Origin of the sequence: Sorangium sp. So ce394 (genome assembly GCF_051474665.1) — a bacterium.
GTDB lineage: Bacteria > Myxococcota_A > Polyangia > Polyangiales > Polyangiaceae > Sorangium > Sorangium cellulosum_D.
In genome coordinates this window covers 3,960,710-4,015,000 of record NZ_CP150339.1, presented here as the reverse complement: position 1 = coordinate 4,015,000, position 54,291 = coordinate 3,960,710, and the positions used below count along the sequence as shown (strand labels likewise).

46 protein-coding genes and 1 tRNA gene (1 of these 47 running past the window's edge) are annotated in these 54,291 nt (G+C 74.0%); 26 read left to right on the top strand and 21 right to left on the bottom strand.

The window, feature by feature from the left end:
• Nucleotides 1-97: 97 nt before the first annotated feature.
• The 7 genes from WMF33_RS14995 to WMF33_RS14965 all read right to left on the bottom strand — a co-directional run bounded on the left by WMF33_RS14995 (nucleotide 98) and on the right by WMF33_RS14965 (nucleotide 6,469).
• Nucleotides 98-751: a roadblock/LC7 domain-containing protein gene (locus WMF33_RS14995; RefSeq protein WP_020735051.1), complete on the bottom strand. Its 654-nt coding sequence runs from the start codon at nucleotides 749-751 to the stop codon at nucleotides 98-100.
• The gene (locus WMF33_RS14990) at nucleotides 748-1,611 is read right to left on the bottom strand and encodes a peptidylprolyl isomerase (protein ID WP_437337764.1); all 864 of its coding nucleotides are present in this window, start codon (nucleotides 1,609-1,611) and stop codon (nucleotides 748-750) included. Before WMF33_RS14990 ends, WMF33_RS14995 begins: the two co-directional genes overlap by 4 nt.
• A 116-nt stretch (nucleotides 1,612-1,727) precedes the next feature.
• Nucleotides 1,728-1,910, bottom strand: coding sequence for a hypothetical protein (locus WMF33_RS14985; RefSeq protein ID WP_020735049.1), 183 nt, complete (start codon nucleotides 1,908-1,910; stop codon nucleotides 1,728-1,730).
• Between the two features lie 94 nt (nucleotides 1,911-2,004).
• Nucleotides 2,005-2,841 carry a hypothetical protein gene (locus tag WMF33_RS14980; RefSeq protein WP_437337763.1) on the bottom strand — a complete coding sequence of 279 codons (837 nt, stop codon included), beginning with the start codon at nucleotides 2,839-2,841 and terminating at the stop codon, nucleotides 2,005-2,007.
• A gap of 10 nt (nucleotides 2,842-2,851) precedes the next feature.
• Nucleotides 2,852-3,703 (bottom strand): tRNA 2-thiocytidine(32) synthetase TtcA, encoded by an 852-nt coding sequence (gene ttcA, locus WMF33_RS14975; RefSeq protein ID WP_061625284.1) that lies wholly within the window; start codon nucleotides 3,701-3,703, stop codon nucleotides 2,852-2,854.
• A 3-nt stretch (nucleotides 3,704-3,706) separates the two neighbouring features.
• The gene (locus WMF33_RS14970; protein ID WP_437337762.1) at nucleotides 3,707-5,191 is read right to left on the bottom strand and encodes a leucyl aminopeptidase; all 1,485 of its coding nucleotides are present in this window, start codon (nucleotides 5,189-5,191) and stop codon (nucleotides 3,707-3,709) included.
• Nucleotides 5,192-5,542: 351 nt separating this feature from the next.
• Nucleotides 5,543-6,469 carry a class I fructose-bisphosphate aldolase gene (locus WMF33_RS14965; RefSeq protein ID WP_437337761.1) on the bottom strand — a complete coding sequence of 309 codons (927 nt, stop codon included), beginning with the start codon at nucleotides 6,467-6,469 and terminating at the stop codon, nucleotides 5,543-5,545.
• A gap of 309 nt (nucleotides 6,470-6,778) precedes the next feature.
• Here WMF33_RS14965 and fbp point away from each other — a divergent pair, with 309 nt between their 5' ends.
• The gene (gene fbp / locus WMF33_RS14960) at nucleotides 6,779-7,831 is read left to right on the top strand and encodes a class 1 fructose-bisphosphatase (RefSeq protein ID WP_437320021.1); all 1,053 of its coding nucleotides are present in this window, start codon (nucleotides 6,779-6,781) and stop codon (nucleotides 7,829-7,831) included.
• Between the two features lie 66 nt (nucleotides 7,832-7,897).
• On the opposite strand, the gene WMF33_RS14955 is transcribed toward fbp, so the two are convergent.
• The 3 genes from WMF33_RS14955 to nadC form a co-directional block, all read right to left on the bottom strand.
• On the bottom strand, nucleotides 7,898-8,551 hold the full coding sequence (locus WMF33_RS14955; protein WP_437337760.1) for a radical SAM protein: 654 nt from the start codon (nucleotides 8,549-8,551) through the stop codon (nucleotides 7,898-7,900).
• Nucleotides 8,552-8,669: 118 nt separating this feature from the next.
• Nucleotides 8,670-9,491 carry a biotin--[acetyl-CoA-carboxylase] ligase gene (locus tag WMF33_RS14950; protein ID WP_437337759.1) on the bottom strand — a complete coding sequence of 274 codons (822 nt, stop codon included), beginning with the start codon at nucleotides 9,489-9,491 and terminating at the stop codon, nucleotides 8,670-8,672.
• Nucleotides 9,488-10,339, bottom strand: coding sequence for a carboxylating nicotinate-nucleotide diphosphorylase (gene nadC, locus WMF33_RS14945; protein ID WP_437339485.1), 852 nt, complete (start codon nucleotides 10,337-10,339; stop codon nucleotides 9,488-9,490). The genes WMF33_RS14950 and nadC overlap by 4 nt, the downstream gene beginning before the upstream one ends.
• Nucleotides 10,340-10,649: 310 nt before the next feature.
• On the opposite strand from nadC, the gene WMF33_RS14940 reads away from it, so the two are divergent.
• The 3 genes from WMF33_RS14940 (at nucleotide 10,650) to WMF33_RS14930 (ending at nucleotide 13,978) form a co-directional block, all read left to right on the top strand.
• Nucleotides 10,650-12,713 carry a protein kinase domain-containing protein gene (locus tag WMF33_RS14940; RefSeq protein ID WP_437337758.1) on the top strand — a complete coding sequence of 688 codons (2,064 nt, stop codon included), beginning with the start codon at nucleotides 10,650-10,652 and terminating at the stop codon, nucleotides 12,711-12,713.
• A gap of 33 nt (nucleotides 12,714-12,746) precedes the next feature.
• On the top strand, nucleotides 12,747-13,676 hold the full coding sequence (locus WMF33_RS14935; RefSeq protein WP_437337757.1) for a hypothetical protein: 930 nt from the start codon (nucleotides 12,747-12,749) through the stop codon (nucleotides 13,674-13,676).
• A 98-nt stretch (nucleotides 13,677-13,774) separates the two neighbouring features.
• Nucleotides 13,775-13,978 carry a hypothetical protein gene (locus WMF33_RS14930; protein ID WP_020735039.1) on the top strand — a complete coding sequence of 68 codons (204 nt, stop codon included), beginning with the start codon at nucleotides 13,775-13,777 and terminating at the stop codon, nucleotides 13,976-13,978.
• A gap of 46 nt (nucleotides 13,979-14,024) precedes the next feature.
• On the opposite strand, the gene uvrA is transcribed toward WMF33_RS14930, so the two are convergent.
• The 3 genes from uvrA to WMF33_RS14915 all read right to left on the bottom strand — a co-directional run bounded on the left by uvrA (nucleotide 14,025) and on the right by WMF33_RS14915 (nucleotide 21,426).
• Nucleotides 14,025-19,385, bottom strand: coding sequence for an excinuclease ABC subunit UvrA (gene uvrA, locus WMF33_RS14925; RefSeq protein ID WP_437337756.1), 5,361 nt, complete (start codon nucleotides 19,383-19,385; stop codon nucleotides 14,025-14,027).
• Nucleotides 19,386-19,685: 300 nt separating this feature from the next.
• Entirely contained in the window at nucleotides 19,686-21,056 is a 1,371-nt protein-coding gene (locus tag WMF33_RS14920) for a collagen-like protein (protein WP_437337755.1), read from the bottom strand.
• Nucleotides 21,057-21,069: 13 nt separating this feature from the next.
• Nucleotides 21,070-21,426 (bottom strand): hypothetical protein, encoded by a 357-nt coding sequence (locus tag WMF33_RS14915; protein WP_437337754.1) that lies wholly within the window; start codon nucleotides 21,424-21,426, stop codon nucleotides 21,070-21,072.
• Nucleotides 21,427-21,730: 304 nt separating this feature from the next.
• Between WMF33_RS14915 and smpB the strand changes: the two genes are divergently transcribed.
• From smpB to WMF33_RS14900, 3 genes are all read left to right on the top strand, one after another.
• Nucleotides 21,731-22,288: an SsrA-binding protein SmpB gene (gene smpB, locus WMF33_RS14910; protein WP_437337753.1), complete on the top strand. Its 558-nt coding sequence runs from the start codon at nucleotides 21,731-21,733 to the stop codon at nucleotides 22,286-22,288.
• Nucleotides 22,285-22,587 (top strand): hypothetical protein, encoded by a 303-nt coding sequence (locus WMF33_RS14905; protein ID WP_061621826.1) that lies wholly within the window; start codon nucleotides 22,285-22,287, stop codon nucleotides 22,585-22,587. The genes smpB and WMF33_RS14905 overlap by 4 nt, the downstream gene beginning before the upstream one ends.
• 208 nt (nucleotides 22,588-22,795) lie before the next feature.
• On the top strand, nucleotides 22,796-24,250 hold the full coding sequence (locus tag WMF33_RS14900) for a DUF362 domain-containing protein (protein ID WP_437337752.1): 1,455 nt from the start codon (nucleotides 22,796-22,798) through the stop codon (nucleotides 24,248-24,250).
• Here WMF33_RS14900 and WMF33_RS14895 read toward each other — a convergent pair.
• The 7 genes from WMF33_RS14895 to WMF33_RS14865 form a co-directional block, all read right to left on the bottom strand.
• On the bottom strand, nucleotides 24,228-24,770 hold the full coding sequence (locus WMF33_RS14895) for a hypothetical protein (RefSeq protein ID WP_437337751.1): 543 nt from the start codon (nucleotides 24,768-24,770) through the stop codon (nucleotides 24,228-24,230). The genes WMF33_RS14900 and WMF33_RS14895 overlap by 23 nt on opposite strands.
• Before the next feature lie 45 nt (nucleotides 24,771-24,815).
• Nucleotides 24,816-25,229 (bottom strand): hypothetical protein, encoded by a 414-nt coding sequence (locus WMF33_RS14890; protein WP_437337750.1) that lies wholly within the window; start codon nucleotides 25,227-25,229, stop codon nucleotides 24,816-24,818.
• Between the two features lie 151 nt (nucleotides 25,230-25,380).
• Nucleotides 25,381-26,124 (bottom strand): hypothetical protein, encoded by a 744-nt coding sequence (locus tag WMF33_RS14885; protein ID WP_437337749.1) that lies wholly within the window; start codon nucleotides 26,122-26,124, stop codon nucleotides 25,381-25,383.
• A gap of 10 nt (nucleotides 26,125-26,134) precedes the next feature.
• Nucleotides 26,135-27,304 carry an ABC transporter ATP-binding protein gene (locus tag WMF33_RS14880; protein ID WP_437337748.1) on the bottom strand — a complete coding sequence of 390 codons (1,170 nt, stop codon included), beginning with the start codon at nucleotides 27,302-27,304 and terminating at the stop codon, nucleotides 26,135-26,137.
• Nucleotides 27,301-27,999, bottom strand: coding sequence for a hypothetical protein (locus tag WMF33_RS14875; protein WP_437337747.1), 699 nt, complete (start codon nucleotides 27,997-27,999; stop codon nucleotides 27,301-27,303). The genes WMF33_RS14880 and WMF33_RS14875 overlap by 4 nt, the downstream gene beginning before the upstream one ends.
• Before the next feature lie 255 nt (nucleotides 28,000-28,254).
• On the bottom strand, nucleotides 28,255-29,544 hold the full coding sequence (locus tag WMF33_RS14870) for a formylglycine-generating enzyme family protein (protein ID WP_437337746.1): 1,290 nt from the start codon (nucleotides 29,542-29,544) through the stop codon (nucleotides 28,255-28,257).
• Between the two features lie 4 nt (nucleotides 29,545-29,548).
• Nucleotides 29,549-30,988: a sigma-54-dependent transcriptional regulator gene (locus WMF33_RS14865; protein WP_437339484.1), complete on the bottom strand. Its 1,440-nt coding sequence runs from the start codon at nucleotides 30,986-30,988 to the stop codon at nucleotides 29,549-29,551.
• Nucleotides 30,989-31,261: 273 nt separating this feature from the next.
• On the opposite strand from WMF33_RS14865, the gene WMF33_RS14860 reads away from it, so the two are divergent.
• The 12 genes from WMF33_RS14860 to cyaY all read left to right on the top strand — a co-directional run bounded on the left by WMF33_RS14860 (nucleotide 31,262) and on the right by cyaY (nucleotide 42,382).
• Complete coding sequence (locus WMF33_RS14860; protein ID WP_437337745.1) at nucleotides 31,262-32,128, top strand: tetratricopeptide repeat protein; 867 nt, start codon at nucleotides 31,262-31,264, stop codon at nucleotides 32,126-32,128.
• 256 nt (nucleotides 32,129-32,384) lie between these two features.
• Entirely contained in the window at nucleotides 32,385-33,494 is a 1,110-nt protein-coding gene (locus WMF33_RS14855) for a hypothetical protein (protein WP_437337744.1), read from the top strand.
• Between the two features lie 131 nt (nucleotides 33,495-33,625).
• The gene (locus WMF33_RS14850; RefSeq protein ID WP_437337743.1) at nucleotides 33,626-34,768 is read left to right on the top strand and encodes a hypothetical protein; all 1,143 of its coding nucleotides are present in this window, start codon (nucleotides 33,626-33,628) and stop codon (nucleotides 34,766-34,768) included.
• A gap of 11 nt (nucleotides 34,769-34,779) precedes the next feature.
• Nucleotides 34,780-35,358 (top strand): hypothetical protein, encoded by a 579-nt coding sequence (locus tag WMF33_RS14845; protein WP_437337742.1) that lies wholly within the window; start codon nucleotides 34,780-34,782, stop codon nucleotides 35,356-35,358.
• Between the two features lie 135 nt (nucleotides 35,359-35,493).
• Nucleotides 35,494-36,195, top strand: coding sequence for a winged helix-turn-helix domain-containing protein (locus tag WMF33_RS14840; protein ID WP_437337741.1), 702 nt, complete (start codon nucleotides 35,494-35,496; stop codon nucleotides 36,193-36,195).
• A gap of 3 nt (nucleotides 36,196-36,198) precedes the next feature.
• Nucleotides 36,199-37,569 carry a histidine kinase dimerization/phospho-acceptor domain-containing protein gene (locus tag WMF33_RS14835; RefSeq protein ID WP_061625065.1) on the top strand — a complete coding sequence of 457 codons (1,371 nt, stop codon included), beginning with the start codon at nucleotides 36,199-36,201 and terminating at the stop codon, nucleotides 37,567-37,569.
• Nucleotides 37,570-37,863: 294 nt separating this feature from the next.
• Nucleotides 37,864-38,604 (top strand): polyprenyl diphosphate synthase, encoded by a 741-nt coding sequence (uppS, locus tag WMF33_RS14830; RefSeq protein WP_437337740.1) that lies wholly within the window; start codon nucleotides 37,864-37,866, stop codon nucleotides 38,602-38,604.
• Nucleotides 38,605-38,703: 99 nt separating this feature from the next.
• Nucleotides 38,704-38,777 (top strand) — tRNA-Arg (locus WMF33_RS14825).
• A gap of 64 nt (nucleotides 38,778-38,841) precedes the next feature.
• Nucleotides 38,842-39,123, top strand: coding sequence for a hypothetical protein (locus WMF33_RS14820; RefSeq protein ID WP_061625067.1), 282 nt, complete (start codon nucleotides 38,842-38,844; stop codon nucleotides 39,121-39,123).
• 103 nt (nucleotides 39,124-39,226) lie between these two features.
• On the top strand, nucleotides 39,227-40,504 hold the full coding sequence (phnA, locus tag WMF33_RS14815) for a phosphonoacetate hydrolase (RefSeq protein ID WP_437337739.1): 1,278 nt from the start codon (nucleotides 39,227-39,229) through the stop codon (nucleotides 40,502-40,504).
• Between the two features lie 33 nt (nucleotides 40,505-40,537).
• Entirely contained in the window at nucleotides 40,538-41,986 is a 1,449-nt protein-coding gene (gene phnY / locus WMF33_RS14810; protein WP_437337738.1) for a phosphonoacetaldehyde dehydrogenase, read from the top strand.
• 57 nt (nucleotides 41,987-42,043) lie between these two features.
• Nucleotides 42,044-42,382: an iron donor protein CyaY gene (gene cyaY, locus WMF33_RS14805; protein ID WP_437337737.1), complete on the top strand. Its 339-nt coding sequence runs from the start codon at nucleotides 42,044-42,046 to the stop codon at nucleotides 42,380-42,382.
• A 10-nt stretch (nucleotides 42,383-42,392) separates the two neighbouring features.
• On the opposite strand, the gene WMF33_RS14800 is transcribed toward cyaY, so the two are convergent.
• Nucleotides 42,393-44,048: a PEGA domain-containing protein gene (locus WMF33_RS14800; RefSeq protein ID WP_437337736.1), complete on the bottom strand. Its 1,656-nt coding sequence runs from the start codon at nucleotides 44,046-44,048 to the stop codon at nucleotides 42,393-42,395.
• A 434-nt stretch (nucleotides 44,049-44,482) separates the two neighbouring features.
• On the opposite strand from WMF33_RS14800, the gene WMF33_RS14795 reads away from it, so the two are divergent.
• The 7 genes from WMF33_RS14795 to WMF33_RS14765 all read left to right on the top strand — a co-directional run.
• Nucleotides 44,483-46,690, top strand: a complete 2,208-nt coding sequence (locus WMF33_RS14795) for a pseudouridine synthase (protein ID WP_437337735.1) — start codon at nucleotides 44,483-44,485, stop codon at nucleotides 46,688-46,690.
• Nucleotides 46,691-46,921: 231 nt separating this feature from the next.
• The gene (locus WMF33_RS14790) at nucleotides 46,922-48,409 is read left to right on the top strand and encodes an HD domain-containing phosphohydrolase (RefSeq protein ID WP_437337734.1); all 1,488 of its coding nucleotides are present in this window, start codon (nucleotides 46,922-46,924) and stop codon (nucleotides 48,407-48,409) included.
• 3 nt (nucleotides 48,410-48,412) lie between these two features.
• On the top strand, nucleotides 48,413-49,261 hold the full coding sequence (gene lipB, locus WMF33_RS14785; protein ID WP_437337733.1) for a lipoyl(octanoyl) transferase LipB: 849 nt from the start codon (nucleotides 48,413-48,415) through the stop codon (nucleotides 49,259-49,261).
• A 101-nt stretch (nucleotides 49,262-49,362) separates the two neighbouring features.
• Nucleotides 49,363-51,636 carry a hypothetical protein gene (locus WMF33_RS14780; protein WP_437337732.1) on the top strand — a complete coding sequence of 758 codons (2,274 nt, stop codon included), beginning with the start codon at nucleotides 49,363-49,365 and terminating at the stop codon, nucleotides 51,634-51,636.
• Between the two features lie 178 nt (nucleotides 51,637-51,814).
• Nucleotides 51,815-52,513, top strand: coding sequence for a hypothetical protein (locus WMF33_RS14775; RefSeq protein ID WP_437337731.1), 699 nt, complete (start codon nucleotides 51,815-51,817; stop codon nucleotides 52,511-52,513).
• Nucleotides 52,514-52,640: 127 nt separating this feature from the next.
• Complete coding sequence (locus WMF33_RS14770; protein WP_437337730.1) at nucleotides 52,641-53,195, top strand: hypothetical protein; 555 nt, start codon at nucleotides 52,641-52,643, stop codon at nucleotides 53,193-53,195.
• 113 nt (nucleotides 53,196-53,308) lie between these two features.
• Nucleotides 53,309-54,291 carry the 5' portion of a PQQ-dependent sugar dehydrogenase gene (locus tag WMF33_RS14765; protein ID WP_437337729.1) on the top strand. It continues 61 nt past the right edge of the window, so 983 of the gene's 1,044 nt are visible here — the first part of the coding sequence; the start codon lies at nucleotides 53,309-53,311; its stop codon lies beyond the right edge, outside the window.

Here is a 54,291-nt window from a genome sequence, read left to right as displayed (position 1 = left end):
CGACCCGCTCGCTCGGATCGAGCCCGCCGCACTTTTAAGGGATTTCACCACCGGGGCGCGCAGCTCGCTCGTTCACTCGCCTAGCCGCTCCCGTCCCTCACGTTTCCGGATGCTCGTCCGCGAACCAGCGCCCCATGCGCTCGCGGACGAGCAGCATCTCTGCGCCGCTCGGCAGCCGGATCCTGAACCCCTTCTCGCGCGGCCCGAGGCCCACCATCGAGCCCATCACCTCGATCGGCTGCCAGCCGCCGGCGCCGCGGAGGCGGGCAGGGCGGCCCCGATCCGAAGCCTCGGTCTCGACGTCGACGCAGTACCAGCGCGTGGTCCGGGACGTGGCCCAGCCTGCCTCGGCGCAGAGCCGCGCTTCGGCCTCCTGCAGCGCGCGATGGGACGCCGCGAACGCTGCCCGCGGGTGCAGCACGAGGACCAAAGCGTAACCCGGTTGCAGCTGGCGAACGATGTAGCTCCGGCGGTGGGCGCGCACCGTGATCTGGCGCGGCGCGCCGAGGGGCGAGCCGGCGGCCTCGGCCAGCACGATCTGCCAGTGGGCCGCCGTGACCTTCACGTCGAAGGGATCGAGCCGGCCCGCATAGTCGATGGTCTCTCCCTCGAAATCCACGAGCGCGGCGGCATGCGCGCCCGGAATCGCGCACAGGAGATCCTCGAGGATCGAGGTGAACGAGGAGGGCGCCTGATCGCGTGGCAGCCCGCACTGGCTCCGCTTACGAGCTCCGTTGCGCGAGGTCGTCATGGCTCGATCCGAACGAGCTCGAGCAGCGCGTCGACGCCGCCGACGATCTTCGGCTCGCGCCGCAGCACCTCGAGGAGCTTGGCCTGGGCGGCGCGCGCGCGCTCGGTCACCACCTCGTCGCGCACCAGACCGCGTCGCTCCTCGACAGGTACCACCTGCGCCGGGATGCGCTCGAGGAGCATGATGACGTGCACGCCGAACGACGACGCGACCGGCGCGCTGAGGTCTCCGCGCGCGTTCAGCGCCGCCGCCGCACGCGAGAACTCGACGTCGAAATGCTGCGGCGCTGGGCTGAGCACGCGGCCCGCGGCCGTCACCGGCGGGAGCGCCTCCGCGACGACCTCGAGGCCATCCGCGGGCACGCCCTTCGCGGCGCGGATGAACGCGTCGGCGGCCGGATCGCTGGGAGGTTGCCGCGGCCCGGCGGCCGGCGGCGGCTCGGAGCTCCGGGCGACCTCGCGCGAGGACAGCGCCGCCGCCCGGATCGCGTCGGCGAGCGCCCGCGCCTTGTCACGGGTGGCCTCGCCGGCGTCCGCCGAGAGCCTCACGACGGCGTGCACGGTGCGGTATCCCTCGGGTCGATCGAGGTCGAGCCAGTGCCGTTCGGTCGCCGCGCGCAGCTCGTCGTCCGTCACGGGGCCGGCGTTCTCCGCCTCGTCTTTCAGTCGGTGGAGCAGGCGACGGGCGAGCACCGCGCTGATGTCGCGCTGCACGTCGGCGTCGCGCTCGAGGCCGCGGTCTCGCGCAGCGGCGGCGAGGAGCGCGTCGCGGATCGCCGCGTCCCGTGCGTGCGCCGGCGAGATGTGCTGCGCTGCCGCGATGCGAGCCACCGCCTCGACGGAGATGTCGAGCGCGCCCACGCGCGCCGCCACGTCGGCCGGAAGCGGCGCCGCCCCCCGCGCGGACGTCGACGAGGCAGCCCAGGCCGCGCACGCGCACAGGCACGCGACGGACGCGATCCCTCGGCGCCCAGGGCTCACGCGCTGCCCCCACGGGGGCGAAGGATCTCCGTGGACGCCTTGAGCGAGAGCCCGCCGATCACCAGGAGGTAGATGGCCTTGAAATCCTGGCGATCGCCGAGCGCGTGGACCCCGAAGGCGAAGGAGAACGCGGCGGCGACGAGGAGCAGAATCGCGAAGACATCGACTGCACGGGACACGCGCGTGAGTGTAACGCGATTTGACGTGGAACCGGCGGAGATGCGGGGACGCTGCAGGGCAGCCACCCTCGGCGAGCGGCGGCCGGGCCGCTGCTCAGCGCAGCATCATCACGACCGCCCCCAGGACGGCGAAGACGATCAAGACCAGCAGCTGCCGGACGGCGCGGTGGGTGAGCCGCCGCGCGCCGGCCGTGTATCGGCGGCCGCGGGCGACCGCGACGCCGGAGGCCGCGGTGATCAGGGCGACGGCGCAGGCCACGGCGACGGCCTGGGCCAGGAGGGCGCGGTCTGGGTCCCCGACCCGCCACGCGAGCACGAGGATGGCGAGGCTCACCAGCGCGCCGAACGCGACGATCACGGCGGCGAGCGGCGGCAGGTGGGCCCGAGGCTGCAGGAGGGGGACGTCCGGGTCCGGCTCCGGCTGGCGCCGCACCTCCCAGCGGTCGCGCCAGGAAAGCGCGAAGAGGCCCCAGGCGATCCCGCCGATGGCCGCCCGGACCGGGTCGAGGCGGGACGGCTGAAGGGAGGGTGAGGCGAGCAGCCACGTCAGCGTGACCAGCGCCAGGAAGGCAGAGATGCCGAGGTGCCGCGCCGCCCGGCGGTGGGAGGCGGCGAGCAGCGGCGCGGCGATGCCGCACAGGAAGGCGAGCGTGGCGGCGACGCTGGCGGACACGGGTGCCCCGCGGCCGAACCCGGCAGGAGCGACCGTGATCATCCAGGCGACGACCGCCGCCAGCAGCGCCTGCGGGGCGCGCCCCTCCCCGAGGCCCGGGCGCGCCGCTCCGGGCTGCGGCGCCTCGGGGCCATCCGCGGCGGACGGTCCGTCGCCCCTGCGCGCCGCCGTTCCGCCGCGCTCGTCGGGCGCAGACGCGCTCGCCTCCGCCTCGCGCGGAGCGCCGATCGAGATCGCGCCGGGAGCCTCCGTGCTCATGCGCGAGCCGCTAGGCCAGGTTTCTGAGCAAGTGGCCCACGGGCAGCACCTCCGGCGCCGGCGCGTCGGCGCCTGCCTGGCTGCTCGCGCTCCCCTCTTCCCGGGCGACCTCGAGCCCGAGGCGCTTCCAGAGGCCCGTGTCGAAGAGATGGCTCGGGCGCACGTTGCCGAGGGCGGCGAGCATGTTCTGCCGGGCCCCGGGGTGGCGCTCGTCGAGCTCCGCGAGCAGCCGGCTCACCGCCTTGCGCTGGAGGTTCTCCTGCGACCCGCACAGATCGCAGGGGATGATGGGGAAGCGCTCCTCCGCGGCGAACGCGGCGAGCTCGGCCTCGGCGCAGTAAATCAGCGGGCGGATCACGACGTTGTCGCCGTCGTCGGAGATGAGCTTCGGCGGCATGGACTTCAGCTGGCCGGCGAAGATCAGGTTCAAGAGCAGCGTCGTCACGGCGTCGTCGCGGTGGTGGCCGAGGGCGATCTTCGAGCACCCGAGCTCGCGCGCGACGCGGTAGAGGATGCCTCGCCGCAGGCGGGAGCAGAGCGAGCAGTACGTCTTGTTCTCGGGGATCTTCTCGGTGACGATCGAGTAGGTGTCCTCGGAGATCATCCGGAACTCGTGGCCACCCGCGGCCATGTAGTCGGACAGGAGGTGCCCGGGATAGCCAGGGTGTCCCTGGTCGATGTTGACCGCGATCACGCTGAACCGGACCGGCGCGCGGCGCGCGAGGTCGATGAGGAGCGCGTGCAGCGCGTAGCTGTCCTTGCCCCCCGAGACGGCGCAGAGGATCCGATCGCCGTCGGCGATCATGTCGAAGTCGGTGATGGCGCGGCCCATGGCGCGCGCGAGCTTACGGCGGAGTTGCACGGTTCAGCCGGTGAAGCCTTCAACGAGGCGGAGGAAGGTAAGCACGCCGTGACCCGTCCCGCCCTTGGAGAAGATGCCGTAGGGCTTGCTCGCCATGGACGGGCCGGCGATGTCCACGTGGGCCCACGGGACGTCCCCCACGAACTCGCGCAGGAACAGGGCCGCGGTGATCGCCCCGCCCCAGCGGTCGGCCGTGTGCTTGATGTCGGCCCAGTCGCTCTTCAGGCCGTCGCGGAGCTCGTCGACCAGCGGGAGCTGCCACATCGACTCGCCCGCCGCCTTCGCGGCGCCCCGCAGGCGATCCGCCAGATCCTCGCGGTTCGAGAAGAAGCCCGACACCGTGGGCCCGAGGGCCACGACGCAGGCGCCCGTGAGGGTCGCGTTGTCGACGATGAGGTCCGGCTTGAGCCCGCGCGCATAGGCGAGGCAGTCGGCGAGGACGAGGCGCCCCTCGGCGTCGGTGTTGATGATCTCCACCGTCTTGCCGTCGAGGGAGCCGAAGATGTCGCCCGGCCGGTAGGCCGCGCCGTCGGGCATGTTCTCGGCCGCGCCGATGATGCCGTGGACCTCGACGCTCGGCTTGGCGGCCGCGACGGCGGCCATCAGCGCGATCACGTTCGCGGCGCCGCCCATGTCGCCCTTCATCTCTTCCATGCCCGGAGCGGGCTTGATGCAGAGGCCGCCGCTGTCGAACGTCAGCCCCTTGCCCACGAAGACCAGCTTCCCCTTCGGCTTGCCGGGAGGCGCGTAGCTCATGTGGACCAGCCGAGGCTCGCGCGCGCTCCCCTGCCCCACCGCCATGATGAGCTTCATCCCCCGCTTGTTCAGCGCGGCCTTGTCGAACACCGTCACCTTGAGGCCGTGCTGCTTGCCGACCTCCGCGGCGACGCGCGCGAGCGCCTCCGGATGCATCTCGTTCGGCGGCTCGTTGACGAGGTCGCGCGCGACGCAGATCGCCTCGCCGACCTGCTGTCCGAGCGCGACGGCGTCGCGCGCCGCCTTGCCCGCCTTGCCCTCGACGACCACGGTGCCGCGCGCGAGCCCGAACTTGGGCACGCGATCGCCCGTGAAGTAGCGGGTGAACCGGTAGGACCCGAGCACGAGGCCCTCGGCGGCAGACCGCTCCGCGCGCTCGACGCCGGGCGGCACCACGACCGCGACGCTCTCGGCGCGCACGCCGTTGGCGAAGCGCGCCCCCTTCGCCGCGACCAGCCGGACATCGACGTCGGTGAGCTTGCCGGACCCGAGCCCGAGCAGCAGCACGCGGCCAGGCTTCAGCGCGCCGCGCGTCGTGAAATCGACGCTCTGATCCTTCTTCCCCGTGAAGTCGTCACGCTTGACCTGGTGGGCCACGGACTCGCCAAGCGCCTCCACGAGCCTCGCGAGCACGCCCTCACCCGTCGAAGCGCCTTCAGGCACGCCGATGACGAGGACGTCGACGGCGAGGCTCAGCGGGTCTGACGAGGCGAGGTTCACTTTGATCGGCATGCGGTCTCCTGAGCCCGGACGGGGGGGTGTATCCAGCGCGGCATCTAATCACGAAGGGCTAACCCCGTCGACGTGGACGATGCCGCAGGCGGTCGGCCCGAGGCGCGGGGGAGCACGCCTCCCCTGGCGCCGGAAGCGCGCTCCCGGGCGCGGCGGAGGCGCGCTCCCGGGCGCGGCGGAGGCGCGCTCCCGGGCGCGGCGGAGGCGCGGCGCCGCTCGGCGGCCGGCAACGACTGGCGCCGCGGCGCCTCTGTGGCGGGCCCCGCGGCGCCTCTGCCGGGATGCCTCGTGCGGCAACGCTTACGGGGACGGCGGTCCGGGCGTCCCGCCCCGAGCGCCGGATCGAGGGCGTCAGCGCCCCGATCTGTAGATGTGGATGACGTCGGCGAGGAGCTTCAGCGCCTCGGCGCGCGGGCGCTGGAACGCGTTGCGCCCCATGATCGAGCCGAAGGAGCCGCCCGCGGCCATCTCCCGCACCTCCTCCAGCACGGCGTCCGTCGCCTTGGACTCGCCGCCTGAGAAGATCACCACGCGCTTGCCGTTGAAGGTCGCCTGCACGACGTGGCGGACCCGCTCGGCGAGCGTCTGGATGGGGATGCCAAATTTTTCGTACATCTTTCTCGCCTCCTCCTGCTCGACATGAGCCGTCGGCGGCTTGACCTTGATGATGTGCGCGCCGAGCTGAGCCGCGATGGTCGCCGCGTAGGCGCAGACGTCGACGGCCGTCTCGCCCTGCTTCGACAGCCCGGCGCCGCGCGGGTAGCTCCAGACGATGACGACCAGGCCCTTGCGCCGGGCCTCGAAGGCGAGCTCGCGGAGGTCCTCGTACATCCGGTTTCTCGCGCCGGACCCGGGGTAGATGGTGTAGCCGACGCCGACGCAGCCGAGGCGGAGCGCGTCGTCGACCGATCCGGTCACCGCCGACAGGGGTTGCTCCACTTTCGCCAGCGTGTCGCTGTTGTTGAGCTTCAAGATCAGCGGCACCTGCCCCGCGAACCTGGCAGCGCCCGCCTGCAGCGACCCGAGCGGCGCCGCATACGCGTTGCACCCGGCGTCGATCGCGAGCTGAAAGTGGTAGTCGGGATCGTAGGCCTCGGGGTTCGGAGCGAACGATCGCACCGGGCCATGCTCGAACCCTTGGTCCACGGGCAGGATCACCATCTTGCCGGTGCCCGCGAGCGCGCCGTGGTTGAGCAGCCGGACGAGGCTCGTCAGCGTGCCGGGGTTCTCCGAGGCGTACCAAGAGAGGATCTGCTCTACGCGGGAGGTGAGCGCCATGAATCACTCCGTGGAGGGGGTTGCCGCCAGAACGCGCAGCCCACCTGGGCGTGAGCACGAGCCGTCCTGCCCCGCGGCCCGGGTCGACGCCAGCGAGCGAGGAAGCCCTGGCATTGTCCGAGGACCCGAGACGAACGTATCGAGCCGAACACCCCGGTCGAGCAGCGCTTGGAGGATGTTGTACGGAGCCGTCGGATACGCAATTCTCGTCGCCGCGCCGGTCGGCTCTGCGGGAGCAATCAGCAGCAGAGGCCGCGAGCGCGAGCACGTGGCGGGGCGGCGACGTCCTTGCCACCACGCGGAGGGATCATGTCGCTCTCATCGGACCAACGGAATCTGAGCTGGAAGCCGCCCGAGGCGCAGTCGCGCATCGGGATCACGCTCGAGACGTACATCCTCGAGGGAATGCTCGGGTTCCCCGCGGCGACGGGGGCGTTCACCTCGCTGCTGAACCAGTTCGGCCTGGCGGCGAAGCTCGTGACGTCGAAGGTCCGGCGCGCCGGCCTCGCCAACGTCCTCGGGTACACCGGCCAGACGAACGTGCAGGGCGAGATCGTGCAGAAGCTCGACGAGGTCGCCAACGAGACGCTGCTCAGCGTGCTCGGACGGCGCGGGCACTGCGCCGCCGTGGTGAGCGAGGAGCTCGGCGAAATGAGGCTCCTCTCCACGGATCCGCGCGCCAAGTACATCGTCGTCGTGGACCCGCTCGACGGATCGTCGAACATCGACGTGAACATCTCGATCGGCACGATCTTCGGCGTGCTCCGCAAGAGCGACGCCAAGATGGGCGCCGACCCCTCGGATTTTCTGCGCCCCGGCCGCGATCTGGTCGCGGCCGGCTACGTGCTCTACGGGTCGTCGACGCTGCTCGTCATCACCACCGGCCTCGGCGGCGTGCACGGGTTCACCTACGATCCGACCGTCGGCGAGTTCTTCCTTTCCCACGAGAACATCCGGATTCCGGAGCGCGGCTCGACCTACTCGATCAACGAGGGCCACAGCGCGCGGTGGCCCGAGGACGTGCGCCGCTGGAACACGTGGATCAAGGAGGAGAACAAGCACGAGGGGAGGCCCTACGGCGCCCGGTACGTGGGATCGCTGGTGGCGGACGCGCACCGGACGCTGCTCAAGGGCGGCATCTTCGCCTACCCCGCCGATCGAAGCGGCCAGGGCAAGCTGCGGCTGCTCTACGAAGCGAACCCGTTCGCCTTCATCTTCGAGGCCGCCGGCGGCAAGGCGAGCACGGGCTCCGATCGCATCCTCGATCTGGTGCCGAAGTCGCTCCACGAGCGCGTGCCGCTCGTCCTCGGCTCGCCCCGCGACGTCGACGACTTCGAGCAGTTCCAGCGCGGCGAGCGCTGACGCCGCGAGAGGACGCCGCCGCCCCTTCCCATTACGAGCCGAGCGTGGAGGGGGCGACCCCGCGGGTCAGACCCCCTGCGCGTCGGCGCCCCAGATCACCTTGTGGAGCTGCACCTGCACGCGGACGCGAAGGCCGTCGTCGAGCACCCACTGGACGAGATCTCTCGGCGCGAGCTTGCCCCAGACGCACGAGGCGAGCAGCGTCACGCCGCGCGCGTCGAGGCGGCGCTCGCGGATGGTGCCCCGCATCCATTCGTAGTCCGCCCGATCGGCGAGCACGAACTTGATCTCGTCGCGCGGCGTGAGATGGTCGAGGTTCGACCAGCGGTTCCGGTGGGATTCCCCGGAGCCGGGCGCCTTCAGATCCATGATCTTGTGCACGCGTGGGTCGACGCGCGACACGTCGGCCTCGCCGCTGGTCTCGACGAGGACCGTGCGGCCCGCGTCGCAGAGCTCCTTGAGGAGCGGGAGCGACCCGGGCTGGAGGAGGGGCTCCCCGCCCGTGAGCTCGACGAGCGGCGTGCCGAGGGCGAGCGCGCGCTCGAGGACGTCGCTGCGGCGGAGGCGCTTGCCGCCGTAGAAGGCCTGCGAGGTGTCGCACCAGGCGCAGCGCAGGTTGCACCCGGTGAGCCGGACGAAGGTGCACGGCAGCCCGGCGAACGTCGATTCGCCCTGCACGCTGGCGTAGATTTCGTGGACGACGAGGGTGTCTTCTTTCAAGGAAGCGACGCCTCCGAGGAGCCCGGGCCGGCCTCGGCGGCTCCGCGCCGCCGGCGACCCGCGATGAGGCCGCAAGCTTTGGCCGCGCCGACCGCGCAGCGCAAGCGGCGCGAGGCGCTCAGCCGGTGATGACGCTGACCTCGCCCGCCGCCACCGCGCGGAGGACGCCGTCCCCTCCGCGGATCAGCAGGTGCCCCTCCGGGTCGATCCCCGCCGCGACGCCGGCCACACCGGCTACCTCGACGCGGCGGCCGCGCAGCCAGTCCATCCGGGCGAGATCCTCCGCGAAGGGCGCGAGCCTTCCCGCCTCGAACCTCGACGCAGCGTCGCCGATCGCCTGGAGCAGCTCCGCCGCGAGGACCTCGCGAGGGACGTCATCGATCCCGAGCATCGCGAGCGACGTGGCCCGGCCCGAGAGCTCCGGCGGGAAGCTCGACGCGTGGACGTTCAGCCCGACGCCGACGATCACGCTGCTCACCGATTCGCCGCGCAGCTGGGCCTCGACCAGGATCCCCGCCAGCTTGCGGCCCCCGGCGAGCACGTCGTTCGGCCACTTGAGCCGCACCTCGGCGGCGGCGCCGTCGCCGCGGCGCGAACCGGGCGCGAGCCGTGCGAGCTGTCGATCGACGACCGACGCCACGGCGAGGCCCATCACGAGCGCGATGGGGGCCACGCTGCTCGCCGGGAGGCCGGGGCGCAGCACGACCGACAGGTACAAGTTCTCCCCGGGCGGAGAGTGCCAGGCGCGCCCGCCGCGCCCGCGCCCCTGGGTCTGCGCGTCGGCGAGGAACGCCGCCCCGTGCGGCGCCCCGGCGGCCGCCGCGTTCCGGGCGTCGTCGTTTGTCGACGCCGTCTCCCACGCAACGGCGAGCGGCCTCCCGATCGGCGCGCCGAGGCGCGCGAGCTCTCGCTCGATGGCCCCGGCGTCGAGCCGCCTCACAGCGAGAGATCCAGCGCGATGTCGGCCGAGCGGGCCGAGTGCGTCAGCGCGCCGACGCTGATGATGTCGATGCCCGCCGCGGCGAGCTCGGGGATGCGCTCCAGCGTGATCCCGCCGGAGACCTCGAGGAGAGGCCGGCCGTGCTGCGCCGACCGGACGCGCGCGGACGCCGTCTTGACGTCGGTCAGCGTGAAGTTGTCGAGCATGATGATGTCCGCGCCGGCAGAGAGCGCCTCGTCGAGCTCGCGGAGCGAGGCGACCTCGACCTCGATCTTCGTCGTGTGCGGGGCGCGCGCCCGGGCGCGGCCGATGGCGGTCGCGATGCCGCCCGCCGCGACGATGTGGTTGTCCTTGATGAGCACCGCGCTCCCGAGGCTGTCGCGGTGGTTGTGCGCGCCTCCGACGCGCACCGCGTAGCGCTCCAGCGCGCGCAGGCCGGGCGTCGTCTTGCGGGTGTCGCTGATGCGCACGCCGGACCCCTGCGGGATCGCCGCGGCGTAGCGGCGCGCCTCGGAGGCGACGCCGCTCATCCGCTGCGCGAAGTTGAGCGCGGTGCGCTCCGCGCTGAGGAGGGTGCGCGCGAGGCCGCGCACCGTCCAGAGCACGGCGCCGGTGTCGACCGCGGTGCCGTCCGCGATCAGCACCTCGCCCTCGACCTGCGGATCCAGGCGCTGAAAGACGCGGAGAAACACGTCCCCACCGCAAACGACGAGCGGCTTGCGCGCCACCGCCTTCGCGGTCGCGCGCGCGGAAGCGTCGACACAGGCCTCGGTGGTGAGATCGCCTCCCGCGAGATCTTCTTCCAGAGCGCGATCGATCAGGGCATCCAGCAACGGCGCAGCCAGCACAGGCATCTCCTCGAGCGCCGCAACCCCCGGCGGCGCCCCCAGGTATACTCGTTCCCGCACGCGCGCATCAGCGACGTCGCACCCCCCCGAGGTGGGCGACGCAACGCGTCATCAAGAGTCGTGCCAGGGCGTGCGAGCTCGGCGGCGCGGCTGCCCGGGACGGGAGCCCTGCGGCGCGGATGGGGCCCGCGGCGCCGAAAAGCGGTACGGTTCGCGACCTTCGCGACGCTGTGTCGCACAAATGGGGCTGACGTTCGTCTACCAGCCTGTGAGACTCTCCGAGCAACTCCAGCGCCCTCAACGGAGATCGATGCGTCCGCAGGCAGGCCAGGTCATCCACAACAAGTACCGACTCGTGCGCCTCATCGGCGACGGCGGCATGGGGAGCGTCTACGAAGCCCGCCACGAGGTGCTGGGGACGACGGTCGCCCTCAAGTTTCTCCACCCCGAGCTGTCCCGCCGCTCCGGCCTGGTGCAGCGCTTCCTGCAAGAGGCGCGCGTCTCCGCGCAGATCCAGAGCGCGCACGTGGTCCGCGTGGTCGACGTCGACCAGACCGCCGGCGGCCTGGCGTTCATCGTGATGGAGTACCTGGAGGGGAAGACGCTCCAGACGCTGTACGAGGAGCTCTACCGGGCCGGCATCCGGCTCGCCTACGCCGACGCCCTCGAGTACGCGATGCAGATGCTCGAGGGCGTCGAGGCCGCCCATCGCGCGGGCGTGGTCCACCGGGACCTCAAGCCGGACAACGTCATCATCACGAGGACGGCCAAGGGAGAGCCGCTCATCAAGCTGCTCGACTTCGGCATCGCCAAGCTGAAGGTCACGGGGGAGCTCGATCGCGGGCTCACGCGCCCGGGCGTGATCATGGGCACCCCCGAGTACATGGCGCCCGAGCAGGCCTACTCGGCGGACTCCGTCGACGCGCGCGCGGACATCTTCTCGCTGGGCGTCATCATCTTCGAGATGCTGGCCGGCCGCCGGCCGGTCGGCGGCGACGAGCCCCAGCAGATCGCGGGCGCCTACCTGTCGGGCCAGATCTCGCGGCTCTCGGACCTGGCGCCGGAGCTCGCGCCGGGCCTCTGCGCCGCCGTCCACCGCGCGATGGCGGCCTCGCCGGCCGATCGGTTCGCGACCACCGCCGAGCTCCGCGGCGCCCTCGAGCCGTTCGCCCGCGCCGCCCGCGCCCCCTCGGCGCTCACCCCCTCGCCGTCCGAGGTCAGCGTGGCGCGGTCGTCCGGGCCCGCCCTGCCCGCAGCCCTCGCCGCGCCCGCGATGCTCGCGGCCTCCGCGGCTGCGCCCGCGGCCAACCCGATGGGCGACGGTCGCACGAGCTCCGTCCCCAAGACGATCCCGCCCGAGAACGGCGGCGCACCGCACGCTGCGAGCGCCCCCCCGGGCGCGCTCGGGCCCTCGACGCCCCTGGGCGGCTTCGCCTCGGACGCCCGGGGTCCGTCGGCGTCGACGCCGGGAGCGCCAGGGTTCACGCCCAGGCCAGAGCCGTCCTCGGGCCCGTACTTCGCTCAGGGCGGCTACCCCCCGGTCGGCCAGCCTGCGACCGTGAGCGCCGCGCCCTACATGCCCCCGCAAGGGGTGCCCGGGGTGCCAGCGACGAGCTACGAGCCCGGGCCGTTCGATGTGTCGCCTCGCCCAGGCGGGACCGCGGTCGGCAACGCGCCCTTCATGGACCGGAGCTCGGCCGGCGCGTTCAACGGAGCTCCGGCGCCCGGCTACGGCGGCGCCTACGGGGGCGGCGCGCAAGGGTACATCCCCGGGACGGCGCCGATGGATCCGCTGCCCAGGACCTCGCACGCCGCCTCGGCGCACGGGGCGAAGCAGCCCGCGCGGCGCGGGACCTCGCTGTTCACCATCCTGCTGCTCGCCACGGGGATCACCGGGGCCGTCGTGGGGGGCGTGTACATCGCCAGCGAGCTCGGTCGGAGGGAGCAGGCCGACGTGGCGCCGGCCATGCCGACGTTCCAGCCGACCGCGACGGCGCCCTCGGAGCCGAGCACCCCCGCGACGACGGCGCCCCCCGCCGTGACGCCGCCCCCGGTCGAGCCGCCGCCGGTGGTCGCCAAGCCCCAGCCCCGGCCGACGTCGACCTCCACCTCGAAGCCGCCGGCGACGCCGAGCGCGACGGGGACGCAGCCGGCGCCGACGACGCGCCCCAGCGGGACGGCGATCCTCCCCAACCTGCCGCCGATCGTCATCCCGTCGACGTTCCCGTTCCCGTTCCCCGCGCCGCCCGGCGCGCAGCCGCCGGCCAACAACCCCCAGCCCACCCCGAACACGACGACCCCGGCGCCGACGACGCCGCCCACCACGCCGTCCAGCAAGCCACCACGGCGCGTGATCATCGTACCGAACAACTGACTCGCCCGGCGCAGGCGGTAGGATGCGATCTCGATGAGCAATCAGAATAGCGGTCCGCCGCCCGGATGGCCTGCGCCCCCGAGCGGCATGTACGGCCCTGGCAAGACCGTGCCCGGCGAGCCTCCGCTCGCAGGGCTCAACTCGCCTCAGGGCGCCTTCCCCGTGCCGCCCGGCACCGCGCCGCACGATCCAGGAGCCGCGGGCGGAGCCGTGCCGCGGACCATCGTCGAGGGCGGGGGCAACAGCGCGCCCCCGCCCGGCGCGCCAGCCCCTTACGGATCCCCGGCAGGCGCGTACGGCGCGCCGCCGGCAGGCGCGCCCGGCCCGTACGGGCCCGGCGCAACCGCGAATTACGGCGGCCCTCCAGGACCAGGGGGCGCCTACGGACAGCCGCTCCCGCCTCCCGCGAGCCCGTACGGCGGCTCGCCGTTCGGGGCTCCGAGCGGGGCCGCCGGCGCGCCGGGGTTTCACGGCGGCGGCGCTCCGGCGCTGCCGGGCAGCGGCGGCCCGTACGCGGCGCCGATCCCCGCCCGGCCTCGCCCGAAGAGCTCCGGCCCGACGCTCGCGCTGATCGGGATCGGCGCCTTCGTGGTCATCGGGGGCCTCACGACCGCCTTCTTCATGATGCGCAGCGGAAGCTCGTCCGAGGGCGCGACGGCGCTGCCGTCGGTCGACACGCCGCCGGCGCCGGCGTCCGTCGCCAGCGATCCGGCGCCTCCGCCGCCGGCCGCAACCACGACGCCCGAGCCGCCCCCGCCGGAGCCGGTCCCCGTCCCCGCAGCGGCCCCGAAACCGCCGCCGAAAGCACAGCCCAAGCCGGCGAACCCGACCACCACGCCGACGATCCCGTCGACGACCGCTCAGCCGACGATCCCGTCGACGCCCAGCGCGACGACCCCGACGACCACCCCGTCCGCATCCTCGACGGGCCGGAAGAAGATCATCCTGCCCGGCAGGAATTGAGCGGATCTCCGCGGCCTGCCGCGCCGTCGCGGGCGCAATCCGAAGCTTTCGCTCGAGTCCGCTTGACAAGGCGATCAGGGTGATCAGCTTCCGACCTCATGAGCAAATCCGGGATCGCCGCAGTTCTGTCCTTCCTCATTCCGGGCGTTGGGCAGCTCTACAACGGCGCGTTTCTGCGCTGCATCTTCTGGCTGATCGTCACCCCCGGCCTGTGGATCGGCACCGGCGGATGGCTCGGCTGGATCTGCCACCTGATCTCCGCCTACACCGCGTACCAGTACGCGAAGCGCTCGGGCGGCTGAGCCGCGACCCGCGAGGCGGCGCGCCGGGCCGAGCCGGCGCGCCCGCTCACGTCGCCTTCGCGAAGATCCTCTTCAGCACCTCGCCCGTCGCCGTCGGCTGACGCGAAAGCTCGCGCGGGGTGCCCTCGGCCACGATGCGCCCCCCGCCGGCGCCGCCCTCCGGGCCCAGCTCGACCACGTGATCCGCGCAAGCGATGACCGCCGGGTGGTGCTCGATGATCACCAGCGTGTCGCCGCGCTCGACCAGGCGATCGAGCACGCGGACGAGGCGCGTCACGTCCGCCAGGTGCAGGCCGGTCGTGGGCTCGTCGAGGACGTAGAGCGTCGGCTTGGGCCGCGCGCCCGCCGTCAGCTCCGCCGCGAGCTTGAGCCGCTGGGCCTCGCCGCCCGAGAGCGTGTGCGAGCCCTGGCCGATGTGGAGGTAGCCCACGCCGAGATCGCACATGGTCGAGAGCGGCGCGCGGATCCGCGGGTGCGCCGCGAAGACCTCGACCGCCTCCTCGGCGGTGAGATCGAGGACCTCGCCGACGGACAGGCCGAGGTAGCGCACGTCGAGCGTCGCCGGCTCGAAGCGCGCGCCGCCGCACGCCTCGCACGGCGTGGTCACGTCGGGCAAAAACGACATCTCGTGCGCGATGACGCCCTGCCCCTCGCACGCGGGGCACCGCCCGCCCGAGGCCGTGTTGAAGGAGAACCGCGCGGGGCCGTAGCCGCGCACCTGCGCGTCGGGACAGGCGGCGTAGAGCTTGCGAACCTCGTCCCAGACGCCCAGGAACGTCGCCGGGATCGAGCGCGGCGTCCGGCCGATGGGCGACTGGTCGACGGCCACCGCGCGCAGGATGCTCTTCGGCAGCCGCAGCGCCTTGTGCGGGCCCGGCTCGGGCGCCTCGAGCTTCAGCGCGCGGCGCGCGGCGGGGTAGAGCACCTTCTGGATCAGCGTGCTCTTCCCGGAGCCGGACACGCCGGCGACCACCGTCATCCGGCCCGCGGGGATCCGGAGCGCGTCGCCCTGGAGGTTGTGCGCCCGGGCGCCGAGGAGCTCGATGTGCTCGCGCGCCGGCGGGCGCGCCGGGCGCGCGCTGAGCAGGGCGTCCTCGCCGGCGAGCGCGCGCGCGGTCGGCGAGTCGGGGTTCGCGAGCACCTCGCGCGACGGGCCCGCCGCGACGATCCTGCCGCCCTTGCGGCCGCCGGAGGGGCCGAGATCGATCAGGTGGTCCGCGGCGCGGATCGTGTCGGCGTCGTGCTCCACCATGAGCACGGTGCTCCCCATGCTGGCGAGCCGCCGCAGGTTGGAGAGCAGCCGATCGGTGTCGCGCGGGTGGAGGCCGATGGTCGGCTCGTCGAGGACGTACAGCGCCCCGGTGAGGCCGCTGCCGAGCTGCGCCGCGAGCCGCAGGCGCTGCATCTCGCCGCCCGAGAGGGTCGACGCGCGCCGATCGAGCGTGAGATAGCCGAGGCCCACCTCGCAGACGAAGTCGAGCCGGCGGCAGAGCTCCTTGTGCGGCGCCTCGGCGATCAGCGCGCGATCGCCCGTGAAGCGCAGGCCCCTCGCCCAGGCGGCGGCCGCAGCCACCGACCGGCCCGACGCCTGGTGGTAACGCTCGCCGGCGAGCCGGACGGCCCGGGGGATCGGCGCGAGGCGCGAGCCGCCGCACGCCTCGCACGGATCGGGCGTCGCGAGCGCGTCGTCGTCGAAATCCGAGGCGCCGGTCCCCTCGCACGCCTCGCAGCGGCCCTGCTTCGTGTTGAACGAGAACCAGCGGGGATCGAGCTCCGGGACGCCGACGCCGCAGCGCGGGCAGGTGCGCGTGGTGGAGAGCAGCTGCTCGCCGCCGCGGCCGCCGGCGAGCTTCACCGCGCCCCGCCCGAACGCGAGGGCGCGATCGAAGAGCGCGCGATCGAGGGCGTCCATGCGCCCCTCGTAGATCACGAGGTCGATCGAGTGCTCGCGGCGCTTGTCGAGGCGGGGAGGGCTGTCGGTCGCGCACGGCTCGCCGTCGGCGAGCGCGCGGGTGATGCCGGCGCGGGCGGCCGCGGTGAAGACGTCGAGGTACGTCCCCTTGCGCGCCACCACCGCGGGGGCGAGCAGCGTCCGCGCGCCGCGCGTCGCGAGCAGCGAACGATAGACCTCGTCCGGCGAGCGCGCCTCGATCGGCACGTCGCAGTCCGGGCAGCGCGCCTCGCCGACCTTGGCGTAGAGCAGCCGCAGGTAGTGCGCGATCTCGGTCACGGTCGCGACGGTGGAGTTGGCGCCGGAGCGCGTGGTGCGCTGCTCAAGCGCGATCGACGGGGGTACGCCGGTGACGCGATCGACGTCCGGCCGCGGCAGCGTGGGGAGGAACTGGCGCGCGTAGGGGGTCAAGGTCTCGAGGAAGCGCCGCTGGCCCTCGGCGAAGACCACGTCGAACGCGAGGGTGCTCTTGCCGGAGCCGCTCGGGCCGGTCACGACGACGAGCTCGCCGTGCGGGATCACCGTCGAGACCTCGGCGAGGTTGTGCTCGCGGGCGCCCTCCACCTCGATGCGCCGCCGATCGAGCGACGGGCGCGCCGCGCCGTTGCCATTGCCGTTGCGTTTGCCGGATTTCGGGGCGGCGGCAGGCGCCGCGGCCTTGGCGCCGCGGCGCGGCCTCGGCGCCGCGCCGTCGCCCCGCAGCGCGAACCACTCGGCCAGCGCGCCGCCGGTCCGCGTCGCCGTCCTGGCCACCGCCTCGGGCGTCCCCTCCGCGACCACGCTCCCGCCCTCGCTGCCCGCGCCCGGCCCGAGATCGATGACCCAGTCGGCCGCCGCGATGACGTCGAGGTCGTGGTCGACCACGAGCACGGAGGCGCCCTCGGCCACGAGCACCGAGAGCGAAGCGTTGAGGTGCTTCACCTCCTCCGGGTGCAGGCCGGCGCTCGGCTCGTCGAGGAGGAAGAGCGCGCCCGCGCAGGGCTCGCCGAGCGCGCGCGCGATCTTGAGCCGCTGCGCCTCGCCGCCGGAGAGCGTCGAGAGCGGCTGGCCGAGCGTGAGGTAGCCGAGGCCGAGCTGCTTGAGCGGCGCGAGCGCCCGCCGGACCGCCGGCTCCCGCTCGAAGGCCACGAACGCCTCGTCGATCGAGAGATCGAGCACGTCGGCGACCGAGCGGCCGTCGAGCTTCACCTCGAGCACCTCGTCGCGGAAGCGCTTGCCCTTGCAGGTCGGGCAGGTCAGCGACACGTCGGCCAAGAACTGCATCTCGATCGTCTCGCTCCCCTCGCCGGCGCACGCCTCGCAGCGCCCGAGCGCGACGTTGAACGAGAAGTGGCCGGGCCCGAGATCCCGCGCCGCCGCCTCGGGCTGCTCGGCGAAGAGCGCGCGGATGCGGTTCCACGCGCCGGTGTAGGTCGCGGGGTTGCCCCGCGAGGTGCGCCCGAGCGGCGCCTGATCGACGAGCGTGACGGTGCGGATGTCGGCCGTGCCCTCGATGCGCCGGTACAGGCCCGGCGCATCGACGTCCTTGTAGCCGCGGGCCCTCGCGATGTGCCGGTAGAGCACGTCGTTCACCAGCGTGCTCTTCCCTGACCCGCTCGGCCCCGTGATCGCCACCACGACGCCGAGCGGGACGTCGACGGAGACGTCGCGCAGGTTGTTCTCGCGAGCGCCGTGGATCATGATCTTGCCGCTCGGCGACCTTCGCTCCGCGGGCGCGGCGGGCAGCGGCCTCTGCGCGGCGAGCCCCTCGGGCGGCCCGTCGAAGGTGACGCGCCCGCCCTGCTTGCCCGCGCCGGGGCCGAGCTCGACGACGCGATCGCTCGCCCGGATGACGAGGGGCTCGTGCTCGATGACGAGCACGGCGTTGCCGCGGTCGGCGAGCTCGCGCATGGCCGCGATGAGCGGCGGGATGTCCGTCGGATGCAGCCCGACGGTCGGCTCGTCGAGCACGAAGAGCGCGCCCGTCAGCGACGTGCCGAGCGCCGCGGTGAGCGCGACGCGCTGCGCCTCGCCGCCCGAGAGCGTGCGCGCCTGGCGGGAGAGCGAGAGGTAGCCGAGCCCGACGCGCTCGAGGTAGCCGAGCCGCGCGATGAGCTCGCGGCGCGCCATCTCCCCCTGGCCCGTCTGGGGGCGCTCGGCCTCGAGGCGCGCGCGCGCCTCGCGGAGCTCGAGCTCGTGCCACGCGGCGAGATCGAGGCCGCCGACGCGGTACAGGAGCGACTCGGGTGAGAGCCGCTTGCCGTGGCACGCGCCGCACACGTCGTAGGTGCGGTAGCGCGCGAGCAGCACGCGGACGTGCATCTTGTAGGTGCGCGTCTCGAGCCAGCGGAACCAGGCCTTCACGCCGGGGTACTTGCCCTGGCTCCACGTGCCCTCGCCCTCGAGCACGAGCGCGCGCTGCGCCTCGGAGAGATCGCGCCACGGCCGATCGGTGCGGATCCCGTTCCGCTCGCAGAACGCGCGGAGCACCTTCCGCTCCCACGTGGTGGAGCGGCCGTTCCAGGGGCGGATCGCGCCGCCCGCGATCGACTTCGACGGGTCCGGGATCACCTTGTCGTAGTCGATGCCGAGGGTGCGGCCGAAGCCGCGGCACGAGGCGCACGCGCCGGTCGGCGACTGGTATGAGAAGAGCCCCGGGCGCGGCGGATCGAAGGCGCGGGCGCACGAGGGGCAGGCGAGCCCGCGCACGAGCCGGAGCCGCGTCGACCCCGCCCCGTTGCCGCCCGGCTCCTCGGCCTTGCGCTGCAGGTGGAGCGACGCGTCGCCTCCCCCGCCCTTCCACGCCTCCTCGATGGCGGCGCCGAGGCGCCGGCGCTCCCGCGGGGCGACGCGGACGCGATCGACGATGACCTCGACCTTGTCGGTGCCGCTCATCGCCTCGGAGGGCGCCACGCTGTCGAGGTCGCGCGCCTCGCCGCGGACGAGCAGGCGCCGGTAGCCGGCGGCGAGCAGCGACTCGCGCACGTCGAGGAACCGCTCGGTCCCCGCGACGGCGACCGGGTACGTGACGAGCGCGGTCGCGCCCTCGTGCTGGCTCGCGGCGAGCTCGGCCGCGCGCACCGGGTCGGTCCGCGCCGCCGGCGCCTCGCAGGACGGGCAGACGGGCACCGCCTCGCGCGCGAAGAGCGCGCAGAAGTACGGCTCGAGGTCGGCCATCGTGGCGACGGTCGACCGCGAGCTCTTGACCGGCGCGCGGCGGTCGACGGCGACGCCGGCCGCCACGGGCTCGAGCGCGTCGATCGGCGGCCGCTCGAGCCGCTCGAGGAACTGACGAGCGTACGGGCTGAAGCTCTCGACGAACCGGCGCTGCCCTTCGGAGTAGAGCGTGTCGAGCGCGAGCGAGGACTTGCCGGCGCCGGACACGCCGGCGATGGCCACGAGCTCGCCGGGCCGGAAGTCGAGGTCGATGCCCTGGAGGTTGTGCGTGCGGGCGCCGCGGAGACAGATGGATTGCATAGGAGGCGCGGATGGGTGGGCCCCGCGGGGTGGCGTCCGGGGTGGACAGGCCCGCGTGAAACCGCGAGTGTTTAGCCCCCTTTCCGCCCATCGTCGCGGACGATCGTACGTGACGGCGCGCAGCGCACGCGCGTCGTGGCATTGCGCTGTTCGGCGCGGGATTCTCGCGTTCGTGTCGAGGCGCGCGGCGGGAGCGCGCGTGCTCCGAGCTGCTCCGTCTGCCCGGTGCGTCCGCCGCGACCGACGGACTCAGCGGCTGATCGCGCTGGATTCAGCAGCTAACCGCGGCGGCCCCAGCGGCTAACCACCGTTGACGAGGAGGACAGAGACGTAGCCGTAATCGTTGCTGTTCCAGTTGCGGCTCAACGTCTGGCCGCACATCCCGATGTTGTACGTGCCCGGGCTGAGGCCGGTAATGACGGCGCTGAGCCCGAAGGGCACGCGCGTGCCTGGGGGGACCCTGCCCCCGGTCATCCCGAGGCCGACCGTCTGAATCGGGCCGAACACCGGGGGGCCCTCCGGCTCGGAAAGATCCTGCTGGTAGCACATGAACAGGCTGAGGCTGTTCGCCGACTCGGTGCCCGATCCCAGGTACCGATGCGCGGTCGCGTAGATCGACTGGCTCCCCGACGAGACCGCCACCTTGACCGTCGGGCCGAAGAAGTCGACGGCCACGCCCGACGGGAGCGTGAGGTGCGGGCCGACGCCGCTGGCCATCACCGAGAGCACGACCCCCTGGGGCCCGGTCGGCCCAGTGGGGCCCGTGAAACCGCGGGGCCCCTGAGGCCCGACGGGGCCCTCGGGACCGACCGGACCCACTGGACCTTGAGGGCCCGTCGGACCGATCGGACCCTCCGGGCCGATCGGACCTATCGGACCTTGAGGGCCCATGGGACCGATCGGACCGATCGGTCCCATGGGGCCGACCGGGCCCTCCGGCCCGATCGGGCCCGCCGCCCCAGCAGGCCCGACCGGGCCTTCCGGGCCCCTGGGCCCCACCGGGCCTTCCGGTCCCGTGGGGCCGGCTGGCCCCGTTGCGCCCGTCGGACCCGCGGGACCCGTCGGCCCTTCCGGGCCCGTCGCGCCGGTCGGCCCGGTGGGGCCCGGCGGCCCTTGCGGCCCTTCCGGCCCTTCGAGCCCTGCCGGCGAACCGACCCACTCCCCGTCCTCGTTGATCACCTGGCCGCCGTTCACGACGACCCCGCTCCCGTCGATCACCACCGTGCTGCCGTTCGCGGTGTTCACCGTGACCGAGGTCGGCGTGATGTCGCCGTTCACGTTGCCGGCGAGGAGCGCGTACGGCACGCTCGCGACCGTCGCGCGCGGCTTCAGCTCGACGTCGTCGCCGACCGTGATGCCGAGGTACCGCTCGGCGCCGTCGAAGATCGCACCCTGGAACGGCGTGATCGAGCCGAGGCGCACCGAGAAGAAGCCGTCCTCGAACGTGATCGCGTGGACCTCGCTCCAGATGGGGATCGACGCGTCGCGAGCGTCGTAGAGGGCGAAGACGACGTCGAGCGTCTCGTTGATCGGCGCGTCGCGATCGTCGAAGAGCCGGCCCTGGTGGGTGATGGTGGCCGGCACCGCCGCGGCCGCGGTCCCTGCGCTCGCGAGAGCGCCCGCCGCCAGGGCGGAGGCCGTCATGCGCCGCGCGATCCTCGATGTCCTCATCGCCACATCCTCGTCATGGCAAGCTCCCGTTGGCTCCGAGGAGCCCACCCTGCATCCGCACCTTGGGCGAGGCCGACGTCCCCTGGTTCTGCGTCGGCTGGCCGAGCGTGAACACCATCCGGTAGCGGGAGCTCCTCGCGACCTCGCCGGCGGTCACCGTCTCGGTCGCCTCCACGCCCGTCTCCGCGGGCACGCTCCCGCCCTGCCCCTCGCCGCCGTGCCCGGCCCCGCCGCCCTCCCCGCCGCTGCCGGAGCTCGCGCCCTGACCGCCGTCGCCCCCGACCCCGGCGCCGCTCGCGTATGGCGCGTCGACCATCGAGTCGGCGGCGCAGCTGCAGCTCCACGCGGGGGCCACCGCAGAGATCGCCACCACCGCTCCGAGCCAGGCGGAAAAGCCCCGTCCGCGATTCACTCCGTCCTCCGGCCCGACAGCACGTCGCGCTCGATGCATCCATTGGACGAGCAGCGGCGCTCGGCGTCAAGCGACCGCGCCGCGGCCGCGCGGCACAGAAGCGACGGCGCGGCGCCGCAGGGCGCCGCACGGGACCGCACGACCCCACACAGGGCCGCGCCGCCCCGGCGCGCCGGCGCGATCCGCCGCCCCGGCGCGCCGGCCACGGCGCCATGCGCGGAGAGGCGGTGGACAGACGGCGGCGCGCGCGCTATGCGGCCGCGTGAGCCGCGCTGGCAAAGAGAAGGAACGAGAGGGGGAGAAGCTCATCGTGCGCAACAAGCGCGCGACGTTCGACTACACCCTCGACGATCGGTTCGAGGCGGGGTTGGTGCTGCTCGGCAGCGAGGTGAAGATGCTCCGCGAGGGCGCCGCCGAGCTGACGGACAGCTGGTGCGCCATCGAGCACGGCGAGGTGTTCCTGAAGGGCGTCAACATCCCCGTGATGCCCGGGGCCGCCTTCGGGCACGAGGCGAAGCGCCCGCGCAAGCTGCTGCTCCACGAGGCCGAGATCGAGGCGATCCGCAAGGGCGTGGAGCGCGAGGGCATGACCGTGATCGCGACCCGCCTCTACTTCAAGAACGGCCGCGTGAAGGCCGAGATCGCCCTCGCGAAGGGGAAGAAGACCGTCGACAAACGCGAGAGCCTGAAGGAGAAGGACGCCGCCCGCGAGGCCCGCGCGGCGATCGAGCGGGCCCGCGGCGGCGGCGACCGCGGGCGCAGCCCCGCGCCCCGCGCGGCGCGCGGCGAGGCTCGACCGAACCCCCGGAGGCCGGAATGAGCTGGCATCTCACCTGGTCGAGGGGCGGCGAGGCGGAGCTCGTCGAGCTCGACGGCGACCGCGTGCGGCTCCGCTCGACCGCATCGTCGGCCCCCGGAGCGCGCGTCGAGGGCGCGCTCCGGTCGACGGGGACGGCGATCCGGCTGAAGGTGGCCCGGTGCCGCCTGCGCGCCCCCCACGAGCCCACCGAACAAGCGCCGGCCGAACGCATCTACGAGCTCGAAGGCCGGCTCATCGACGCGACGCGTGAGGTCCGCGCCGAGCTCGCGCGGCTCGTCGGCAGCGAGCGTCCGGGCTGATCCGCGCCGCGCGGCGGCGGCGGAGCTGTCCGCGCTGCACCACGGCGGGCGTCCGGGCCGATCGGGACCCCGCTGCGGCCCGTTCGGCAGCAGGTGTTGCGGTGACTCACGGCGACACTTACGCTGGTGATCTATGAAAATCGCGTCGCGCCCTCGTGTAATTTTGCGGCGCTGCTCGACGTATGATGTGGAGAAGATCCGCAGCATCGTGCGCAGCGGTCTCGAGGAGCTCTCGCTGCGCCCCCGCGGCCGGACGCTCATCAAGCCGAACGTCGTCGCGTCCGGCGCGCACTTCCCGCACGCCTATACGCGGCCCGAGTTCATCGAGGGGGTGATCGGCGCGCTCAGGGATCGCGACGACGGGCGCGTGACCGAGCTCGCCGTCGGCGAGCGGTGCGGCATCACGCTCCCGACCCGCATGACCTACGAGGGCGCCGGCTATTACCCGATGTTCCGGCGGACCGGGGTCAAGCACTACCACTTCGAGGAAGAGCAGCAGGTCGAGATCCGGCTCACGCACGAGGGCCGGCTGCGCGACTACCTGTTCACGCCGGAGCCCGTCGCGAAGGCCGACTTCTTCGTGAACTGCCCCAAGTTCAAGTCGCACCCCTGGACCACCGTGACCTTCTCGATGAAGAACTACATCGGGATCCAGGACGACCGGCACCGGCTCATCGATCACGACCACCGGCTGAACGAGAAGGTCGCCGACCTCCAGTACATCGTGCAGCCGCAGTTCATCGCGATCGACGCCATCACCGCCGGCGAGGGCCGGATGCTCACCCCGACGCCGTTCGACCTCGGCCTCATCATTATGGGGAACAACCAGGTCGCCTTCGATTCGGTCTGCTGCCAGATCATCGGCGTCGATCCGAGGAGCGTCGACCACATCCGCCTGGCCTCCGAGCGCGGCTTCGGCCCGATGGACCTCGGCGAGATCGAGATCACCGGCGACGTGACGCTCGAGGAGGCGAAGCAGAAGGCCAAGGGGTTCAAGGTGGGCCTCGTCCGCGTCGAGAAGTACTTCGAGGGCACCAACATCACCGCCTACGCGGGCACGCCGCCCGAGCCCGAGCACACCGACTACTGCTGGGGCGGCTGCCCAGGCGCCATCGAGGAGGCGATCGAGATCTTGCGCGAGTACGACAAGGAGTGCGACGCGAAGATGCCGCGGATGCACGTGGTGTTCGGCGCCTACGAGGGCCCCATCGACGCCAAGCCGGGCGAGAAGGTGGTCTTCATCGGCGACTGCGCGACGTACAAGGGCAAGATCGGCGATCAGCTGATCAGCATCGACAGCCTGTACCGCGAGCGCAGCGCGCGCGACCCCTACACCGCGAAGCACGACGACGTGCTGGCGAAGATGGTGAAGGTGACGACGAAGCTCGCGAAGGCCCGGAACGAGAGCGTCATCCGGCTCGAGGGCTGCCCCGTCAGCGTGGCGGAGCAGGTGCTCACGCTCGTCACGCTGGGCAAGACGAAGAACCCCTACTTCGCCGCCGATCAGGTGCTCGAGTTCAACAAGGCCTACGTCGCCTGGCGCGGGGCCTCGCTCGCGAAGCGCCTCGCCGGCAAGCCCTACCAGGTCCACGGGGCGTGCTCGCGCGGCGAGGCCGCCCCGGAGCTCCCCGCCGAGCCGCCTACCCCGCCGGCCGCAGAGTGAGGTCGAAGAGGACCTCGAGCTCGTCCCGCACCTTGAAGGCGCCGAGCGGCCCCTTGACCTCGCGCACGCCGAGCGCAGCCAGCGAGAGCTGACAGCCCCCCGTCACCCCGATGCGCCCCTCGCCGAGATCGCGCGAGGACAGGCGCGCCGCGAGCGCGGCGCTCCTCGAGGCGACCTGCACGCGCACGTCGGCGCGATCGCGCGCGGCCCCCGAGGCGCGGACCTCCACGACATCGGTGCCCCCGAGCACCTCGCCCTGGATGCGGCGCTCGATGTCGCGGCGATCCCCGGCCGAGAGCGCGTCCGGGTCGAGCCGGTCGCCGCGCAGGACGCCCGCGACGCGGAGATCGGCGACGCGGACCTCGAGCTCGGCGGTCCATGCGTCGCCGTCGAGCCGCGCCCGGCCGCGCAGCGCTGGCGCGGTGATCTCGAGGTCGTGCGCGAGCCGGGCGAGCATCCCGGCGGCGCGGGTGCGGATCGTCAGGCGGGACGCGGCAGGATCAAGGTGCAGCTCGTTCACGGGACGGGGTTCCTTGGGACGCCTTCAGGAAGGACGACGCCGCGCTCAGCGGCGCTTGGAGCGGCGCGGTCCGTCAGGGACCAGCACGTACCGGCTCGAGGCCGGCTCGGGCTGGCGGAGGAGCTCGGCGCGGAGCAGCGCCTCGGAGAGCCGCGCCTCGATGACCTCGTCCGTGACGCCGGGCTCCAGGGTCACCACCGCGGCCTGGATGTCGCGCGCCAGCGCGTCGAACTCCGCGCTGTCGAAGGCGTAGATGTCGTCGGGGAACAGGAGCGCGAGCGGCTTCCGCTCCACGGCCGTGTTCGTCAGCGCCGCGAGGTCGCTCTCGACGATGAGCATGACGCGGGCCCGCAGGCACATCCCCCTGCAGCGCGCCGCGAGCGCCTCCGCCGAGCCGACGAGCAGGACCGAGCGAGGCGTGTTGACCGCCTTGGTGGCCTCGTCGTCGTCGTGAGTCATCCCTCGAAGAGTACGTGAACGGGCGGATGAAACCATCCCCCTCGCGTCGCCAGCAGCTCCGCGCCTCAGCACGGCGGTCGAGCGGCCGGTCGCGGCCGCCGGCCGGCCGCGGTCGCCGGAACGAGCGCCCCCGCCGCCGCGGCGCGCGACGCTACTCCCTGCAGCGCGCCGCCGCGGCGAGCGCGAGGAGAACGGCGCTCAGCGCGAGCAAGCCGGCGCTCGCCGGCTGCCCGAGCCCGAGCGGCGCGGGACCGCCGAGGAGGTTCACGGCGTTGCCCCGCGGCATCAGCGCGCCGACCACACCGGCCGAGCCTCCGAAGAGGAAATCGGCCGCGAGCGGCGCGAAGCGGCCGAGGCCGCGCCGGTGGAAGGTCGCGCCGAGCGAGAACCAGCCGGCGTAGGCGGCGCCGACGAGCGCGCCGATCCACCCACTGATGAGCATGTCTTGGACAAACGGCGCAGCGCCGGGCCCCTGGGCGGTCGCGACGACGACGACGGCGAGCAGCGCGCCCACACCGGCGGCGGCGAGGGCCGTGGCCAGGGCGATGCCGAGCGCGACATGGTGGGAGGACGCGCCGAAGCGGGCCGCCGGCCAGGCCGCGTCGCGCAGGGCGGTCCGATCCGCGGCGTCGGCGGCGAGGGCGAAGATCGTGAGCGGTGTGACCAGGCGGAACGTGGCGAGCAGCGCCCGGTCGACGGCGCCGGACGACCCGAACGCGAGCTCGATCACCGCCGCCGCGACCGCGAGCGCCACGCCGAGGCCGAGCGCCAGCAGCGGGCGCCGCGCGCGGAGGCGGCTCAGGGCCATCTCGATGCCGAGCCGGACGCCCACCCGCGCGGGGGTCCCCCGCTCGGAGCCCCCCTCGGCGGGGGGGACCGGCGGCGCTGCGTCCATCGGGGCGCTCTCACCCACCATGCTGGCGTCCTGCCTCCGCGGCCTGCGGCGAGCCGTCGGCCGCCGGCGCGTCGAACGCCGCCACGGCGACGGGGCCCTGGGGCGGCGCGCCGGGCAGCGGCGCCGCGCCGTCCCCCGCGGGCGCGCCGAACGGCCGGCGCGGGCGAACGGCGGCGAGGTGCAGCGCGGTCGCAGCCCGCACGTCGCGCAGCGACGGCGCCGGGGACGAGATCGCGATCAGCGCGACGTCCTCCTGCGCGGCCGCATCCACGAGCGCGAGCGCCGCCGCATCCCGGTCCGCAGCCCGGATCCGCAGCGTCGACGACGCCTCGGCCGGCCCCGGCTCCCACGCGCCCGCGCGCACCGCGGGGGAGCGCGCGAGCGCGGCGGCGAGCGCGCGTGCGCCGGGCGCGCCGGGCGCGCGCTCGTGGACGAGCACGTGGAGCTCGATCTCGGGCCCCGCGGCGCCGGGCGCGGCCGGGCTCGGGGCGACGGCGAGGCGCTCGCCGTCGCCGGGCTCGGTCCGGGCGATGGCGCCGCGATCGAGCACGTGGATGCGATCGGCGAGGGCGCGCGCGTCCACCGCCGAGGACGTGATGAGCACGACGCAGGCGCCGCCCGCCGCGAGCGCGCGCAGGCGCTCTCGGACCGGCGCGGGCGACGGCACGGCGACGTCGGCGAACGGCTCGACGAGGCAGAGCAGGAGCGGCTGCGGCACCCCCAGGGCGAGCGCCAGCTCGATCGCCCGGGTCTCGGCGAAGCTGAGCGAGGCGGTGCGGCGCGCGAGGAGCGGCGCGACGCCGAGCGCGTCGAGCAGCGCGGCGGCGCCGCTCGCGGGCGCGCCGCGGGCGCGGAGCGCCACCGCCATGCAGGACGCCACCGACGCGCCGTCGGGCAGCTCCGGGGCGATGGAGAGGACGCCGATCCGCGCCCGCGTCGCCGCGCTCCGGTACGGCTCGCGCCCCCCCACGAGGACGCGGCCGGCGAGGGGCGCGGCGCGCCCGGCGAGCACCTCGGCGAGCGCCAGGGTCCCGTCTTCCGGCGCGCCGAGGACGGCGTGCACGCCCGGGCCGAGCGCCGCCGCCGCGCCGAAGAGGCTCCCGCGGGGGCGACCCGCCTCGCCGGCGCTGTCGCGCGCGCGCACGCCCTCGAGCGCCGCGATGGGCGCGCCCGGGATCATCCAGCGGGGCTCCCGGCCGAGCGGGCCGCGAAGGAGAGGAACGCGCCGAGCGCGCCCGGGATCGACCAGCGCGCGTCGCCGGCGAGGTCGGCGAGGGCCCAGGGGACGAGGGTCAGAGAGAGGAACAGGGCGCGCCCGCGCGCGCCCGCGATGCGGCCGCTCGCCGCGGCGAGCCCGCCGAGCGTCACGCCGGAGACGGCGCCGAACAGGGCGAGCGCGGCGCCGAAGGCGAGGTGCTGGAGCGCGAGCAGCACCGAGCCGGAGAGGAGCGCCGCGAGCGCCGAGAGCGCGGCCAGCGGGAGCGCGACGACGCGCGCGATCTCCAGCATCGCGGCGAGGCTGCGCGCCCCGTGCAGCGAGGCCCGCGAGATCCCCCGCGACGCGGCGAGCGCCTCGACGCCGTCGCGGCGGTCGGACGCGGGCCGGTCGTGCGCCGCGGCGAGGGCGATGGGGCCGGCGGCGGCCCACGCGAGCCCGCGCGCCGCGGACCCGAGCAGCCCCTCGAGCGACGTCGTCCCGTCGTCGAGCCGGAGCACGAGCGCCGTGGCGCCGTACCCGAGCGATATCAGCGCCGCCATGGCGAGGCCGAGCTGCCCGCCGCGCGCGCTGCGCAGCCGCGCGCGCCCCAGCGCGACCGCGGCGCGCAGCGCCTTCCGCGCGGCCGCGCGCCGCCGCCCGGGATCGTCCGGACGCATGCTCGGCGCGTCGCGCGGTTCGGGGTCGTGCGGGCGGGTCATCGAAGGGGGCGTGCCGAGGGAGCGTGCAGGCGGGCGCGCAGGCAGAGCGGCGGCGGCGCGCTGCTAGCGCTGCCCTTCCAGGCGCGCGGGCGCAAGGCCAATGTGCCACGGGCCGGCGCGCCGCTGGAATGTGATCGCCGCCGCGCGAAAGCGCCACCCCCGCTGTGACCGAAGCGCCGCGCCGCGCGGACGCGCGCCCTGCCCGGTCGTCGCCTAGTCGAACGAGAGCCCGCGACGGCCCTTGTGCCTGCGCTTGCGCTCCTTGTCGGCGACGCCGATCTTCCCCCACTCGTAGGTGATCCGGCGGCGGAAGACGCCCAGCGCGTCGCCGCCGTAGAGCAGGAGCTCGCGCGGGGAGTCGGTCTCCCCGAGCGTGGGCTCCCAGAGGTCCGTCGAGACGAACGCGAGCAGCGCGGGCGTGCTCAGGCGCATCCGCGCGACGAGGAGCCCGCACGTCGCCTTGTCGCCCGGCCGCGCCCGCTTCGCGCGCTTGCCGCGGCCGCGCGCCCCCTCCTTCGCGCCGGGGCGCGCGCAGCCGCCGCCGAGCACGAGCTCCTCGTTGCCCCGGGGGTGCCAGGTCCACATGCGCTCGACCTTGAACGCGGCCTCGGGCGATCCGGCCTGGGCCGCGGCGCGCGCCCCCTCCGGCGCGAGCTCGGCGAGCTGCGCCGCCACGCGCGGGTCGACGAGCGGCTCCAGCCGGAGCGGGCGATCGCGCGTCACCTCGAGCACCACCTCGAAGCTGTTCACCTCCCCGGCGCAGCAGCGCACGCCGACCTCGGGGCGGCGCGTGTCCGGCTTGACGCCGCGCCCGTGCGCGCAGCGCCCCACGAGCTCGCCCGAGGGCCCGTTGCCCCCGCGCAGCGTCACGAGCCCCGGCTTGCTGGTGTCCCGCTGCCACTGGCTCGAGGTCCAGGTCCACACGCCGCCGTGGAGATCGTGCACCCCGAACGCGCTCACGCACCCGGCGTTCACGCCGTTCGGCGTCAGCACCCGGCTCTGCCCGGTCGCGCACACCGAGGCCTTGTACGCGTCGCCGTACTCGTACGTGGTGTTCGCCGGCCCCTTGCAGGCCCGCTCGATCTCGAGCTCCGTGCAGAGGCGCTTGCCCTGCGCCTCGCAGAGCGCGCGCGCCTCGTCCTGCGTGACGTTCGTGGTCGGGATCGCGCCGACCTCGTTGGGGTACGAGAAGACGTCGATGTAGAAGCCGTGCATCACGACCTGCGCGCCCGCCATCTCCTCGTCGGCGATGCGCGGCAGCCGGTCCGGCGGCGTGCCGGCGATGAGCACGCCCTTCGGGATCCACGCCATGCCGGGGCGCGGCTCCGGCTCGGCCTGGCCCACGTCCCAGGGCGGCGCGGCGTCGAGGTCGGTGTCCGTGCCCGGCGAGGCGCCGCCGCGCTCGCAGCCGGCGGAGGCCGCGAGGAGGACGGCGAGCGACGCGGCGACCGCGAGGGCCTTCCCCCTCAGCGCGCGGACGGAGCGCTGCTCGCCGGGGCCCACGGTCTCACTCGGGGTCGCGCTCGCGGAGGTTCAGCTCCTTCATCTTGAGCTGGAGCCCCTTGCGAGAGATCTTGAGGAGCCGCGCGGCGTGGGTGACGTTGCCGTGCGTCTGCTTGAGGGCGCGCTCGATGAGGTCGCGCTCCAGCTTGCTCATCGCCGCCTTGACCTGCTCCTTCAGGCCGTCGGGCGTCGACGGCGCGAGGGCGGTGTCGGCGGCCGCGGGCGGCAGCGACGCGCCGGGCGCCGACGGGGCGCCGCTGCGGATCTCCTCCGGCAGATCGTCGAGCCGGATGCGCGCGCCGTCGGCGAAGAGCAGCGCGCGCTCGACGACGTTCTCGAGCTCGCGGATGTTCCCCGGCCACGCGTGCGACGACAGGCGCTCGAGCGCCTCGGGCTCGATGCCCTCGATGCTCTTCTTGAGGCGCGCGTTGAACTTCGCGACGAAGTGGGCGCAGAGGTGGGGGATGTCGCTCCTGCGATCGCGCAGCGCGGGGAGCGCGATCGGGACGACGTTGAGCCGGTAGAAGAGGTCTTCCCGGAACGTGCCCGCCGCGATCTCCCGCTTGAGATCGCGGTTCGTGGCGGCGACGAGCCGGACGTCGACGTGGATGGTCTTGATGCCCCCGACCCGCTCGAACTCGCTCTCCTGCAGGACGCGCAGGAGCTTCACCTGCATCTCGGTCGGGATCTCGCCGATCTCGTCGAGGAAGAGCGTCCCGCCGGAGGCGAGCTCGAAGCGCCCCGGCTTGGAGGCGACCGCGCCCGTGAAGGCGCCGCGCTCGTAGCCGAAGAGCTCCGACTCCATGAGATCCTTCGGGATGGCCGCGCAGTTGACCTTGATGAACGGCCGGTCGCGCCGGCTGGAGTTCTCGTGCAGCGCCCGCGCGACGAGCTCCTTCCCGGTGCCGCTCTCGCCGCTGATGAGCACCGTGGTCGGCGTGTCGGCGACCCGCTCGAGGATCGCGTAGAGCTCCTGGATGGGCGGGCTCTCGCCGATGATGCCGAAGCGGTCCGATCCGCCGCGGGGCGGCGCCGCCGAGACGTCGCGCGTGGCGTCCGCGCTCGCGAGATCGCGGGTGCGGAGGGCCTTCTTCACGACGACGCGCACCTCGTTCTGATCGAACGGCTTCGTGATGTAGTCGAACGCGCCCGTCTTGAGCGCCTCGACGGCGTTGTCGACGGTCCCGTGCGCCGTGAGGAGCACGACCGGGCGCGAGGGGTCGTCGCGGAGCGCGGCCCGGAGCAGGTCCATGCCGTCGACCTTGGGCATCCGGAGATCGGTGATGACCAGGTCGATGTGGTGCTCCTTGAGGAACGCGAGGCCCTCCTCGCCGTCTTCGGCGGTGTGGACCTCGTAGCCATCCCGGCCGAGCTGGGCGCTGAGGACCCGCCGGAGGTTCGCCTCGTCATCGACGACGAGGATCTGCTTCTTTTCGGGGAGCATCACCGGGCGAGACTAGCAGAACCGGCAACCGGGCAAGCGCCGTGACCGATCCTTGGCGCTCCGGGTCGGTCGTCGTCGGTCGTCGACGACGACCAAGCCGCGCGCGATGGTCGCGCCGGCGGGCGCCGGATCCGGCCCGCCGCCTCGCTCGGCCGCCCGTTCCGCGGTCGACGGGCCGAGCGCATTGCCCCGAAGTCCGCCGTGATGCCTTTTTCTCGCTGCCGGCGAAACGGATCAGTATGCTGCGCCCACTTCTCGTGGAGGGCGGCTCGGATGCGTGTGCTTCGGACTTGGCTGGTCGGTCTCGGCGCGGGGATGTTCCTCGCCGCGGGGTTGGCCGTAGCAGGAGATCCGGCCATCGAGTACCCCGAGTGCAACCGCACCGCGACGCCCGCTGACCTGGAAGGCGCCAAGGGCGCACACAAGGCCGCCACGCAGTTCTACGAGCGGGCCGACTACGACCGCGCCATCCAGTACTGGAAGGACGCTTACCGGCTCGACTGCGCGGCGCACGCGGTGCTCATCAACATCGCCAACGCCTACGAGAAGAAGGGCGACCGCGCCGAGGCGGTCACCGCGCTGGAGACGTATCTGGCCCGCATGCCGGACGCGACCGACGCGCAGACGATCCAGGACAAGATCCAGAACCTCAAGAACTCCATCCGGCCGGCGCCGACCCCGACCGCCAGCGAGTCGGCGTCCGCGCCCGTGCCGCCGCCGACGCTCCCCACCGCCTCGGCGACCCCGAGCCTCTCCGCGGAGCCGCCTCCGCCGCCGCAGCCCCCGTACGGGTATGCGCCGTGGGTCGCGACCGGCGCCGGCGTGGTCACGCTGCTGGTCGGCGGGATCCTGACCTCGAGCGGCTTCGCAGACATCGGCGCCGCCGAGGACAGCTGTCAGGGGCGCGTCAACTGCGAGCCGGACGTGGCTGATCTGGGCAACCAGGGCCGCACCCACGCCACCGTCGGCGGCGTGCTCCTCGGGCTGGGCGCCGCCGGCGTCGCGGGAGGCCTCATCTGGGAGCTCGGGTTCAACCAGCCCCGGCCGGCCGCCAGCTCGCCTGCGCCCTCCGCCGGGATCCGGCTGACCCCGGTCGCCGGTCCAGGCGCGGCCGGGGTCGGCATGTCGGGCCGCTTCTGAGCAGCCCCGGCGCGCCGCCGGCCTCCGAGCCGGCGCCGGCGCGCCACGACCGGCGGGATCCGCTGCCCTGGCCCGCGGAGGCGCGCCGCCGCGGGGAGCGCCGGGCCGCCCGCGAGCGAGCGCTCGCGGGCACATCGTCTACTCTTCCATCGTGCGTCTCAGCTCCTCCGCCCGCTTGCTCCTCACACGGTCATCTCTGAACAGAATCGCGCTTCCGGGCGCGCTGCTCGCCGCGCTGTCGGTCGCGGGAGCCGCGGTGCACGCCCGCGGCGAGGCCCCCGCGCCCGCGCTCGCGCGGATCGGCCACCTCCTCGTGCCCGCGGCCGCCGCGGCGCCCGCTGCGAGCGCCGCCGCCGCCCGGGTCTCGATCCTCGCGACGTCGCCGGGGGCGACCCGGACCACGCTCCACATCGCCGCCGTCGGGGGCGGCCAGGCCGGCCCCGCGCTCGCCACGCTCCAGCACCTCGGCGACGCGGTCGTCCGCGCCCGCGTCGTGCCGCGGACGCCGATCGTCGTCGCGACCGCCGACGCGCGCCCGTCGCGCGATCGCTCGTTCAACGCGACCCTCTTCCGCGTCGAGCCGCACGCCGAGCCGGTCGCGCTCTGCGACGGCGTGGTGCACGCGAGCCGCCCGCTCGTCACCGCCGACGGGCGCGTCTTCGTCTCGCGCGGCGTCGCCGGCCCGGAGCCGCCGATGGACGGCGACCTCGCGCAGCTCCGGGTCGACGCGCTCACGATCGACGAGGTCGACCTCGCCACCGGCGCGACGCGCACCGCGCACCGGCACACGGGCTACCTCGCCTTCCTCGCCGGCGCGTGGAACGGCGAGCTCGTCGTCTACCGCGTCTCCCCGGGGTCGGCCGACCTCGTCCTCGTGAACCCCGACTCGGGCGCGTCGCGCGTGCTCGCCCCGTCGATCCCGCCGTTCGCGCGCGATTTCTCGATCGACGCGACCACGGGCGCGCTCGTGTTCCAGGAGCGGCACGAGACCGATCCCGGCCTGTGGGTCATCGATCGCCTCGATCTCGCCCGCGGCAAGCGCGCCCGGCTCGAGGTGAGCGCGAACAGCGGCCTCGCCCCGCACGCATGGCCGGGCGGCGGGCTCGCGTACACGCCCGATCGCGCCGCCGGGCTCCGCGTGGTCGGCGCCAGCGCCGAGGTCCGCGGCCCGCTCGGCGCCGGCGTCGACGCCATCCAGGCCGTCTCGCCGGATGGGGCGTGGGTCGCCGCGCTGCACACGAACCCCTCCGCGTTCGCCGTCCCCTTCGCGATCCACGCGGAGAGCGGCGAGGTCTTCGCGATCCCCGCCCCGTCCGGCGCGCGCATCGCCGTCGCCGGCTTCACCACCGCGAAGGAGGAGCCGTGAGGGGCCGCCTTCTCCTGGTCCCGGCGGCGATCTCCGCGGCCGCGCTTTTAGCGCCGGACGCCCGCGCGGCGTACTGCCCCTGCTTCACCGCGTCGAGCGCCTACAACGATCGCGGGTGCGCGATCGAGGCCGTGCCCGGGATCAACCCGTCGGTCGCGGAGTGGAACGCCATCTTCGATCTCGTCTCGCGGGGCCCCGCGGCCTGGGGGGACGCCGGCCCGGAGACCATCGATCTCGGCCAGGGCTGCGAGAAGCCCGAGGCGCCGCGGCAGGTCGACGCGACGTTCCCGTGCGAGCTGCTGAAGGCGATCGCCATGCAGGAGTCCGGGTGGCAGCAGTTCTGCGCGCCGGACCGGCCGATGGACCAGGCGGGGGCGAGCTCGCGGACGATCATCTCGTTCGACTGCGGCTACGGCGCCTCGCAGATCACGAGCGGCATGCGCGGCGGCGACAGCCCGGATTTCGATCCGCGCCGCGTGGCCGCGGACCCGACGTACAACGCGGCCACGGGCACGCACATCCTCGCGATGAAGTGGAAGGCCACGCGCTGCGTCGGCGACCGGCAGCCGGCGATCGTCGAGCACTGGTACAGCGCCGTGTGGGCGTACAACGGGCTGTCGTACGTCAACAACCCGAACAACCCCAACTACGACGCGGGGCGCGGCGTCTACGATCCGGCGATCGGCGGCGCCGCTCCGTACCAGGAGCGGGTGTTCGGCCGGATGGAGCACACCGGCGGGCGCTGGGAGAAGATCGAGGTCGCCTACCCGGCCCTCGGCGAGATCGGCGCCGGCGGCGCGCCGGCCGCGCTCTCCGAGCCGCGCTGCGCTTCGCCGACGGACTGCACGCGCACGCGCCCCCTCCACGTCACGCGCTGCGCCGACGACGGCGGCCCGACGGGCGACGGCGGCGCTGGGGGCGTGGGCGGCAGCGGCGGCGGCAGTACAGGCGGCGGCGACAGCGGCAGCACAGGTGGCGACGGCGGCGCAGGCGGCAGCGGCGGCGCTGGGGGCGTGGGCGGCAGCGGCGGACCGGACGGCAACGCCGGAGGCGCGCCCGTGACCGCAGGCCAGGGAGGCCCCGGAGGCCCCGTGGACGACGACGGCAACGACGACGGAACGACCACGACGACGGTGGGCCTCTACGGCCGGTGCTCCTGCGATCTGCCCGGGAGCGGCGGCGCTGCCGGCGCGGCGTCCTGGATGGCGCTCGGCGCGGGTGCGCTCGCCGCGGCGTGGCGGCGGAGGCTTCCGAGGCGCCGTCGCGGGGATTAACCTCGCAGGCCATGCCGCCTTCGCTCGGCTCCGAGCTCATCGCAGCGTGGGCTGCCCGGCGGGGCCTCGCCTTCACCGCGCGCCCCGACGACGCCTGGTTCCGTCGCTGGGAGCCGTACGACACGATCGCGCCCCCGTCCGCCTACCTCTCCTCGTGCACGTGGACGGCGAACCCCGGGCACGCGGTCATCGCCGAGCCGTGGTACGCGGACGGCGACGCCGAGCCGCTCGAGCGATCGCTGCTCGGCTTCGCGGCGCACCCGGCGCTCCAGCGCCGCGCCGCGATGCGCGTCGGCGAGCACTTCCTGACCCGCGTCGCCTTCATCGAGAGCGCCCCGCCGCCCCGGGTCGTCCTCGGCGACGCGCTCTGGGACGCCCACGTGACGACCTTCGCCGCCTCGCCGCGCGAGGCCGCCGCCGCGTTCCACCCGCGCCTGCGCAAGCTCCTCGCTCGCCGCGGCTTCCAGGGTCACCTCGAGCTCCGCCCCGGCGGGCTCGTGGTGCACTGCGCCGGCCTGCGGCCCGTCCCGGAGCACTACGACCGGCTGCTCGGCATCGTGCGCGAGCTCGTGAACGCGGCGCTCCCGTGAGCGCGGGTCGCGCGGATTGCCCGGAGCGCCCGGCCACGCCACGCAAGTGCGCGTGACCACGCCACAATGTGGCGGCACGACCCCGCCGGCCAGCCCTGTCGACGCGTCCGCCGCGCCGGTCTAGGCTCCCCGATCATGGCCAAGGTCCTGGTCGTCGAGGATGAGCCGGCCATCGCCGAGTCGATCGCCTATTTCCTGCGCCGCGACGGGTTCGCGGCCACGGTCGCCACCACGCTCGCGGCCGCCGAGCGGGAGATCGACAAGGCGGACCTCATCATCCTCGACCTGATGCTCCCCGACGGCAGCGGCTTCGATCTCATCGGCCAGGTGCGGCGGAGCGGGGCGCGCGCCGCGATCATCGTCCTGTCGAGCCGCGACGGCGAGGCCGACCGCGTCGCCGCGCTCGAGACCGGCGCCGACGACTACGTGACCAAACCGTTCTCGCCGCGGGAGATCGTCGCGCGGGTGCGGGCCGTCCTGCGCCGCGCCGCGCGGCCGCAGGCGCCCGACGCCGCCCCCGCGCCGCTGCCGCTCATGGTCGACGAGGCCACGCGGAGGGCGCACGTCAACGGCCAGAAGGTCGACCTCACCCGCGTCGAGTTCGACCTGCTCGCCTGCATGCTCGCCGCGCCGGGCAGGGTGTTCACGCGCGCGCAGCTCATCGACCGCGTCTGGGGCGACGGGTTCGCGATCACCGACCGGACCATCGACTCGCACGTGAAGGGGCTCCGGAAGAAGGTCGTCGAGGCCGGGGGCGACGCCGACCTCATCGAGACGGTGCGCGGCGTCGGCTACCGCGTCACCGACAAGCCGAGCCCCCCGGAAGGCGGCGCCTAGCCCATGGTGCGCCTCGTCGTCACCGCGGCGGCGGCCGTCTCGATCATCCTGCTCGTCGCGCTGTTCGCCTCCCGCCTCGTCCGCGCCCGGACGGCCGGGATGAGCATCCGGATGCAGATCTTCATCGCGCTCGGCGGCATCGTCGGCGCGTTCGCGTTCGGGCTCGGGCTGCTCGTCATCGATCGCATCGAGGCGCGCGCGACGCTGCTCGCCGAGGGCAGCGCGCGCGACGAAGCGGCCGCGTTCGCCGCCGTCGCCGCGATGGAGATGGAGGTCCGCGGCGTCGACCTCGCGGCCGTGCGCGCGCTCGACGGCGAGGGCCCGACGGCCCAGAACATCGCGCTGCTCGACCCGGAGGGGCGCGTGCTCCGGGCCCGCGGCGCGTCGCCGGGCGAGCCCGGGACCGTCTTCGTGACCGCGCCCATCGAGGTCCGCGGCCGGCGCGTCGGGAGCGTGCAGGTCGTGAAGCCGACCATCGTCGTGCAGCGGATGGTCGCCGACTTCGCCCCGCCGATCCTCGTGATCAGCACGGTGCTCGGCGCCGCGGCGGCGCTCTCGTCCTTCTTGATCGGCCGCGCCATCGCGACGCCGATCGAGGCGCTCACCGAGTTCGCCGTGCGCGTGAGCGAGGGGGAGGTGCGCGCGGCGCCGCCGCCGGCCCAGGGCCGCGAGGTCCAGCGGCTGACGCGCGCCATCGACTCGATGCGGCGCCAGCTCGAGGGCCGCCCCTTCGTCGAGACGTTCGCCGCGGACCTGTCGCACGAGCTCAAGAACCCGGTCGCCGCGATCCGCGCCAGCGCCGAGGTGCTCTCCGAGGGCGCGCTCGACGACCCCGAGGAGGCCGCGCGCTTCGTCGCCCGCATCCGCGAGGCGATCACCCGGATCGAGGCGCTCCTCGGGGAGCTCCTGTCGCTCGCGCGCCTCGAGGCGCGCGGCGTGGAGCACGCCGCGGTCATCGACCTCGTCGCGATCGCGCAGGCCGCCGCGGCTCGGGCGCGGGAGCGCGGCAGCCGCGTCGAGCTCGACGCGCCGAGCTCGGCGGCCGTGCGCGGCGACGAGCTCTGGCTGTCGCGCGCGCTCGACAACCTGCTCGACAACGCGCGCACACACGGCGACGCCGCGGCGCCCATCCACATCGCCGTGTCCCGCCTGGGCGGACAGGTCGCGATCGCGATCCGCAACCGCGGCGAGATCGGGCGGCACGTCGCCGGCCGCCTGTTCCGCCGGTTCGTGACGACCCGCGCCGACCGGGGCGGCACCGGCCTCGGCCTCGCGATCGTCAAGGCGATCGCCGAGGCCCACAGCGGCTCGGCCGAGTGCACCCACCGCGGGCCGCCCGAGGTCGAGTTCAAGCTGTCGCTGCCGGGGGCCTGAGCCGCCCGGAAAGCACGAGCTCCCCCGCTCCATTTCACCCCCCGACTCACCGCCAGGAGCATTTGGGTTTCCGGGAGGTTTCTCCGGTTTGACAGCGCACCCGATCGGTGGTGCGAAGACGCGGCTGGCCGCCCGGCGGAGCGCTCCGCCGGACGCGCGCTAAGGTCCACGGGCGGCGGCCCTTGAGCTCATCCGCGGCATCCTCCACAGAACCTCCATAATCGCATCACCGTCTGCCCCCCTAGCGCGCCCAAGGCCGGCGCAAAGTGGGTCGTCGTCCCCACCAGGAAAACCATGACGTCCAGCACTCTCCCCAAGCACGTCGCGATCATCCTCGATGGCAATGGCCGCTGGGCAGCGGCGCGGGGTCTCCCGCGGATGCAGGGGCACCAGCACGGCGCGCAGGCCGTGCGCCTCTCGGTGCGCGCCTGCCGCGATCGCGGCATCCCGTACCTCACGCTCTACGCGTTCAGCGTCGCGAACTGGTCGCGGCCCAAGGACGAGATCGACGCGCTGATGCGCATCTGCCAGGAGTTCGCCGAGGGGGAGCACGACGAGCTGATCCGGCGCGGCATCGCGGTGCAGATCGTCGGCGACCTCGAGGACATCCCGACCCCGACGCGGCGCGCGATGGAGAAGCTCGTGGAGGACACCTCGGGCGGCACCGAGATGACCCTGGCGCTCGCGCTGAGCTACGGCGGCCGCCGGGACATGGCGAACGCGATGCGCGCGCTCGCGGTCCGCGCGCGCGCCGGGCTCGTCATCCCGGAGGAGATCAACGAGAAGTCGCTCCGGAACTTCCTGACGACCAGCGCGATGCCGGATCCGGATCTCATCATTCGCACGGGCGGCGAGAAGCGCCTCAGCGACTTCCTGCTCTTCGAGGCCGCGTACGCGGAGCTGTTCTTCACCGACACGCTCTGGCCCGATTTCACCGAGGCGACCTTCGACGAGGCGCTCGAGACCTACGCCCGGCGGCAGCGGCGCTACGGCCGGACCGGCGAGCAGGTCCGGCGGATGGCCGCGTCGGGCTGAACCGGCGCAGCGCGGCGTGCCGCGCGCGCACGCCCGCGCCGCTCGTGACGCTCGATTCCGGGGCCGCGATGCAGTACGAATGACGCGCTTGTCGTCCACGCGCCCGTAGCTCAGCTGGATAGAGCAGCGGCCTTCTAAGCCGCGGGTCGCAGGTTCGAATCCTGCCGGGCGTGCCGAACGTCCCAGGTGCGTCGCTTGACGGTCCTGCCCGCAGCGGACCACCATGTTCCTGGAATCATGGAGAAGCGGGTCGTGCTCGTGCTGGGCGGTCTGGTGCTGGGCGCGGCCTGCGCGCTCGCGACGGGGCGGGTGCGCGCCCAGGGGGTCGCGCCGAGCGCCCCCGCGCCGCGGTGGGAGCAGGACTGCGAGCAGGCGCACGGCGTCGAGGAAGCCCGCGCCGTCGCCAAGGCGCGCGGGGAGAGCGGCTGGGAGCTCGTGGCGCTCGACGCCGGCGTGATGTGCTTCAAGCGGCCGGCCCCGGCGCCTCCGAAGCCGGCCGACCCCTGGCCGGGCTACTGATCCGCCGCGGCGCGCGCCGCGCCCGCCGTTCGAGGCGGAGCGGCCCCGGCGGCGCCGCGGCCGCCGCCCTTCTCGGCCCGCGCGCTGCGTGTCAGCGTTCGGCATGATCGATCTGTGCGATCGGCGCTACGCGCTGCCCGCGCGCAAGACCGTGGTGTTCTGCGTCGACGGCTGCGCGCCCGAGTACCTCGACCAGGCGCTCGCGGACGGGTTGATGCCTCGGCTCGCGGCCACGCTCGCCGGAGGCGGCCTGTACGTGCGCGGCCGCGGCCAGATCCCGAGCTTCACGAACCCGAACAACGTGTCCATCGTGACCGGCCAGCCGGCGCGCGTGCACGGCATCTCGGGCAACTACTACTTCGACGCCGCCTCGGGGGAGGAGGTGCCGATGAACGACCCGCGGTTTTTGCGCGTCCCGACGCTCTTCGAGAGGATGGAGCAGGCGGGCGTCCGGACCCTGTGCATCACGGCCAAGGACAAGCTCCGCGCGCTGCTCGGCGCCTGCCGCGAGGGGGGGCCGCGCCCGATCTCGCTGTCGGCCGAGAAGGCGCACGAGCAGGCGCTCCCGGAGCACGGGATCGCGTCGATCACCGCCGCCGTCGGCCGCGAGAACCCGTCGATCTACGACTGGGACATCTCGCACTACGCGATGGAGATGGGCCTCGCGCTGCACGAGCGGGTCTCGGCCACGCTGCTCTACGTGTCGCTGACCGACTACGTGCAGCACAAGGAGCCGCCGCGCGGGCCGATGTCGGATCGGTTCTACGCCCGCTTCGACGCGCTCTTCGGCGCGTACCTCGACGCCGGGTTCGTCTGCGGCATCACCGCGGATCACGGCATGAACGACAAGACCGCGCCGGATGGCTCGCCCAACGTGCGCTACCTCGAGGACGCGCTCCGCGAGGCCGGCCTCTCGGGCTTCCGGGTGCTCCTGCCGATCACCGACCCGTACGTCGTGCACCACGGCGCGCTCGGGTCGTACGCCACGGTGTACGCCTGCGCCTCGGCGCAGCCGCGCGCCGCCGAGGTCCTCGCGCGGCTCCCGGGCGTGGAGCTCGTCCTGCCCCGCGACGAGGCCGCGCGGCGCTTCGCGCTGCCGCCCGACCGGATCGGCGACCTCGTGGTCCTCGGCGATCGGAGCACGGTGCTCGGCAAGAGCGCGGCCTACCACGACCTGTCCGCGGTGCGGCGCGGGCTCAGGTCTCACGGCGGCCTGCACGAGGCCGACGTGCCGATCCTCGCGAGCCACCCGCTCCGGCCCGAGGAGCGCGCGAGGCTGCTCGGCGCGGACGCGGACGCGGCGAGCGGCCGGCCGTGCGCGCTGTCGAACGCGGACGTCTTCGATCTCTTGCTGAACCGACTCTCGATCGCCGCGGCCTAGCGCCATCGATCGAGCGCCTGAAGGGGGGACAGGATGGGCTCGACGCTCTCCATCGAACGACCGGGGTTCCATTTTCCGTGCCTGATCGGGGGCAGGCCGGTGAGCCGGGACGAGCGCATCCTCGTGCGCTACCCGTTCACGGGCGAGGTGATCGGCAGCGTGCCGAGGCTCGACGAGCAGGAGGTGACGCGGGCGATCGAGACCGCGTCGTCCGGCCCGCCGCGGCTCTCGCGCCACGAGCGCAGCCAGATCCTGCTCCGCGCCGCGGCGCTCATCGAGGCGCAGGCGGACGCGGTCGCGCGGCTCATCACGTGGGAGAGCGGGCTGTGCCTCAAGGACACGGCGTACGAGGTGCGGCGCGCGCTCGACGTGCTCCGGTTCGCCGCGTACGAGGCGCTCCGCGACGACGGCCAGTGCCTCGCGTTCGACATCTCGGCGAACGGCAAGCCTCGCCGCGGCTACACGCTGCGCGAGCCGCTGCGCCTCGTGACGGCGATCACGCCGTTCAACCACCCGCTGAACCAGGTCGCCCACAAGGTCGCGCCGAGCGTCGCGAGCGGCAGCGCGATGGTGCTCAAGCCGTCGGAGAAGACGCCGCTCTCCGCCGTCTACCTCGCGGCCGTGCTGCACGAGTCGGGGCTGCCGCCCGGCATGCTCAGCGTCGTGACCGGCGACCCCGCCGAGATCGGGCGGGCGCTCGTGACCCACCCCGCGGTGGAGCTCGTGAGCTTCACCGGCGGGGTCGAGATCGGCAAGCGCATCGCCGGCATGCTCGGCTACCGGCGCGCGGTGCTCGAGCTCGGCGGCAACGATCCGCTCATCGTGCTCGACGACGCGGATCTGGACGAGGCGGTGCGGCTCGCCGTCTACGGCTGCTACAAGAACTCGGGGCAGCGCTGCACGGCGGTGAAGCGGCTCATCGTGAGCGAGCGGGTCGCGGACGAGTTCGCCGCACGCCTCGCCGCCGCGTCGGCGCAGATCAAGGTCGGCGATCCACGCGACCCCGCGACGGACATGGGGACGGTGATCTCCGAGGCGGCGGCGCGGCAGCTCCAGGCGGCCGCGGCGGACACGCTCGCGCGGGGCGCCGAGCTGTTGTTCGGGAACGAGCGCCGCGGGGCGCTGTACGGCCCCACCGTGATCGATCGCGTGCCGCGCGACGCCCCGTCCGTGCAGCAGGAGACCTTCGGCCCGCACGCGCCGATCCTACGGGTGAGGGACATCGACGAGGCGATCGCGGTGGCGAACGGGACGAGCTACGGCCTCTCCGCCGGCGTCTGCACGAACGACATGAGGCACGTCCACCGGCTCGTCCGCGAGCTGCGCTGCGGCACGGTCAACGTGCGCGAGGTGCCGGGGTACCGCTCCGAGCTGTCGCCGTTCGGGGGCATCAAGGACAGCGGCACCGGGGTCAAGGAGGGCGTCGTCGAGGCGATGAAGGCGATGAGCAACGTGAAGCTCTACACGGTGCCCTGGGAGTGAGCGGCCCCCGGCGCTTCCCCATACCGCCGCGGCGCGCGCCGTTGTAAGCCGAGCGGCATGAGCGGAGAGCCCCTGTCGGAGCGAGAGTTCGACGCCGTGGCCGATCGGTCGCTGCGCGCGCTGGATCGGGCGATCAACGAGATCCCCGACGGCGTGGAGGCCGACCTGCAGAGCGGCATCCTCACCCTGGAGTTCGAGGACGGCGGCAAGTACGTCGTCAACAGCCACCGCGCGGCGCGGCAGATCTGGATGGCCGCCGAGCGGGCGGCGTGGCACTTCGACTACCTGCAGCCTGAAGGCCGCTGGGTGGCGCAGAGGACCGGCGAGGAGCTCTGGAGCACGCTCGAGGCCGTGGTCTCCCGGAAGCTCCGCCGCGACGTGAAGCTCGAGCGCTGAGCCCCGCCGCTCACAGCGCGAAGCGGATGCCGAGCGCGCCGAGCGGACCCGTCACGGAGGCGCCGACCCGCAGATCGAAGGCGACGCGGTCCCACGGCCGGAACGAGAGGCCGAGCTCGGGGAAGAGCAGCCACGGATAGACGACCGGCTTCAGGCCCTGGGGCTTTCCCTTGGGGCGGGTGAACCAGCTCGGCTCGGCGTAGCCGGGGTAATGATCCGCGTCGTAGTCGAGCTGGTTGCAGTACCGGAAGCTCCCCTCCGGATTGTTCGGCCCGCGGCACTTCTTGTAGCGGTACGGATCCCCCGGCACGAAGGTGCTCTGGTCGCCGGGGACGGCGTCCCCGGGGTACGCCTGGGTCCGGTAGAGCTCGCCCATGAACATCCAGCCCACGCCGAGGCCAGCCCCGACGCGGAAGGCGAACCGCTCGTCGCGATCGAGCGGAATGTTCCAGACCAGGCGGGCGTCCGCCTGGAGCGCCTGGAGATCGCTCTCGATGATCTCGTAGTCGGTGTCGGGGTGCCCGTCCGGCAAGAAGGGCGTCTCCTGCAACCGGAAGCGCGCGTAGGCGACTGAGAAGACGAGATCGAACCGCCCGAGCCGCGTGGACAGCGAGACGTCTCCGCCGGGGAAGAAGGCGTGCCGCCCGCCCTCTCCGAAGAGCCCGAACATGACCTGGGGGACGAAGAAACCCCGGAAGCCGGCGCCGAGCCACACGTTCCGCTGCTTGCGCCGGGCCGGCGACGTGGGCTCGGGCATCTCGTCCGGCGGCGTGGGCTCGGGCATCTCGACCTGCGGCTTCGCCTTCTCGTCGGGCCCGGCCGCGACGCGCGGCTCGTCTTCCGCCGACTCCGTCGCCGCGGGCTTCGTCGGCTTCTGCTCCGGCGGCTTCTTCGCCACGGGCTTCGTCGGCTTCTTCTCCGGTGGCTTCTTCGCCACCGGCTTCTGCGGCTTCTTCTCCGGCGGCTTCTTCGCCACCGGCTTCTTCTCCGGCGGCTTCTTCTCCGGCGGCTTCTTCTCCGGCGGCTTCGCCGCCTCAGGCTTCTCCCGCGGCTTCTGCTCCGGCGGCTTCGCCGCCACGGGCTTCTCCGCCGGCTTCGCCGCGCCGGGCTTCGGCTTGAGGCGCAGCTTGAGCTCGCGCCGCTGCTTCTCCTTCAGCGTGATCTTCTGCGAGAGCTCCTCGTACCCCTCGGCCCTGGCGACGACCGAGAGCGGCTTGCCGGGATCGAAGCGCTGCGGCGTCGATGGGTCGCCGATCGCCTCGCCGTTGATCTCGACGACGAGCCCCGCGTAGGGCTCCGCCGGCGTGACGACGAGCGTCGGGATGCGCGCGTCGAGCTGCGCCGCCTTCTTCTTGGCCGATGTGATGGCCACGACATCCCGGCCGGTGTACCCGGGCTCCTTCTTCTCGCTCGCGACCGTGTGATAGATCTCGCTCGCCTTCAGCAGCTCGCCCTGCTTCGCATAGCAGTCGGCGAGCGGGACCGCAGAGCTCGGGCGGTGCCGCTGGCCCTCCGCGGACTCGAGGAGCGGGATCGCCCGCTTGCAGAACCCGCCCCGGGCCGCGTTGATGCCCTGGTTCGCCTCCTTGTCGCCCGGCGCGGCGAGCGCCGCATGGGCGAACAGCACAGCCAGGACGCCGAAGAGAGAAGCGATCGGAAGACGCAAGAGGCGCTCAGTCTACCACCTCATCCACGGCGCGCGCGGGACGGACGCGCCATTTGCGCCCACGGATGTCGCGAACGGCACGGCGGCCCGAGGTAAGGAGCGGCGCAGGCGCCAATGTGGCGGCGCCTCGCGCCGCTCCTTACCTCGGCTCGGGCCGCCTCGACGGAGCGAACGCGGCCTGGACGGCCCGCCGTCCGGGCGCTCGCGCAGGCCGCCGGGGAGACACGGGGCTTTTCGGGGATCCCGAGCGCGCCCGGAACGTCGAAGCGCTGCAGACGAAAAGCTCGACGGACTTCTCTTTACACCTTCGACGCTGGCCGAGAGCCCCTGTAAGCTCCCCCGGAATGGCTTCCGGCGCAGGTATCGAAGAACCGCACGGGCTGGGCGAGAGCACCGGCGCAGAGGGATCGGGCGGCGGCGTTTTGTCCGGGCCCGTGCGGCGCACATTGAAGGCAGGCGAGATCCCGAACACGTTGATCGAGTGCGTGCACTCGGTCGAGTGCGCGGGCTGTCCGCTCATCGCGGGCGATTACGCAGAGCAGCTCAGCACGAAGCGCGCGAGGGTCGTGTCCGCGGCCGCGCACTACCCGTCGCTCGAGCTGCTCCAGACGAGCCCGGTCATCCCGGCTGATCCGATCACCGGCTATCGCGGCCGAGCGAAGCTCATCGTCGCCCCCTCCGGCGCGATCGGGCTGTACGGCCGCACAGGGCATCACGAGGTCGTCGACATCCCGGGCTGCCGGGTCCTCGCCCCGGCCCTCGCGGCGGTGACCTCGCGGCTCCGCGAGCTGATCGCGTCCCCGCCGCCGGAGGTCCGGCCGCTGCTCTTGCCGTACGATCCGGCGCGCGGCGGCGTGCTCCGCGCCCTCGACCTGCGCGAGGTCCACCTCGCGCCCGGCACGCCGCTCTACGCGGAGATGGGCGCGACCGAGGACAACCCGGCGTTCGTGCTGATCACGTTCGTCCTCCAGCGCGAGCGCGCGTGCACGCGCGACGAGCTGCGCGAGGCAGGCCGCGCCATCCGCCCGATGCTCCCCCGCGTCATCGGCGTCGCGGCGAACTTCCACGACGCGGAGGCGCCGCAGATCCTCGGCCCCGAGACGATCGTGCTCGACGGCGTCTCGCACGCGGAGGACCGGATCGGGCAGACCTACCACGTCGCCGCGTTCGGCTCGTTCGTGCAGGCGCACCGCTCGCAGGCCGCGCGCGTGCACGCCCTCCTGCTCCGCGAGATCGCGTCGCTCGAGAACGACGGGCCCGTGATCGAGGGCGAGGCCCCGATGGGCCCGGCCTCCCGGCGCAAGGAGCCGCCGCGCATCCTCGATCTGTACGGCGGCTCGGGCGCGATCTCGCTCGCCCTGGCGCAGGGCGGCAACCGCGTCCTGATGGTCGAGTCCTTCGCGCCCGCGGCGGCGAACGCCCGCGCGGCGGCCGAGGCCCAGGGGCTGAGCCAGCGCGTGGAGGTGCGCACCGGCGACGTCGCGGAGATCGTGAGCTCGCTCGTCAACGGCTCGGAGAAGTTCGACGGCATCGTGGTGAACCCGCCGCGCCGCGGCGTCTCCCCGACCGCGCGCGAGGCGATCGCGCGCCTCGGCGCGCCGCTGCTCGTCTACGTCTCGTGCGATCCCGACACGCTCGCGCGCGACCTCGATCACTTCTGCCGCCTCGGGTACTCGTCGACGGAGCTCACGCCGCTCGACATGATCCCGCTCACGGAGGAGATCGAGACGATCGCCGCCCTCCGGAGGACGCCCCCGCCAGCGCCGAAGGTCATCTACGACGACGACGGCGTGCTGGTCGTCGAGAAGGGCCCGCACGAGCCGGTGGCCCCGCAGCCCGAGTACCTCGGCTCGCTGCTCGCCCGATGCGCCCGCATCCCGGGCAACACCACGACGCCCGTGGTCGTGCACGCGCTCGATCCGGGCACGAGCGGCCTGGTCATGCTCGCGCGAAACGAGGAGGCAGCGGCGCGCTGGGGCGAGGCGCTCACGAAGACGGGGCGCCTCATCTACCTCGCCGCGGCCAAGGGCGTGACCCCGGGCAAGGGCGCGATCACCCGCGATCTCCGCGAGGGGACGCGCACGTACACCGCGCGCACGCGGTACCGCCGCCTCGCCGTCGCCTCGGGCCACTCGATCCTCCGCGTCATCCCGGACGGCGGGCGCACGCACCAGATCCGGCGGCACCTCGCCGCGATCGGCCACCCGATCCTCGGCGACGAGCGCTACGGCCACGTGCCCACGAACCGCTACTTCGAGGAGAAGCACGGGCTCGATCGCTCGTTCGTTCACCTCGTGCGCATCGAGATCGAGCACCCCCGCACCGGCGTGAAGATGATCATCGAGTCGACGCTGCCCGGCGACCTGCGCTCGGCGCTCGAGCGCTCGACCGGCCCGTCGGTCCTGCGCTTCCTCGAGCAGAAGCACGCCCTCGGCGAGCAGCGGGCCGTCGCGGTGCTGACGACGGCCACGGACGAGCCCGCTCCGAGCAGCAGGATGATCCCGCTGCGCACCGAGGACGCCGAGTCCGCGCCGCCCCCCTCCATCCGCAGCCCCGGGCCCATCTCGATCCGCGTCCCGGATCTGGACGAGTCGCCCCGGACCATCCGGCACCCCATCATCTCGACCGGCGACGAGGACTGAGCGGCCCACGCCGCTCCCGCGCGCGGCCGGCCGGCCGCCGCGGTCGGCGGCCGCGGCGCTCCCGTCGCGATCACCTCGCTCGCGGCGGTCGCTCCCTACCCGAGGCGCCGTCCGCCTTACCTGAGCGCCTCAGGTAGACCGGTCCTCGCGGGGCGCGGGTCCGTCCGTGTGCCCGACCCGCCCACCTTGGACCGATGGGCTGCGAGCGGATCTGGTAGGCTTGCCGGCCGCATGTCCACGTTTCCAGAAGACCGCCCTCGCATCCTCGTCGTGGACGACGAGAAGGTGATCCGCGACATGCTGGCCGACTTCCTCGGCATGGAGGGCTACTACGTCCGCACTGCGGAGGACGGCACCAGCGCGCTGAGCGAGCTCACGAAGGGCCATTACGACCTCGTGATCAGCGACCTCAAGATGCCGCGGATGGGCGGCATCGCGCTGCTGGACGAGATCGGCAAGACCGCGCCGAACGCGCTCACGGTCATCATGACGGGCTTCGGCACCGTCGAGACCGCGATCGACGCCATGAAGCGCGGCGCCTACGACTACGTGCTCAAGCCGTTCAAGCTGGACGAGGTGGTGCACGTGGTCCAGCGCGGCATCGAGAAGCAGCGGATGGCCGCCGAGAACATCCGGCTGCGCGAGGCGGTGTCGCTCTACAAGGTGAGCGAGGCGATCGCGGCGAGCCTCTCGCTCGACCAGGTGCTCGAGACCGTCGCGGACAGCTGCCTGCACGAGGTGCGCGGCGATCTCATCTCGACCTGGCTCGACGACGGCGAGGGGAGCTTCTTCGAGCGGCAGCACCTCCGCAGCCCGTCGCTCCCGCCGGAGGCCGATCTCGGGAGGCTCGATCCGACGCTCGTGCTCGATCATTTCCGCCCCGAGGCGCTGCTCCTCGAGCAGGGCATGAAGGGGCTCAGGTTCTTCGCGGCGGAGCCGTCGCTGCCGCTCCAGTCGCTGGTCGCGGTGCCGCTCCGCATCCAAAAGCGGCTCATGGGCTTCGTCGCCGTCGCGTCGTTCACGCGGACGAAGCGCTTCGACGAGGGGCAGCGCAAGCTCCTCAGCATCATCGGCTCGCGCGCCGCGGCGGCGATCGAGAACGCGCGCCTCTACCAGGACCTCCAGGCGACGTTCCAGCAGACGATCGAGGGGCTCGCCAAGGCCATCGACAAGATGGACCGCTACACCGCGGGCCACTCGGATCGGGTCGCCGTCTACGCGGTGATGCTCGCGCAGCGGCTCGGCCTCGGCCCGCACGAGATCGAGATCGTCCGGCAGAGCGCGCTCATGCACGACATCGGCAAGATCGGCTGCGTGCTCAACCTGAACAAGCCGGGCAAGCTCACGAACGACGAGTACGAGGTGTTCAAGCGGCACCCCGTCTACGGGCGCGACATCCTCGATCCGATCAAGTTCCTGCACCCGCTCATCCCCGGCGTGCACCTGCACCACGAGCGCTGGGACGGGCGCGGCTACCCGCTCCGGATGCGGGGCAACGAGATCCCGATCATCGCGCGCATCATCTCGGTGGCCGACACGTACGACGCGATGACGAGCGACCGCTCGTACCGCCGGGCGCTCCCGCACGAGGTCGCGGTGGCCGAGATCGAGCGGTGCTCGGGCTCGCAGTTCGACCCCGAGGTCGCGGCGAGCTTCACGACGCACATCGAGGCCTACCGCGACGAGCGGCGCGCGCACGGCGAGAAGGTCCCGGAGTAGACCATGCCGACCACCTCGCTCCGCGATCTCCTAGAGCCCCCGCGGGACCAGGGCGCCGAGCTCGGGCCGCCGAAGCCGCGGCGCGCGCGCGCCGTGTGGATCGGCCGGCGCCGCTACGCCCCGATCCACGATCTGCAGAAGCAGCTCGTCGAGGCGCGCGCCGAGGGGCGCATCGGCGACACGATCCTGCTCCTGGAGCACGACCCCGTCATCACGCTCGGCCCGCGGGCGAACCCGGAGAACGTGCTGCTCGACTCCGGCGCGCTGAACGAGCGCGACATCGACCTCGTCGCGACGGGCCGCGGGGGCGACGTCACCTACCACGGCCCCGGCCAGCTCGTGTGCTACCCGCTGCTCGATCTCCGCCCGGACCGGTGCGACGTGCGCAGGTACGTGCGGTCGCTCGCGGAGGTGATGATCCTGCTCGCGCGCGAGCACTACGTCGAGGCCGGCGTGGTCGACGGGATGATCGGCGTCTGGGTCGATCGCGCGGCCCCGGAGCAGTGGGGCGGCTCCGCGTGGGCGGGCGAGCTCGCCAAGCTCGGCGCGATCGGCGTGCGCCTCTCGCGCTGGCTGACGATGCACGGCTTCGCGTTCAACATCGCGGTGGACCTCAGGGCGTTCGAGCTGATCGTGCCCTGCGGCATCCGCGACCACGGCGTGACGTCGCTCCACCAGCTCACCGGGAGGACGCTCACCGTCGCCGAGGTCGCCCTCGCCAGCGCGCCGCAGCTCGCCCGCGGGCTCGAGCTCGAGGTCGACCGCGTCGAGGATCTGTCGGCGGTCGCCGATCTCGCCGGGGCGCTGCTCGCCCCGGACGCCGCGGCCGGCGAGAGCCACAGCGCTCCGTAGCGCCGCGCGCCGGCGCGACGCGGCGGGCGGCGCGGCCGACGCGGCGGGCCGCGCCGCCGAGGCAGTGTCGCTCGGCCGTGCCGTGGGCTAATAGCGGTCCCGTGCGCGCGCAGCCCACGACACGGCCCCGTGAGGGCGACGGCTCCCTCCTGCACCGCGGCGCCGCGGCCCCGAGGCCGCGCTGGCAGCGCGCCCTCGTCCTGGTGCTCGCCACGGCGGCCGTGGCGCTCTTCGTGTTCGTGCTCCTCGCGCCCGTCGCGGTGGTCTTCGCCGGCAGGCGCAGCGCCGCGGCGTGCCTCGCGTCGATCGAGGCGCCGCGCGGCCCCGCGCTCCCCGACTGCCGGCCCGAGATCCGCTGGTTCGCGCTGCCGTCGCGGCTGCCGTGGACCTACGGCGCGGCGAGCGCGCTGGCCGAGGAGCTCGGCGTGCGCGCCGCGGTCGCCGAGTACGTCGACGCCGCCGTCGGCCGGCCGGACGGCGCGGCGCTCGCCAGGGCGACCGAGGCGGTGGCGACGGCCGAGGCCACGGTCGCCGCCGGCTCCAGGCGCATCACGTTCGACGAGCTGGGGCCCTCGCGCGGCGCGCCGAGCCTCGCGCGCGAGGCGGCGCGGCTCGGCGACCGCCGCGCGCTCCTCGGGCAGCCGGATCGCTGGCCCGACTGGCACGTGCGCGTGCAGACCCTCCGCGCGGCGCTCGCCGAGGGCGACCTGCCGCGCGCGCTCGCGATCGCGAACGGCTACGCGGGGATGGACCCCCGCGACGAGGATCTGCGCACGACGGTCGCCGCGATCCTCTGCCTCGGCGCGAGCGCGGACGCGAAGCGCGGCGCCGAGCTCCTGACGCTGACCCAGGACGACCGGGCCTCGAAGCGCCACGCGGGCATGGCGCGCAACTGGGGCGAGGTCCGCGCCGTCCTCGTCGCCTGCGCTGCCCGGGCCGGCGTCGAACCCCCGCCGATGCCGGAGGCCCCCGAGGCCGGCGTGGCCGACGCCGTGGAGGCGCGGCTCGCGCAGCGCGCCCGCCTCGCCGCCGCCCGCCAGGACGCCGCCGACGCGAAGGGGCGCGCCGGGCGCGCGATCCGGGACCTGCTCGTCTCGGCCGACGCGCTCGATCCGGACGCCCGCGGCGATCTGCTCGCCGTCGCGCTGGCGGAGGACGGCGCGCTCGACGCCATCGAGGCCGCCGCGCTCGCGCGGCCGGAGGACGACGGGACCGAGACGGCCGGCGCGGACGCCGTCGTGGTCGGAGGCGCCGGAGCCGGCGCTGCCCCGGCGCGCGCGGCGGCCGGCGCGGCGCTCTCGCGGAGCGCGGGCTCGCTGCGCGCGCTCGACTGGCTGCCGGAGCGCGGGCTCGCGAGGCCCGTGGTCGCCGGCTCGCGGCGCGCGCGCGCCGCGGCGCGCGCCGCCGAGCTGGCCGCCGCCCCCGAGCTCTCGCCGTCCGACGGCGACGCCCTGCGCGCCGCCGCGGGATCCCTCGCGCTGAAGGCCGCGCGCGAGCTCGCCCTCGAGGGCGACGCGCCCGGCGCGATCGACGCCCTGGATCGCCTCGGCGCGCTCGCCCCGGAGCTCGCGCCGGCGGCGGCCCGCGCGCTCGCGCGATCCAGCGCGTGGACCCTCGCCGGCGATCGCCCGCGCGCGCTCGACCTCATCGAGCGCGTCGATCTCGCCGCGGCGCCGCCGGCCCTCCGCGCGGCCGTGCACCTGCAGCGCGCCGAGCTCCTCGCCTCGCTGGGGCGCCGGCTCGACGCCGCGCGCGCGGCGGTGCTCGCCGACGAGGAGGCCGCGGCCGCGCGCGCGGCGGGCGCCGTCGACGCGCCGCCGGGGCTCGCCGGGCTCGCGCTGCTCGAGGCGCGCGCGCGGTGGACCCGGCTCGCCCTCGCCCCCTCCGAGGGCGGCTCGCCGCTCCGGCAGGGCGGCCCGCCCGCGCTGCTGCCGGCGGACCTCTCGGCCGCGTGGCCCTGGGTCGGCTTCGCGCGCCTCGACGCGCCCTGGGCGCGCGGCGACCAGCCGGCGTTCGCGCGCGCGCTCGCGGCCTGGAGCGCCGCGCGCGACGCGCCGCCGGCCACGCGCCGCGCGCTCCGCTACGCCGCCCTCCGCCGCCGGGGCGACGCGCCGCCCGCGCTCGTCCCGTACGCCGCGCTCGCGGCGCAGCTCCTCGGCGAGGACGAAGGGGACGCCGAGGTGTGGCTCGACGCCTTCCTCGCGCTCGACGCCCCCCGCTTCTCGCTCCGCCACATCGCCTTCGCCCGGGCCGAAGCGGCGCGGTGGCGCGGAGACGACGGCAGCGCGGCCGCGTGGCAGCGCCGGTACGAGGCCCTGCGCGCCGTGGCCTCCGACCCTGCCCGCGCCGAGATCGCGCGCTACCTCGGCCTCTGACGCCCGTGCGCCCGCGCGCGCCGGGCGCATCGCGCCGGGACGGACCCCACCGCGCCGGCGTTCCGCGGCATGCCCCCGAAAAACCTGGAGAGCACATCATCGTACATCTGGCGGTGGGGGAGCTCGGTTCCTACGCTACAGCCTGGCTCGCGAAGAGCTGCTCGCGGAGAGAGTCGTCATGTGTCCTCATTGCGGAAAGAACGCGCCGGTCATCCACCGCGGGCTCGCGGCGTACTGCACCGCGTGCGGCCGGGAGCGCCTGCCCTTCGCGGGCAAGTCGGTCAGCCTGGCGGGGAAGCCGTCCACGGTCGGGGGGGCCGTCGCGGGCGTGCTCGGCTGGCTGGTCCTCATCGGGGGCACCGCGCTGGCGCTGCTCCTCGGGCTGGGCGCGGCCGCGCTGTTCCCGGGCTCGATCGCCGGGCTCGCGATCGGCTTGCCGATCGGGTTCATCGCGCTGACGCTCGGCCTGCTCCTCCTCATCAGCGGGCGGAAGCTCTCCCGGTCCGGGGTGAAGGCCTCCCGCGACGCGCAGATCCAGGCGATCTTCTCCCTCGCGTCGCACCGCCGCCGCCCGCTCACCGCGCAGGAGGTCGGCGTCGCGCTCGACCTGCCGGCCCCGGAGGCCGACGCCCTGCTCACCGAGCTCGCCAAGGAGCGCCCCGACGAGGTGGGCGTCGAGATCGGCGATCGCGGCGAGATCCTCTACACCTTCCCCGGGGTCTCGGGGGCGGCCGGCGTCCGCTTCCCCCAGCCCTCGCTCCGCATCGATCCGGGCCACGGCGCGGCCGACCCCGCGGCGCGGGTCTACGCCGAGGAGTTCGAGGAGGAGGACGCGGGCGCGTCCCGCGCCTCCCCCCGCCGCGAGCAGCTCCGCTGAGCATGTCCCGCGGCGCGCGTGCTAGCCTCGCGCGGCGCGCGCCCCTCGAGCGCCCGGCGCGCGCCGCCGTCGCCTTCGCTCCCTGGTTCGGCGCGGGGGCGCCCTGGGCTGCTCGCCGCCACCGACCATGAGACGCTCCCCTGCCGCCCCGCTGACCGCCGCCGCCGCGCTCGCGCTCGTCGCGCTCCTCGCCCCCTCGCGGGCCGACGCCTTCGAACGGCAATGGCACGCCGGCGCCAGCATCGGGTACGCGCTCCTCGCGGACGGCGGGACGTACCCGGGGCTCGGCGGCGGCCTGCACGTCGCCTACGGGCTCACGGACGCCTTCAACGCGATCGTCGAGCTCGACACCGCGTCGCACCCGGGGGGCGATCTCATGTTCCTCGGCGCGTCGGCCGGCGCCACCTACGTCATCGATATCCTGCAGTGGGTGCCGTACATCGGCGTCATGACCGGCGCCTACGACAGCGTCCGCCTCGCGCCGTGCGGCTCGTATGGTCAGCCGAGCTGCCACCGAGGGCAGTTCGGGGTCTCGGTCCCGTTCGGCATCGACTACGCCTTCAACCGCCAGTTCGCCGCGGGCTTCGCCGGCAAGTACACGCTGCTCCTCCCCGGCGCGGGCGACGGTCCGGGGAGCTACTTCACGGCGTTCGCCCGCGCGGAGTTCCTCTGGGGCTACTAGGTCGTGGCCCCATCGCGGCCGCCGCCGTCGCGGCGGCGCTCGCTCCCGGCTGCACGTGCGGCTCGCCCGCGCCGCCGCCGCCGCCGCCGCCGGCCGCGGACGCCGCCCGCGCGGTGACGCTCTCCGTGTTCGCGCGCGGGCTCGACCAGCCCGTCGCGCTCACCTTCGCGCCGGGCGACGCGCGCGAGCGCCTCTTCGTCGTCGAGAAACCCGGGCGGATCCGCGTCCTTGCGGGCGGCCGCGCCCAGGGCGCGCCGTTCCTCGACGTCTCTGCGCTCGTCTCGACCGGGGAAGAGCAAGGCCTCCTCGGGCTCGCGTTCCACCCGCGCTACGCCGAGGACGGGCGCTTCTTCGTCAACTACACCGATCGGCGCGGCGACACTCGCGTCGTCGAGTACCGCACGGCGCAGGGCGACCCCGAGCGCGCGGATCCGGCGACGGCGCGCGAGCTGCTCCACGTCGCGCAGCCGTACTCGAACCACAACGGCGGCCACCTCGCCTTCGGGCCGGACGGCAGGCTCTATGTCGGCACCGGCGACGGCGGCAAGCGCGACGATCCCCACGGCCACGGGCAGAACCGGCGCTCGCTGCTCGGCAAGATGCTGGCGCTCGACGTGAACGGCCACGGGCAGGAGCGGCCCGCGCCGGAGATCGTGCAGATCGGGCTCAGGAACCCGTGGCGCTACAGCTTCGACCGCAAGACCGGCGATCTGTACATCGCCGACGTCGGCCAGGACCGCTACGAGGAGGTCCACGTCGTGCCGGTCGACCAGCTCGCGGGCCACAATTTCGGGTGGAACGTGGTCGAGGGGGACGGGCACTGCCTCCACGACCTCCCCTGCAGCCGCGAAGGGCTGACGCCGCCGGTGCTGGAGTACCCCCACAACGACGGCTGCTCGATCACGGGCGGCTTCGTCTACCGCGGCGCGGAGCTGCCGGAGCTCGACGGGCTCTATTTCTACGCGGACTACTGCACCGCGATCCTCCGCAGCTTCCGCTGGAAGGATGGGCGCGCGACGGAGCCGACCGACTGGAAGCCGATCCTCGATCCCGACGGCGCCCTCTCGCGCGTGACGTCGTTCGGGGAGGACGCGCG

Coding starts and splice junctions, on each gene's coding strand:
- WMF33_RS14995 (WP_020735051.1), bottom strand. CDS start 751: ATGACGACCTCGCGCAACGGAGCTCGTAAGCGGAGCCAGTGCGGGCTG.
- WMF33_RS14980 (WP_437337763.1), bottom strand. CDS start 2,841: ATGAGCACGGAGGCTCCCGGCGCGATCTCGATCGGCGCTCCGCGCGAG.
- WMF33_RS14970 (WP_437337762.1), bottom strand. CDS start 5,191: ATGCCGATCAAAGTGAACCTCGCCTCGTCAGACCCGCTGAGCCTCGCC.
- WMF33_RS14965 (WP_437337761.1), bottom strand. CDS start 6,469: ATGGCGCTCACCTCCCGCGTAGAGCAGATCCTCTCTTGGTACGCCTCG.
- fbp (WP_437320021.1), top strand. CDS start 6,779: ATGTCGCTCTCATCGGACCAACGGAATCTGAGCTGGAAGCCGCCCGAG.
- WMF33_RS14940 (WP_437337758.1), top strand. CDS start 10,650: ATGCGTCCGCAGGCAGGCCAGGTCATCCACAACAAGTACCGACTCGTG.
- WMF33_RS14935 (WP_437337757.1), top strand. CDS start 12,747: ATGAGCAATCAGAATAGCGGTCCGCCGCCCGGATGGCCTGCGCCCCCG.
- WMF33_RS14930 (WP_020735039.1), top strand. CDS start 13,775: ATGAGCAAATCCGGGATCGCCGCAGTTCTGTCCTTCCTCATTCCGGGC.
- uvrA (WP_437337756.1), bottom strand. CDS start 19,385: ATGCAATCCATCTGTCTCCGCGGCGCCCGCACGCACAACCTCCAGGGC.
- WMF33_RS14920 (WP_437337755.1), bottom strand. CDS start 21,056: ATGAGGACATCGAGGATCGCGCGGCGCATGACGGCCTCCGCCCTGGCG.
- WMF33_RS14905 (WP_061621826.1), top strand. CDS start 22,285: ATGAGCTGGCATCTCACCTGGTCGAGGGGCGGCGAGGCGGAGCTCGTC.
- WMF33_RS14890 (WP_437337750.1), bottom strand. CDS start 25,229: ATGACTCACGACGACGACGAGGCCACCAAGGCGGTCAACACGCCTCGC.
- WMF33_RS14885 (WP_437337749.1), bottom strand. CDS start 26,124: ATGGACGCAGCGCCGCCGGTCCCCCCCGCCGAGGGGGGCTCCGAGCGG.
- WMF33_RS14880 (WP_437337748.1), bottom strand. CDS start 27,304: ATGATCCCGGGCGCGCCCATCGCGGCGCTCGAGGGCGTGCGCGCGCGC.
- WMF33_RS14875 (WP_437337747.1), bottom strand. CDS start 27,999: ATGCGTCCGGACGATCCCGGGCGGCGGCGCGCGGCCGCGCGGAAGGCG.
- WMF33_RS14865 (WP_437339484.1), bottom strand. CDS start 30,988: ATGCTCCCCGAAAAGAAGCAGATCCTCGTCGTCGATGACGAGGCGAAC.
- WMF33_RS14860 (WP_437337745.1), top strand. CDS start 31,262: ATGCGTGTGCTTCGGACTTGGCTGGTCGGTCTCGGCGCGGGGATGTTC.
- WMF33_RS14845 (WP_437337742.1), top strand. CDS start 34,780: ATGCCGCCTTCGCTCGGCTCCGAGCTCATCGCAGCGTGGGCTGCCCGG.
- WMF33_RS14840 (WP_437337741.1), top strand. CDS start 35,494: ATGGCCAAGGTCCTGGTCGTCGAGGATGAGCCGGCCATCGCCGAGTCG.
- WMF33_RS14835 (WP_061625065.1), top strand. CDS start 36,199: ATGGTGCGCCTCGTCGTCACCGCGGCGGCGGCCGTCTCGATCATCCTG.
- uppS (WP_437337740.1), top strand. CDS start 37,864: ATGACGTCCAGCACTCTCCCCAAGCACGTCGCGATCATCCTCGATGGC.
- WMF33_RS14820 (WP_061625067.1), top strand. CDS start 38,842: ATGGAGAAGCGGGTCGTGCTCGTGCTGGGCGGTCTGGTGCTGGGCGCG.
- phnA (WP_437337739.1), top strand. CDS start 39,227: ATGATCGATCTGTGCGATCGGCGCTACGCGCTGCCCGCGCGCAAGACC.
- phnY (WP_437337738.1), top strand. CDS start 40,538: ATGGGCTCGACGCTCTCCATCGAACGACCGGGGTTCCATTTTCCGTGC.
- cyaY (WP_437337737.1), top strand. CDS start 42,044: ATGAGCGGAGAGCCCCTGTCGGAGCGAGAGTTCGACGCCGTGGCCGAT.
- WMF33_RS14790 (WP_437337734.1), top strand. CDS start 46,922: ATGTCCACGTTTCCAGAAGACCGCCCTCGCATCCTCGTCGTGGACGAC.
- lipB (WP_437337733.1), top strand. CDS start 48,413: ATGCCGACCACCTCGCTCCGCGATCTCCTAGAGCCCCCGCGGGACCAG.
- WMF33_RS14775 (WP_437337731.1), top strand. CDS start 51,815: ATGTGTCCTCATTGCGGAAAGAACGCGCCGGTCATCCACCGCGGGCTC.
- WMF33_RS14770 (WP_437337730.1), top strand. CDS start 52,641: ATGAGACGCTCCCCTGCCGCCCCGCTGACCGCCGCCGCCGCGCTCGCG.